Genomic DNA, 57671 nt, shown 5'->3' with positions numbered 1-57671 from the left:
TATATTTCACCCATTGAGGCAGGCCCTCAAGACGAGACAACGCCTGCTCAAGCTCCAACTCAGAAACATGCGGAAGATACCACTGTTGAGTCTTCGAAAAAACTTCTTCACGTTTTGCGGGGTCTAATAAATCTTCTAACTGAATATGCCCACCAAAAACAGCGTCCTCAACGTCATGTACCGAATACGAGATATCATCGGCTAAATCCATCACTTGAGCTTCCATACACTTAGCAGGCAAAGAAGAACCGTCCTGCGCAATAGCACCCCGACGAATCCACTCAAAGACAGGTTGATCGTCCTGATACACACCAAATTTACGGTTAGGTCGCCCATCAGCACGCGCAGGAGCCTCGGCAAGAGTCCAAGGGTACTTACAACACGCGTCCAAAGAAGCACGAGTAAGATTTAACCCAGCAGAAGAACCATCATGACCAATAACCTTCGGCTCAAGACGGCTCAACAAACGCAAAGTCTGCGCGTTCCCTTCAAACCCGCCAGCATCTGCTGCTAACTCGTTTAAAGCAGTCTCCCCATTATGCCCAAAAGGAGGGTGCCCCAAATCATGAGCTAAACAAGCAGTATCAACAACATCAGGGTCACAGCCAAGCATCCGACCCACTTCACGACCAATCTGAGCAACCTCAAGAGAATGCGTCAAACGCGTACGAATAAAATCATCCGTATCAGGGTCCATCACCTGTGTTTTAGCGCCTAGACGACGTAACGCAGAAGAATGCAAGACGCGGGCACGGTCCCGTTCAAAAGCAGAACGATACACATTACGATGATGCTCAGGCACCCAACGCTCCACATCCTCAGCCACATAGCCGGGAGTCTCCGTCAACTCGTTGCCTTCAACTAAACCGTCAACAGGTACATTCTTCATCGTTACCAGCCCATCATTATTGCAATATTATCCACCCGAAATGTCGAGCTCTGCCCCGACCAAACCAAGACGTTCTGCATCACCAAGGATACGCGAATCTAACCATCCATGGGGAAGATGAGGTTTCTTCGGGTTACCAGCACGACCACGTGGCCCCTCCACAGCAGCACCAGGATAACCAATACTGTGGTCCAACTCAGCCAGATATTCACGAAAACTCGCTAAATCAGGAACAGTAGCCATCTTTTGACGTAGCTGACCGCCCACAGGATACCCATGAAAATACCAGCCCACATGTTTACGAATCTCGCGAAGCCCCTTGAGCTCATCACCAAAAGTCTCAACAAGAAGCTCAGCATGACGATAAATCATCTGCGCAACCTCAGAAACACCGGGTTTAATACGCTCAGCAGAACCTTCAAAAGCATTCTGTAAATCACCAAAAAGCCACGGCCTACCCTGACAGCCACGACCCACCACAATACCGTCAACACCGGTCTGCTCGACCATAGCAATAGCATCTTCCGCACTAAAAATATCGCCGTTACCAAGAATAGGGATATCGGGGATAGCCTCGCGTAGCTGAGCGATAGCGTCCCAATCGGCATGACCAGAATAATGTTGCTCCATGGTACGACCATGCAACGCAATAGCAGCAACACCACTATCACGAGCAATCTTCGCAGACTCCAAAAAGGTCAGATGCTCATCATCAATGCCTTTACGCATCTTAATAGTGACAGGAACATCTGCACGAGAAGCTTCATCAACCGCAGTTTTTACGATGGCAGTGAACAAATCAGTCTTCCACGGTAAAGCAGAACCTCCACCAAGCTTCGTCACTTTAGGAACAGGACAACCAAAGTTTAGATCAATATGGTCAGCACGATCTTCTTCCACCACAAGACGAACCGCTTTGCCCACATTCACGGCATCAACACCATAAATCTGAATAGAACGAATCTGCTCATCATCGTCATGTTCAATAATGCGTAAAGACTCAGGACGACGCTCCACCAAAGAACGAGCCGTCACCATCTCTGTCACATACAAACCGCCACCATATTCACGGCACAAACGACGAAAAGCCTTATTAGTTACCCCAGCCATAGGGGCAAGAACAACCGGCGTTTGTACCGTGAATTTACCTAATTGTAAGGGAGGAAGTTTTAGCTGTTGAGTCTTTGAAAAAGTCTGCGATATTTCAGTCACTTAGCAATTGTGACACAAATACGACAAACACTCAGCCAAGCACGCATCACAGCGGCCTAGCAGAAAAGTAGAAGACTGCTAGTGTGCAACCACCAACGTTGTATCAAGAACCTGAGCAGAACCCATCTTCACCAGCTGATTAATCATCACCTGCAAGTCTTCCATCGACTCATCTACCTCTAAGATGACTGGGTACTGATGAACTAGAACATACAGCAACTGCATAATAGCTTCACGTGCACTGACATCATCAAAGTCATAGCCTAAGAGAATCTCAGTCGCCTCATCATCAGCTAGTTGACGCCCCGGTAACTCTTGCTCTAACGGGCGGTAACTCACCACAAAAGCCTTGATGGGGGGCTTCCCCGAAAAATCATCAGACGAATCAAAGTCACGTAGCACAATTGCGCCAAGCGCTTCAGCCTCATCTGATAAGAACAAACGGTTAACCTGCCCCAAGGAAATTTCAGCAGGAGGATCCCAACGGTGAGAACGAGAATAGAACTCCCACATCTTTTGTGTTAGCTCGACAGAGCCCGTAGCAATATTTTCAATAACCTGCATAGGCTGCCCCGAAGAATCAACGCGCAAAGGAACCTCAGGCACAGAGCCCGAAGCAACTTTCACCATCTGACTACGCTGAATAGCCCCCAACCCCATAGCCTGAGCGAAGGAAGCACCGGCAGAGCCTTCTTGCACTTTAGAACGCAAAGCCTGAACACCCGAAGGCGAAGATGAAGCAAGCTCTTGCAAACGGCGAAATAGTTCAGCACCAAGCCCCTGCCGACGATGGTCAACGGCAACCTCAATATACGCCCATAACCGTTGAACATGTAAAGACGTCTCATAGACAGTGGCGGCAGCAACCGCAACACCCTGATGTTCCGCTACAAGAGTGCGAGACCACGGGCCAGAATCCTGATCAGGGCGAAACATCGCACGAAAAGAATCGTACCCTGAAGATTCAGCGTCGCCCCAAAGCTGAAGAAGTTCTAAATCATCGCCCTCTCGCCACGGACGAAAAGTATAATTATCCACCAAAAACCTACCTCAAAATCATCGAATTATTAATGTGTTCTGTACACCACCATAGCGCAGAAGCTCACCGGAACAACATCTAGAATCGTTCAGAAAAAATTCATCCAAGAGAATGAAAACCTACACCAACAGTTGAGGTAAAAATGCACTTATCTGACTTAAAATGAGAACATGCGCACACAAGTTAACACACCCACCAACATGTTCGCCACCAAACCCACCCTCACAGGAAAACTCGTCGAACTACGCCCCTTCAACGAGGAATCAACCCAAGCGATGATGAACATCCTCGCAGAACCAGAAGTTCTCATCAAAACAGGGGCAGTACACTCCACACAAGAAGCACTAAACCGCAATGAACGTACTGTCAAACACGCAAAAAGCTGGTACGACACACGAAACAACCAAAACAACAGACTCGACTTAGCAATATATTCACTCAAACACAACGAATACGTAGGCGAAGCCGTATTCAACGACTACTCACCTCAAAATAAGTCCGTCAACTACCGAATCATTATCGGACAAAAAGGACGAGGCCACGGGCTCGGCACCGAAACCACACAAATGATGGTCAACTACGCCTTCGCGGTGCTCAAGCTGAACCGCATCGAACTTGAAGTATTCGACTTCAACGCACGAGCACGATACGTGTACACCTCATGCGGCTTCGTCTGTGAGGGACGCCGCCGTGAAGCACTCTACTACGACGGCAAATATCACGACTCCATGATTAAAGCGATTCTCAGAAAAGACTGGGAACAAGCACATTCCCCTGCCTCACTCAGCACTGCGTCACTGCCCGTCGTAAAAATCTAAACATATACATTGATATACGCATTGTTTGAGAATGTTCCATAAATATCTATTCTTTGGAGATACATAAATGCAGCTAAATATCAAAAACTTTGATATTTTCGCTTTTTCTATGAAATAATTACTAGCCAGATAGTCTCTTCTCCGTACGCACGGAGGTATTTCCTACGCAATCCGCGAAGATAAAAGAAACCGATACTCTTCTCCGTACGCACGGAGGTATTTCCCAGTCAAACGGCCAGATTCTTCACCAGAGTCCCTCTTCTCCGTACGCACGGAGGTATTTCCCGGATTATGAGGGCTCTTGAATATCAAAAAAACTCTTCTCCGTACGCACGGAGGTATTTCTGGTGCGGGGGGAGAGATTAGAGGCTTTCTGGACTCTTCTCCGTACGCACGGAGGTATTTCTTTGTGGAAGAGCGCCGTAAATTCTCAAATCTCCTCTTCTCCGTACGCACGGAGGTATTTCCGTAACACAATTGAACCAGTGCAAAAAGTTATGCTCTTCTCCGTACGCACGGAGGTATTTCCTTTGACTTCTTCTCTCTCAGTTTTTATGGGGCCTCTTCTCCGTACGCACGGAGGTATTTCCATAAGCTAGACCACCGTCCACTATGGAACGCGCTCTTCTCCGTACGCACGGAGGTATTTCCCTAGCGGAATCCAGTTGAAATGGTTATTCTGCCTCTTCTCCGTACGCACGGAGGTATTTCCGAAAACATGAGCGCCTACCTCGGGGCACTTGACTCTTCTCCGTACGCACGGAGGTATTTCCATGATGTGTTTTCCTTTTTGTTTGCGTTTTGCCTCTTCTCCGTACGCACGGAGGTATTTCCCTCGAAAAAGGTGGAATCAGGCTCACCGGTAACTCTTCTCCGTACGCACGGAGGTATTTCCCGGTAACAGCAAAACCGATGTAAATGGGGAGCCTCTTCTCCGTACGCACGGAGGTATTTCCACATCCGGTCAGATTCCTGCTAAGCCTAACCCCTCTTCTCCGTACGCACGGAGGTATTTCCCAGGGATTACGCCCTCAGGATTTTCATTTTTTCTCTTCTCCGTACGCACGGAGGTATTTCCATTTAGGGCATGACAATCTATTGCCTTCAACCCTCTTCTCCGTACGCACGGAGGTATTTCCAAAACCCGCTCTATGGTTGTTAGTTACTAGGGCTCTTCTCCGTACGCACGGAGGTATTTCCTTTAGCCGTAGATTCAGAGAATGTGAGCTCAGCTCTTCTCCGTACGCACGGAGGTATTTCCAGGGCAAATGGCATCATTCGGCGGCGAAATGACTCTTCTCCGTACGCACGGAGGTATTTCCAACTCTCCTTGGGAGAAAAAGTTACCGGTGCTCTCTTCTCCGTACGCACGGAGGTATTTCCGAGTCACATACTCTCCAACAGCGCTTGGCACACTCTTCTCCGTACGCACGGAGGTATTTCTCTACATTTGCGTAAGTCATGGATGAGCCCTCGCTCTTCTCCGTACGCACGGAGGTATTTCCCACTGGGGTGCTGATGGTCAAAAATTTGATGACTCTTCTCCGTACGCACGGAGGTATTTCCATTACTATTCCAGCTAAAGAATACGAAGATGACTCTTCTCCGTACGCACGGAGGTATTTCCGATGTGGCGAACTACCTCTCTCGCCAAGGGGGCTCTTCTCCGTACGCACGGAGGTATTTCCTACAAGAACAGTTTGAACTCAACGGCGAATGGCTCTTCTCCGTACGCACGGAGGTATTTCCTCATTTTTAGAGAGCAAAGTTGAAGATTTTGGCTCTTCTCCGTACGCACGGAGGTATTTCCCCGAGGCATTAGCAAAAAATAAAGATGATGCGCTCTTCTCCGTACGCACGGAGGTATTTCCCCCGGCACAACAGGCGCACGCGCAGTCGCTGACTCTTCTCCGTACGCACGGAGGTATTTCCCGGTTAGCAACCGATAAGATAACCAGCCTACCCTCTTCTCCGTACGCACGGAGGTATTTCCTGAGCGAAGGTGATGTCTACAGCGTACCTTTCCTCTTCTCCGTACGCACGGAGGTATTTCACTGGTTTGGTTTCGCCTTCGTTGACGATGTCTGCTCTTCTCCGTACGCACGGAGGTATTTCCAAGCTCGCAGAAAAATATTCTGCGATTTACTCCTCTTCTCCGTACGCACGGAGGTATTTCCGTTTTGCATTATTCATGCCTCTTACTTTATCACTCTTCTCCGTACGCACGGAGGTATTTCCCTATGCAAATGTGGATCAAGAATGGCTGGGGTCTCTTCTCCGTACGCACGGAGGTATTTCCTAAAATGCGTTTACCAGGTCAGCTCTACGGCTCTCTTCTCCGTACGCACGGAGGTATTTCCAATTGCCACTAACCCCACAACGGCGGCGATGACTCTTCTCCGTACGCACGGAGGTATTTCCTGATGCCGCAGTGAAAACCGCCGTAGAAACTACTCTTCTCCGTACGCACGGAGGTATTTCCGCGATCTGTGATGGTGCGGGGGAGAGGTTAGCTCTTCTCCGTACGCACGGAGGTATTTCCCTCAACGCAAAAGGCAAATTGGGCGAATTTTTCTCTTCTCCGTACGCACGGAGGTATTTCCTATGTGTGATTAGCATTTCGCCGTTTGTGAGTCTCTTCTCCGTACGCACGGAGGTATTTCCGCTGAATGGCGCGATTATGCCCTAAAATGCCTCTCTTCTCCGTACGCACGGAGGTATTTCCAGAACACAAAAGAATACGACCTAGACCGTTTCCTCTTCTCCGTACGCACGGAGGTATTTCCGCTAGGTATAGTGCTGGGTCGTGGAGTTCTTCCTCTTCTCCGTACGCACGGAGGTATTTCCCAAATCAGAGCATTTAGCTCGCTCTGAACATCCTCTTCTCCGTACGCACGGAGGTATTTCCTATTATGGTTATCATGACTTCCCTAAATCTTTCTCTTCTCCGTACGCACGGAGGTATTTCCTGCTAAGGATGCGCTATTTTCTTTCGGTAATACTCTTCTCCGTACGCACGGAGGTATTTCCTGCTAAGGATGCGCTATTTTCTTTCGGTAATACTCTTCTCCGTACGCACGGAGGTATTTCCACGATACGAGTATTCTCCGTATGAGGGTAAAACTCTTCTCCGTACGCACGGAGGTATTTCCAATGGTTATGAAGTTGCAACCAAATACCGGCGCTCTTCTCCGTACGCACGGAGGTATTTCCGTTAAAAACAAAGTTGCAATGGTCTAAATCCGCTCTTCTCCGTACGCACGGAGGTATTTCCGATGAGGAAATCTGCATGCTGGATGGTGTTAGCTCTTCTCCGTACGCACGGAGGTATTTCCGTTGCGGTGATTTCGGGTATTTCTAGCTCTTTCTCTTCTCCGTACGCACGGAGGTATTTCCGTGTATTTTAGGGCGTATTCAGATACTGCTAGCTCTTCTCCGTACGCACGGAGGTATTTCCGGTTCCGTCGATGAGGGTTGTCATAGTTTTCTCTCTTCTCCGTACGCACGGAGGTATTTCCAACTATGCAGACGCAAAAGAAGCCTCTCCCAGCTCTTCTCCGTACGCACGGAGGTATTTCCTAGGCTTCAATGTTGCCAACCCAAACATCATCCTCTTCTCCGTACGCACGGAGGTATTTCCTGGGCATTGGCTCGGTAGCCCTCAACCGGAACTCTTCTCCGTACGCACGGAGGTATTTCCTTGTTAGACGGTTAGCTAAGGGCTCTGAGAAACTCTTCTCCGTACGCACGGAGGTAGTCCACGTTTGAGGCAAATATTGTATTCGTGTCCTAGGAGTGGTGGTTCACGTGTGCGCGGTTCCTATTCTTGCCATGATTCGCGGTTCTTTTGGGTTATTCTTAGGGTTATGGAAAGCGGAGAAAATTATTTAAATTTATCTGGCTTCGCTAAAGCCATAGGGAAAGCCTCAAGCAATCTATCCATTGCTAAAGATCTTCCCCCTGCTGATGCATGGGTCAAAGGCGCGGGGGAAAAGAAAAGCCCCCTGTGGCTAGAAAGCACCGCGCTTGCTTATGGGCAAGCCGTGGAAGCCCGAAGAATAAAATTTACGAAGAAAAATAAATAACCTAACACCCCTTATGCGCTTGCATAGGGGGCGTTTTCTTAGCTGTAACGCGACTTAAAAACTTTTTACAAACCCACCTGAACTTTGAGTGAAACTTCCCTAGACACCCCAAGCATGTTTTCTAGTCAGCCCCCCCCACATCAGAGAATCCAATAAGTTCCTTGAACACTCCACACAAGTAGTGTATAGTGACTTGCATCTCACTTGATGGTTTGCGAGAACCGATACGTATAGACATTCGTCAAGCCATCAAAAATGACTAAGGAGTGAATATTTTATGACTCACCTTATTGTTTCCATTCTCGCCCTAATCAGCATAATCGTATCTTTAGCAATAGTTGTATTGGTGATTCGCTTTCTCTACTACGGCTTCAAGAAACTTTATAGAGAAGACCAAGAATGGCAATCAAACAGGAAGATGAAACAAAACCCGAATCATCTCGACCCCAAGCAATAACGAGAAGATACACAAGGTTAGAGCAGTATCTCTTAGTAGCCCCATAGAACATCACCCATAGATGAGGCTTAGAGCGGGGGTTCTATTGAGCTAACTCAGAAAACTTAAGAGATAGATACAAATGACAGGTAATTGGTTTTACCTAAGCTATTTTCTGTATCAGAATCAAAAAATAAACTCAGCACTCCTGAAGCCACCAATATAAACGCAAACATAAATAAGGTTACGACAATTATTGATATAACGTATAAGTTTTTTGTCTCTTTTTTCATTCTTTATCCTTAGACACAAAAGAAAAGGTGTCTGACGCTACCATAAAGATAGCACCAGACACCATAAGAATTATGAACTTTTATAAGAATAAACCTAGGTTTTAGCCTAGAAGTTTTTCGGCAAGATAACTTTGTACCTTATCCAAAGAAACACGTTCTTGATTCATCGTGTCACGTTCACGAATCGTCACTGCCTGGTCTTCAAGAGTGTCAAAATCTACGGTAATGCAGAACGGTGTACCAATCTCATCTTGACGGCGGTAACGACGTCCAATAGCGCCAGAATCATCATAATCAACATTCCATTGACGACGAAGCTGCTGTGCAAGGTTCTTTGCCGTTGGCACCAAATCTTCTTTTTTAGATAGTGGCAACACCGCTGCTTTAACAGGTGCAAGACGAGGATCAAGTTTAAGCACAGTACGCTTGTCCACTCCGCCTTTAGTATTAGGCGCTTCATCTTCTAGATACGCATCTACAAGGAACGCCATCATAGAGCGGGTGAGTCCGAAGGACGGTTCAATAACATAAGGTACGTAGCGTTCGCCGGTTCCTTGGTCAAAGTATTCAAGCTTAGCGTTTGAGTGTTTGTTATGTACGCCGAGGTCGTAGTCTGTACGGTTTGCAACGCCCATGAGTTCGCCCCAAGGGTTGCCTTGGAAACCAAATTTGTATTCGATGTCGATGGTTCCGGCAGAGTAGTGTGCGCGGTCGTCTTCAGGGACATCAAATTTCCGCATGTTATCTGGGTTGATACCTAGGTCAACAAACCAGTTCCAGCAGTCTTCAACCCATTGTTCAAAGTGTTGTGGTGCTTCTTCAGGGTGGGTGAAGAATTCGATCTCCATCTGTTCAAACTCGCGGGTTCGGAAGATGAAGTTTCCTGGGGTAATTTCGTTGCGGAAGGCTTTACCAATTTGTCCGATGCCGAAGGGTGGGCGTTTGCGCGCAGCAGTCACCACGTTGTTGAAGTTTACGAAGATTCCCTGCGCTGTTTCGGGGCGGAGGAAGTGTAGGCCTTCTTCGTTATCGACTGGTCCGAGGTAGGTTTTCATCAGACCAGAGAAGTTTTGTGGTTCGGTCCATTGTCCGCGTGTACCGCATTTGGGGCAGGCGATGTCTGCCATGCCGTTTTCTGGTGCGCGACCTTTTTTCTCTTCGTAGGCTTCGATGAGGTGGTCTTGTCGTAGGCGGGTGTGGCATGATAGGCATTCGACTAATGGGTCGGTGAAGGTTTCTACGTGGCCGGATGCTTCCCAAATTTTGGTGGGGAGGATGACGGAAGAGTCGAGTCCAACCATGTCTTCGCGTCCGCGTACAAATGTTTGCCACCATTGTTGGCGGATGTTCTCTTTGAGTTCAGCACCTAGGGGGCCGTAGTCCCACGCTGATCGTGTTCCACCGTAGATTTCGCCGGCTTGGAAGACGAAGCCTCGGCGTTTTGCCAAGGTGATGACGTTATCGAGAACTGTTTTTTCTGCCATTATTACTCCTAGTGCCCCGCCGCTGGAGACGACGTGCAGGGGTTGTTTTATAGTGTCTGTGCGTATCTGTACGCGTTGTCTAAGAGTACCTTATTATTATGGTTCGTTCTGTTACTGAGCGGTGTGATACGTCTTGAGTTAGAGCGTAGGTCTTTTGCCTGCTGGTTCATCGGTTAGAGTATTAGTTATGAGTAATGTTGAACGTATTTTTATTCGTGATGAGAGTATCCGGCTAGGGCAGTTTCTTAAACTTGCTGCTTTAGTAGAGAACGGTGTTCATGCCCGTGAACTCATTCAAGATGGTCTTGTGAAGGTTAACGGTGATATTGAAGAATCCCGCGGAAAGCAGCTACGCCATGGCGACACGGTAACACTCAACGGTATTACTGTTGAGGTCGCTTCTGAAAGTAAATAGTAAATTACTGTATATACCGGTTGCAGCTAAGATTTGGTGTGCGTGTAGCGTAGCTGCTTCCCCTCACTATAGCTATGTTAACGGGAGTATATTTTTCTGGATAAATGACGCGACGTGCTGTATTTCTTGCGGGCAGACGCTGTGAGCCATTCCAGAGTATTCGTGTAATTCAAGGTTGGTGTTTTCTTCTAACCATGAGCGAGTATATTCTTCTTTTCCGGTAGGAATAATGGGGTCTTGGTCGCCGTAACCGTAGAAGACTGGTATTTGTCGTTGTTTGAGTTGTTGTGTGGTTTTAGCCCATTCTTCTGTTTCAATGATGTATCCGCTAAGGCCAATAATTGCTGATATTTTTTCGGGATAGCATCGCGCAATACTTGTTGCTAACGCCATACCTTGTGAGAAGCCGAGGAGCGTTATCCCATCGTAGTCTGCACATTTTTTGTCTAACCATTGGTTCACGTAGTCGCAGGATAGGTTAATGCTGTGTAAGGAACTATCTAAGAGCTGGTTGAGTGGAAACCACTGGTACCCGTAGCTGACGGCGGGAATATGTGCGGTGGTTGCGGTGTCGTCAATGGTTGCGCCGACGGGCTGAGGCGCTCTCATACTCGCCCATGTAATGTTTTCTGAGCCGATGAGTTTGGCTATTTGCAGGAGGTCTTGTTCATTAGAACCGTACCCATGCAACAGAAGGACGAGGTGTTTTTTAGCTTGTTCTGGTGCGGGGTGTAGGTATTCAACGGTATAGGTCATGTTTTTCCTTAGTAATGGGTATGGCAAAAGAACTCGTTGTGGTGTGCCTAAAGTAGGGTTCCACAACGAGTTCTTGCTGTTTTATATGAGCGTTTTACGTCGTTTGAGAAGTTCTGCTGTTTTTTCTAACCACATATTGCGGTCTTGTACGACAGGAACTCTAGTCTTTGACGGTGCTACGGGAGTATCGTCAACAAATTGATAGATTGTCACTGTTGCCGATTCTTCTGCGCCCGCCTCTTGCACAGTGGAGCGTTGCTCTCTTCGTTGTTTCCTCTTGACCGTAGGGATTTTATAGATCTCGTCCGAGTCCCCTACTCCTAAGTAAAAAGGAAACACTGCAGGAAACGCTTTACGTCCTAAATAGGTGCTGAATTGGGGGCTTCTTAGCGCCGCATCTATTTCTTCAGTTTTACCTTCTGCGGTGATACGTACAATAAATTCGCTATCTGCAAGATATGTACGGTTCACGATGGAAGTTCCAGATTGCGCGTCGGGAGTAAAGACTAAGCTTTTTGCGCTTGATGCTTTTTGCCCTTGTGCAAGGAGGATACGACGCCGGAAGGTTTCTTCTCCTGTACGCGGATTAATCGTCTGAAAATCATCAGTGTATTGTACGGGGCGTTCCATACGGATAGTAAACTCTACGTTTTCTAACCATTGTGGCCATTGCCCTCGTTGATACCCCAATGCACCTGCTAGGAGACCTCGTAGGGCACTTGGTGTAGGGATTTTACCTGTGTTGACGATATTACCGGTGACGGAGGCACCAGCCCAAGACTGTAAGGGTCCAGCTAGTCTCAAATACACCGATGATGTCATTGGCAAATCCATTCTACGATGTTTTCTACGAATTCTTTGCGGGAGACAGCTTTGAGGTCACCAAATTTTCCGTCAAGGTTGGTGTATGTTCCGGTGAGGGATTCGACGGGTCCGAAGTTGTCTGGGTCGAAGCGTCGTGCTGCAGCATATTGTTGAGCAAGCTCGTCGATTGTTGTGCCAAGATATCCGCCTTCAGCACCATTTTGTACGGGCGTTTCGAAGTCGTATGCGGTACGGTACTGTTGTTCTTCTGCTAGAACGAGAGCAGGCTGAATATAAGGGGCGGTACTGTTTTCTTTACCGCGGGGCATTCCGTAGAGAATTGCAGTGATGAGTTGGCGTAGGTTCTCTTTAGAGTCTTCTTGGCCAAATCCTGCCCAGCTTTTCTTGAGCTGTTCACGGTCGATGCTCACAGTGCGGTAGAAAACACCGTTCGTGTATTGTGCAACGCCAAGGAATGTTGCGCCAGATTCTCCATTACGTTCTTTAATATCGTCGACGGTGGAGAAGTAGTCTGTTTCGATGGTTGCGGGGTGTGTTGTCACTCCTGGTGAGACGCTGAGAGCTGCTTCGGTGTTTTTGGTGGGTGCGTTAGCGAACATACGGCCAAAAGCTGCGATAGCAAGAGAGCCAGTACGTCCATCTTCGATGAAGGTTTCGTCGGTACGCCCTAGTGCCGTGTATGCAGCGGTGGTGAGTTCCTCTTCACTGAGCCAAGAGGAACGGTCGGAGCCGCCTTCTGTTTCTTTTTCTGCGCCTTTGGTGAGGGCCCCAATAATTTTTTTAGCTTCCTTAGTCAAAGCTTTTTCGTCCGCCTCGGGTTGAAGCTCTAAGGCTTTTGCTACAACTTCATTTACGAGGGAGCCTGAACGTACAGAGTAATCCAAAGAGGCGTTCTCGTAAGCAACACGGATTCCTCGTTTGATGGATTGTGAGGAGTGCAGTGCACGTAAGCTTCCGCCGATAGTTGCGCGCTTTGGTGTTCCGCTGTCATCGCGGTTGAGGTTGGAGTAGGGTACGGTTGAGACGATGCTCAAGGTCAGATGGCGAGACATTTCATTGTCCTTTCAAAATAAGTAGTGTTAAGAAAATATTTGGTGTGTATAGAAGCTTTATGCTTCTGTTTCTTCGGTTTTTTCTTTTTTAGGGAAAACTGCCGAATAATAATCGCGCATCATGGTGAGACGGTGTTCGCGTGATTCCTCAGAAATACCGTTCCCCCAATAAATGAACATATTGATGAGTGCACCAAAATGCATTGCAGGAACGTTGTTAAGCTTCCCTGACATTTGCATGATGCGGTATAAAGTACGAACTGCCTCTTCTAAGTTTTGCGTGTGTAGATACGCTAAAAGCTGGCCTATCCTATCTGGGTTATCGGGGTTTAGCTCTATATCTCTATCGTTGGCAAGTGCACGACTTACTTCTGCCGCCCACGTTCCAATGCTCTTCCACTGGTATTTCCCGTCGTTATCAAAGTTTTGAGGGATATTGTTGAATTCAGAGATGAGCCCAATGGAACGGAGCACCGCTGTTCGATGATGGGAGTTGTCTATGTGCGGCAACACGTAAGGGTATGCATAATGTTCCATGGTAGGCACTAAGCCTTTTTGGAGAGCTGACCAGATTTTTTTTGAGCCAGTCAGCGGGTCACGCACTCTTAGCGTAAAGCTAAGGAGATCGTAATAAGGTTGCTGAGCCATAGGAGCTCCTTTCTACTAATAAAATTAACTTTGCGAGAACAATGCAAGATGTAAACGACGATTTAAGATTCCTCGTACATAAACCGCGCGTTCTGGATGCTGACTTATATGAGGCGCGATAGTTTTGTCGTACGCTCGCAGTGCAGCAGCTTGCGCTTTTTCAAGAACTTCCCGTGGAATCTTTTTTTCGCCTTCTTTTACACAAATAACGAATTCTTCATACACTGGCCCAATTTCACGCCAGAAGTACGCGGAGGCGTCTTTTCTGCGATGTTCCAAGTCGTCAAAAGCTACAACACCTTTTCCTGTATCTCGGCGTTTTTTGTCTCCTTCAGTCATACGTCTGAAGGGAGCACGCACGATGTTATGTAACTCTTGAATAGTCTTTGCATGGGTTTGGATAGCTTCTTGTAATTCTTCGTTGGCGTCAAATACCCATTGCGTAGAGTCTGGTTGATAAACAGAGGAAGCTCTAATGCTAGGGGATGAGGCAGTTCCTTCAATTTGATGACGGATAAAGCACAGCGTTTCATCCCCATCACCGTCATAGAAACGTTGTTCTAGCTGTTTAGAAGCCGCTTCAACTTTTGATTCTGCCGCCCATTCTACGGCTAGGTCAGTTGCGTCTCGCCCGAAGTCTAGACGCTGGGCTTTAAGTTCTCCACTTTGATTTGGCATGTAGAGGTAGAAGGGATCTAGTGTATTGCGGGTATCCCACCAGTTTTTTCTAGCTTGTTTATCGCTAGCAGGTCCCATTTCTGGTACATACCATTTTTCTGGTATACCGCCAACGCGTACGCCTGCAAGATTTTTATCTTCCCAATACGTAGCAACGGTGTTAGAGCTCCATGTTGCGTCCCATAGTGATGGTTCCGCAGAGGGGGTCTTCGCTTTTGTTTTTCCTTCTCTGTCTGCCCATGCAGGCAGCTCTTTACTAAAGACCCAGCTTTTAGGGATAGCCATCAGCAATGTAGCAAGGAGACTCTCTCCTTGCCAAAAGATTTCTGTAGCGGCATTTCCTTTTCCCAGATACCGAATCCCTGGTGCACCCATAGCGCATTTGTCACCATCGTAGGTATTATTTCCAGCCATTGAATAGTGGTGGTACACCAAAATATCTGTGACAGCTTGTTCTAGAGAAATAGACTGAGGTTGAGCAACACTGAGGTTCCAAAAATCTTCTCCTGCATCAGAGGGCATGGCTGGTGAAAGCTTTTTGACGGGCTGCTGCCCCGGCCCTAGAGCACGAGCACTATCTTTTGCAGAAGTTGGTGTGACGGGTGGTCGCTGCACAAAGGGCATGTTCCCATCAAAAAGGTCGCTACCTGTGGCTAATTCTTCTAATGCTTTATCTAACGCTTCTTCTGGAATGCCTAATTCTAGGAGCTTTTCACTAATCTGAGGAGTTTTTTTAGGGTTATCAACTCCGCAATGCCTCAATGTCACAGCAAGCACTGTCGTCAGCAGTCTCAGAAACGCTGCATATTGGTATCCTGGGATTTTTTTATCAAGCAACACTCCTTTTTTGTGCGCCTGGAGTAAAGCTTCTTTCACTGTCACGGACTCAGAGGTGAGCTTCACAAACGGAACATCTTTGAGTATGTCTACCATCACAAACTTCTCTTTCTTTAGGATGGTTATAAAATCTGCCGTATAACCCACATTGTGACAGAACGTATCTCAACCTGTCAACAGTATTGCCATAAAATTAACACATTAATATATTTGCAAATAACAAGTTGATTTTATGACAACCAGTGATACGATAAAGACCAAAGAGTAGAAAAATACCTCCGCGTATACGGAGAAAATGGCTATAGTAGCAAAAAACAAAGAAATACCCCCGAGAACTTCAGGGAAAGCCAATAGCATTTAGTTTAGCACTTCTTTATAGCTACAAACCAAGAAAGGAAGCTACATCCCATGAGCACAAGTGTTCATCTTACAAAGTTCCCCGTTCACATCGCTCTTTCTCGTGCGAGCAATCACTCCCCCTCATCTCAGGGATTCCTACTTGATTCCCCTAAGTTCAGACACCGTGCTGTTATGGGATTATTTGACGAAAATCTAGAATCTTCCAACCCTCGCTCAAAACACAACATCCTCTTCCGCTTAGATTCTGTACCGGGCCACGCTCCATATTTCCTAGTCCAGTCTTCTATTCCTGTACAGGCAGAAGACATTATTGAAGAGCTTGAAACAAAAGAAATTTCTCTCCAGTCACCGCAAGAAGGAACACCTGTTGCTTTTAGACTTGCAATCAACGGCATCATCCGCAAATCTCGCTCCCGAGAAATATCGCCTGTACCTTTTGACGGGGAAAGCCAAGAGAACCCGCTAAGCTTTACCAATTGGCTTGAACAACGTCTTTCTGGAGTACTCAAAGATATCTCCGTCATGAATCATCAGCGCCAGGTCTTAGGAACAGATCGCACAGGAAAAAAGCAAGGCGATTTGACGGTTCAGATAGATACCGTAGACGGATTCGCCTACGTTGATTCCCCATCAGCTCTTGAACAGATACTTCTCAACGGCGTAGGACGAGCCAAGTCCTATGGCTGTGGAATGCTTAGCATTAAAATCGCCCAATAAACGGTGAGGAATACTCATGCCTGTACCAACACATAGCTATCTCTGGTCAAAACAAGACAAGACTCACGGCACATACCCTCTTCTTGCCCATTTATTCGACACCGCAGCAGTCGCAGGTGTGCTCTACGACCGTTGGTTACGACCAGGACTTCAAGAACTTTTTAAGCAAGAGCTAGGTCAACAAGCACGGAGTATCGTGTGCTTTATTGCTGGTAGCCATGACGTTGGTAAAGCCTCGCCCTTATTTCAAGGGCAGTTTTCACAAAAGGAAGAAGTCTGGGATAGTATTCGTGAAAATATTTTGATTCACAATCCCTTAGCGTTTGAAGGGTTATCCGATCTGAGCGATGACCAGAGAAAAGAGCGTTCTTTACGTCGTCATGAACAAATTAGCGCTTCAGCCCTCGGATTCTATGCAGATAGTTCTTCCTGTACTCATGGCACATCTCAAGCTATCTGGCAATGTTTACCAGCTCTAGGGCATCATGGGTACTTTGATATTCCATTCGACCTTGACAATAAGCAGATTTTTAAACGGAAGCGTCGACTGCACAGTGCTTTTACCTGCCTCCTTGAAGAAAACGGTTGGACACAGGCTCAGGACGATTTATTGTCGCTATTGGAGCAGGCAGTAGGAATTTGCCGTAAAGAGTTCCCTGATGAGGTATCTAATACGGTGATTGTGTTGCTTTCGGGTCTAACTATTCTTGCAGATAGGATTGCTTCGCATTCTGATTGGGTCGCTCAGAATCAACAGCTCATGGCTGACGGCACATTGGTTTTAGAGAAACCTAACGAATGGGTAAAAGCTTTATCTAAACAGGCCCTTCACAAGGTTGAGGAAACTGTTGGTATTTACCACGGTTGGGAGGACGAGGCTACTGCTCGTCAAGCTATTCTTGGTGATTATGAGCCTCGACCTATGCAAGCTGAAGCCTTGCGTGCCGGTGGTGGATTATGGAATGTGATGGTGCAGACCGGTGGAGGCAAAACAGAGGCGGCTTTGTTGCGTCATTGTACAGAACAAGAACGTTTGTTGTTTTTGCTTCCAACTCAGGCAACTTCTAATGCTTTGATGCGTAGGGTGCAAAAATTTTATGAAGGTACACCGAATGTTGCGGCTTTGGCGCATGGTCTAGCGTCTATCGAGGACTTTTATCAGACCCCTATCACGAGCTTTGGCGGTTCTGAGATAGGTGATAGTTCTTGTATGGGGCAAGGTTCTGGCGGTTTATATCCTACAGAGTTTGTGCGTTCTGGTGCGGCTCGTTTGCTTGCCCCTGTTTTTGTTGGCACGGTAGATCAGGCGTTGATGGGTTCTTTGCCTCTTAAGTGGACTCATCTGCGGTTATTGGCTTTGGCAAACTCTCATATTGTGGTTGATGAGGTGCATACTCTCGATCATTATCAAACACAATTATTGGTCACCCTTCTTGAGTGGTTGGGAAAGACGAATACGCGTGTCACTTTGCTAACGGCAACTTTACCGCAGTGGCAGCGTCAACAATTTTTGGAAGCGTATACAGGTGAGTCTCTAGCCGAGCACAGCCTTGTTCCAGCTTTCCCTGCAACAGAATTATTAGAGCGTTCTTCTTCTGCACCGGAGACTTCTGCTCTACCGAGTGACACATATAGTATTGATTTTTCGTTAGATACAGTCGATTCTAATTCTCTAGAAGATTCCCATATTATGTGGGTTCGCTCCATGCGTGAACGATTCCCCAAAGCTCGTATCGGCGTTATTTGTAATACGGTTCAGCGAGCGCAAACGGTTGCTGCTGCTCTTGAGCAAGAGTATGGGGGTGTTGTTCTTCTTCATTCTCGGATGACGGCGGAGCATCGTCGTATTAACGCACAACAGCTTGAAGCGCTGATTGGTGCTGGTAAGACGGCTGAGTCTGTCATTGTTGTGGGTACTCAAGCTATTGAAGCTTCTTTGGATATTGATTTAGATTTTTTGAGTACGGACTTGTGCCCGTCAGCGTCGTTGATTCAGCGTGCTGGTAGGGTGTGGAGGCGTTCTGATGTTTTGCGTGCAGAGCGTATTCCAGGTGTTCCGCATATACCGATTCGGGTGGTTCGTGTTGCTGAGCTTGATAAGTATTCAAGTGCACCGTATTTTCAGGCCGAGTTGGAGCGTACATGGTCGTTTTTGATAGAGCATCAGCATTTTGTTGTTCCTGCAGATAATCAAAGGTTTATTGATAGTTCGTCTCTATCTCTTGATACATTTGCTCATCAGGATGATGACGCATTTTTAGAGGCTTTTGCCGATATTATCGGTCGTATTCGTGCGGGGCTAGGGGCTGCGGCACCTTTGGAAGAAGCGTTAGCTGATGAGGCGACCATTACGGAGTTCAAACAGCTCACTCAAAGAAGTGGAGACGAGGAGTCTGCTGAACGACGCACCCGCCTTATTGAGCGTGAAAGCACACCGGTTATTCTTTGCTGTTCTGATGGCAGTATTCCTGGTGCGTGGGATGGTGCACCCGAAGACTTAGCAAAGATTACTCCTCAAGAACAGCAGAAGATTCGGCAAGCATTAAAAGGTTCTTTGCCGTTAGTTGTTTCTTCTTCAAAATTATCAGAGCAGTTAGTTTCTTTGGCTGATGCGCCGTCTCTTCTGAAACGCTATTCGTATTTGCCTCAGGCTGAGCGTTTTTATGACTCTGCGTCGGGCTTTTCAGAGCGCCTCTTTACTGAGGAATAGGGGAATGTTCTTATGGCTTATTCGGATGAGGCTTTAGCTTTTTCGACGATACCGGCTTCTCATCAGGTTCGTTTAGAAGATCGAGTGTCTTTTCTTTACTTAGAGTATTGCGTTATTAAACAAGAGAAAACAGGTGTTGTTGCGTGGGGTTCGGAGCGGGGTTCTGAAAAACTTGCGGGGCAAAAAATACAATTGCCGGTGAGTAGTCTTGCTGTTTTGATGTTAGGTCCTGGGACGAGTATTTCTCAGCCAGCAATCACCTCGTGCACGAGGGCAGGTGTCACGGTACTGTTCTCTGGTGGTGGCGGTGTACCAGCATATTCTCATGCTACGCCGCTGACTTCTTCTGCTCGTTGGGCTATTGCTCAGGCATGTACTGTTGCCCAAGAGAAATTTCAAAAGCAAGCGGCTCTTATTCTGTATAAAAAGCAGCTAGGTATTGAGAAAATGCCGGGTGGTTCTATTGCGACGATGCGTGGTTTAGAGGGCCGGACGATACGCAATCTATATCGAGAGCAGGCTAAGAAACATGGTGTTCAGGGGTTTAAACGTGATGTTTCAGCAACGGATAATGTTAATGTTGCGTTGAATCTGGCTCATTCGATTTTGTATGGTTGTGCTGCTTCGGCTTGTGCAGCCTTGGGTTTGAACCCTGCTTTAGGGGTGATCCATCGTGGTGATATTCGTTCTTTATTGTATGACCTTGCGGATCTTTATAAGCCTTCTTTAAGTATTCCGTTAGCTTTTTCGTTCTCGAGTAGTGAGAATATTGCAGAAGATATTAGGCGTGCTGTTCGTCGGGAGTTGGTACGTCAGAATGTTTTGCAGGGTATGGTGAAAACGTTGATAGAGGTGTATAGCCCGCAATTACCGCATCGTGATGATGATCGTCTGATTAGTGATAGAGGCGAGGAAGTAACTGGTCACACTCAATATGGTCGAAGGGGACAATAATGTTTGTTGTTCTCACCACGGTTTCTTTACCTCAGCATGTACATGGGTATTTAACACGGTTTCTTTCTGAAGTATCGGTGGGTGTTTTTGTTGGTAATGTTTCGGCTCGTGTTCGAGATAATCTGTGGGAACGGTGTGTCTTAGCCGCTGGAGATGGACTGCTCACTCTTATTTATAGTGACAAGAGTATGGAGCAGGGATTTAACGTGCGTACTCATGGCTCCCAGCGCCGTACCATGGTCGATTGTGATGGGGTACTTTTAGCGTCGTCTTCTCCCCTATCTCACGAGGAATTTTCTTCTGAAGAATAGCAGTCAGTAGCTTATTGTTAGGCTAATAGGGCGATGCCGGGTTTGTTTCTTTTCGTGTTGTTAGTGGGGTTTTCTGCCTTGTTTTAGAACTGGTTCTAGGATTTTTTGTAGTTGTTTTGTCTCTAGGAGGAATCCGTCGTGTCCAGCTGGAGAGTAGATAGCTTGTGCTTGTACCGGTTGGGGTAAGGCCCTAGCTAATTCACGTGATTGTTCTGGGTAGAAGAGTCTGTCATTGTGCACATAGGCGATAGTCCATGTGCATTGGCTTCGTTGCAGTGTTTGGTGTAATGTTCCACGATTTCGGGTGATGTCGTGGCTCATGAGTATTTCGTTAATGCTGAGGTAGCTATTTGCGTCAAAACGTTGCACAAGTTTGTGTGCATGGTAGTCCATATATGATTCCACGCTGTATTGTGTACTGTTTTGTGTTTGTTGTGTGCGCCCAAATCGGGTGTGGAGTTCTTCTGAGGTTCGGTAGGTGATATGTGCGATGCGTCGAGCTATCCCTAGTCCTTGGCTGGGAGGTTGTTTATCGTAGTAGTCGCCTCCGTAGAAGTGTTGGTCACTGCGGATAGCAAGGTTTTGTGCTTGTGCCCAGGCTAGTTGTTCTGCGGTGGTGTATGCACCGGAGGCGATGACGGCGCAGTGACGTACGTTTTCGGGGTAGGTGATGGCCCATTCTAAGGCTCGTGCTCCTCCGAGGGATCCTCCTATAACATGTGCCCATTGTGTGATGCCGAGTGCTTCTGTTAGATGTTTTTCTGCGTGTACGGTGTCTCGTACGGTAAGTTTTGGGAAGGATGACCCCCATGGTTGTGGGGGTTGTTTGTGTGGGTGTGTGCTGTGTGCTCCGGTGCTTCCGTTACAGCCGCCGAGAATATTCGGTGCTACTACAAAGTAGGTGTTTGTGTCGATGGTTTTTCCTGCTCCAACGAGGTCTTCCCACCAGCCGGAAGTAGTGTTGTGCTCATTGTGGGCGACGTGGGTGTCTCCTGTTAAGGCGTGCAAGATGAGCACGGCGTTGTCTTTGTGTTTGTTGAGGTTTCCCCATGTTTCGTAGGCGATAGTTGCGTTAGGTAGTGTGTGCCCTGATTCTAGGGGTAGTGTCTCGATGGTTGTGTGGTGTTGGTAAGTGAGTGTTGTTGGGGTACTCATAGATGCTCCAATAACTATTGTTGTAGTAGATTGGGGCTGTATCTGCACTGTTGTTTCCTCTGGTGTGTTGCCTGTTTGGTGTGCAGGCTCTTATGTTGAGGAGGTAGTGCGTACTGCTCCCGCGCTTGCACCGTCTAAGAGTGTTTTTCTGGTGCCGGGTCTGTCTCAGTGGCACCCCGCCGCGAGTGGAGGGTTGCCGGCTAATAAGCTGAGTCTTGGTATTAGCGCTCTTGACCGTGTTGTTATCGTATCTGAGTGGTTTGTTGTGGGTCGAGCCGTTTCTTCTTCTTTACGTTCTAATGCGGTAGTTTGTCTTGTTTCGTCATATTTTGTCTTTAGAATAGTTCTCATGTCGCGTTGTTTTAAGGGCGCATTATCTATTTTTCTTTTCGGAGGTACATTTCATGTCTCAAGCACCTGTTACGAAGCGTGTGGAGTCTTCACGTGTTCATCATGGCGATACGTTTATTGACCATTATGAGTGGCTTCGTGCTAAGGACGATTCTGAGGTGGTGGAGTACCTCAATACAGAAAATGCTTATACAGAGCAGTCCACTCAGTCACAGCAAGCACTTCGTGAAAGTATTTTTCAGGAGATTAAGGAGCGCACCTTAGAGACGGATCTTTCTGTTCCTTCTCGCCATGGAGATTGGTGGTATTTTTCGCGGACGGTTGAGGGTGAACAGTACCCTGTATTTTGTCGTGTGCCTGCTTTGGTAGACGGTGGTGAGGTGGAGATGTTTTCTCCTCCGCAGGTTCAGGCGGGTGTTCCTCTTGATCAAGAGCAGGTCATTCTTGATTGTAATGAGTTTGCACGAGAGTTGCCGTTCTTTTCTCTTGGGTCTTTTTCGCCTTCGTTAGACGGTTCTTTGTTGAGCTTTGGTGTTGATGATTCTGGCGATGAACGCTATACCCAGTATTTCTTAGATTTAGAGACGTTGACTCTTTCAGAGGAGACTTTGCCCGGTATTTTTAGTGGCGCATATTTGACTCCTGATGCATCAACCCTTATTTATTCTCTTGTCGATGAGTCATGGCGCCCATATGAGATACGGGCTCACCGTATTGGTGCGGGGGAAGAAGATTGTGTTCTTTTCACCGAGCATGACAATGCGATGTGGCTTAGCAGCGCTCTTTCTGCTGACCGGACTCATATCGTTATTACGTCATTTTCTTCTGAGTTTTCGGAGGTTCGTTTAGTTCCGCTTCAAGATATGTCGGCTGAGCCTTTGTTGGTTATTGGTAAGAAGCATCGTGTGCAATACGGTGTTGAGCCTATTCGTATTGATGGTGTGCCTTATGTTCTCATCATGCATGATGCTGACGCTCTTAACTCAGAAATTGTGCTTGCCCCTTATCCAACGTCTCAGCCTTTTGAGCAGTACCGTCAGTTATGGCTTAAAGTTATGCCTCATCGTTCTGAGGTGCGTATTGAGGGGTTTGATTTTTCGTCAACTCATCTTGTGGTGACGGCTCGTGAGAATACGACGGTACGAGTTTTTCTTGCCGATTTAGACCGTTTGCGTGCCTTGTTGCGTTCGCAGTCGAATGCGGGGGTTGTTTTTAGTGAGCCGACCGGTTTTGTGGAGGAAATTTATACGACTGGTGTTTCTCATGTTTCTATTGATTCGCCGGTCATTCGTATTTCGTACACGTCGTGGGTGACTCCCCCTCGAATCTATGACTATTTTCCGCGTACTCAGGAGCTTATTCTTCGCCGTGAGACCCCCGTATTAGGCGATTATCATGCTGAGGATTATCAGGCGTATCGCATGTGGGCACCTGCCCGTGATGGTGCGATGATTCCTATTTCTGTTATTCATCGTGCTGATCTTGATTTGTCTCAGCAGCATCCTGTGTTCCAGTATGGTTATGGTTCCTATGAGGTGTCGATAGATCCTTATTTCTCTATAGCGAGGTTGTCGCTTCTAGATCGTGGCGTGATTTATGTGGTGGCACATATTCGTGGTGGTGGCGAAATGGGACGCCAGTGGTATCAAGATGGTAAGAAACTTCAGAAGAAGAATACTTTTACTGATTTTGTTGATGTTACGGAGTTCTTAGGGCAACGCCCGTGGGTTGATCAGAAGAAGATTGCTATTTCTGGTGCTTCTGCTGGCGGTTTGCTCATTGGTACGGTTCTGAATCTTGCTCCCGAGAAGTATTGTGCTGCTATCGCAGGTGTTCCGTTTGTGGATGCGTTGACAACTATTCTTGATCCAGATCTTCCGTTGTCTGCTTTGGAGTGGGAGGAATGGGGTAACCCTATTGAGGATGCCGAAGTATACGAGTATATGAAGTCTTATTCTCCATACGAGAATATCCGTCACGTCAAGTATCCACCGATTGTTGCAGTGACGAGTTTTAACGATACTCGTGTGTTATATGTTGAGCCAGCGAAGTGGGTAGCTCAACTACGTAAAATGATTTCTGCAGACTCAGTGACTCCTCTCTTGAAAATTGAGATGGATGGTGGGCACGGTGGCGGTTCAGGCCGTTACACTGCGTGGCGTGATATTGCGTGGGAGTACGCTTTTGCGCTGACTTACTTATTAGACCAATAATATTTCTGGTTTTTCGGTATATAACAAAAGCGGTGGTGTTGCCTCGTTGGAGGCAACACCACCGCTTTTGTGTTCAGCCAGGTGTAAGAGGCTTAGAGTTCTACGCCAAGTTTTTCGAGGATGAGTTCTCGTACACGTCCGGCGTCTGCTTGTCCGCGGGTCGCTTTCATCACTTGACCCACGATTGCACCGACAGCTTGAACTTTGCCACCACGAATCTTTTCTGCAACGTCAGGCATTGCAGCAAGGGCATCGTCGATAGCGCCGCTGAGTGCACCGTCGTCAGAAACAACTGCTAGAGAGCGTTTTTCAACGATTTCGCTGGGTGTTCCTTCACCGTCAAGGACGAATTCGAGAACTTGTCGAGCAATTTTATCGTTGATTTTTTTGCTCTCAATGAGGTGGTTAAGTTCCACAACGGTTTGTGCGCTCACACCAAGCTCGAGCAGTTCGGTTTCACGAACTTTTGCGAGGCGAGAGATTTCTCCCATCCACCATTTACGCGCTACCGTTGGGCTAGCGCCTGCAGCGACGGTCTCTTCAATTGCGTCCATTGCCCCAGCGTTGACAACGTCACGGAACTCTTCATCAGAGTATCCCCATTCTGCTTTGAGACGGCGACGGCGTTCTGCAGGGGGTTCTGGCAGTTCTGCGCGTAGACGTTCAATCCATTCGCTATCGGTAACCACGGGAACGAGGTCTGGCTCTGGGAAGTACCGGTAGTCGTCAGCGTCTGATTTGGGACGCCCCGGTGAGGTTTCACGGGTGTCTTCGTGCCAGTGACGGGTTTCTTGAACGACTTTTTGTCCAGATTCTAGAACAGCTGCATGTCGTTGAATCTCATATCGAACAGCACGTTCTACAGAGCGTAAGGAGTTGACGTTCTTTGTTTCAGAGCGAGTTCCAAAGGTGCTGCTTCCTTTAGGCATGAGGGAAACGTTTGCGTCACAGCGGACATTTCCACGTTCCATACGCGCATCGGAAATTCCTAAGTTTTTGACGATTTCGCGGATAGCTGCCACGTAGGCTCGTGCGAGTTCTGGTGCTCGTTCTCCTGCCCCAACGATAGGTCGGGTCACGATTTCGATGAGAGGAACGCCTGCTCGGTTGTAGTCTACGAGGGAGAAGTCTGCACCTTGAATACGGCCATCTGCGCCGCCTTTGTGGGTGAGTTTTCCGGCGTCTTCTTCCATGTGGGCACGTTCGATGTCGATGGTGAAGATTGTTCCGTCTTCAAGTTCAACATCGAGAGAGCCATTCGCGGCGATAGGCTCATCGTATTGTGAGGTTTGGAAGTTTTTAGGGGTATCTGGGTAAAAATAGTTTTTACGCGCAAAATGCGAAATTGGTGCAATCTCGCAGCCTAGTGCAAGACCCAATTTGATGGCAGATTCTACAGCTTTTCCGTTGACGACGGGAAGCACACCAGGTAGCCCGAGGGATACGGGGGTGACGTTGGTGTTTGGTGTATCGCCAAATTCGTTGGGCGCAGCATCAAACATTTTTGTTTTGGTGTTGAGTTCTACGTGAACTTCAAAGCCTAATACTGGGTCGTATTTTTCGATTGTTTCTTCGAAGCTTAGGGTTTCTTCAGACATTATTTCGCTCCCCCAAAGTTAAAATCGCGAATCAGTGATTCGGTGTCGGGCATCTGTGTCCATAGTGGGGCACCCCAGGTGTTGTTCAAGAGGGTTTCGAGCCCTGCACCAACACGGTAAAGACGTGCGTCTTCGTGTGCTGGGGCGGTGAATTGGATACCTACGGGCATGCCGTCTTCGTCAGCTAGTCCAGCTGGTAGAGATAGTGATGGAACGCCCGCAAGGTTGGTAGGTACAGTTGCGATATCGCCTAGGTACATTGCCATGGGGTCACCGTCAGTTTTTTCACCGAGTTTGTATGCGGTGGTAGGTGCTGTTGGTGAGACGAGGACATCGCATTGTTCAAAGGCTGCAGCGTAGTCGCGTTGGATGAGGGTGCGAACTTTTTGAGCTGAACCGTAGTAGGCGTCGTAGTAGCCTGCAGAGAGGGCGTATGTTCCGAGAATGATACGGCGTTTTGCTTCTGCGCCGAATCCTGCGGCACGGGTTGCTGCCATGACACGTTCGATGGTCAGTGGGCCGTCTTCTGGTAGTACACGAAGCCCGTAACGTACGCCGTCATATTTGGCGAGGTTTGAGGAAACCTCAGAAGACATGATGAGGTAGTACGCGCCAAGAGCCTCTTTGACCGATGGCAAAGAGACCTCAATAATATGGGCGCCAGCTTCTTTAAGTAATTCTAGTGACTCGTTAAAGCGTGCAGTAACACCGTTTTGGAAGCCTTCACCAGTGAGCTCTTTGATGACGCCAATACGGATTCCGGCTAGGCTTCCTTCTCGGGCACCTTCCCGTGCTTGTTCAGAGTAGGGGCCAACCGGCTCGTTCAAAGAAGTTGAGTCGTGGCGGTCGTATCCTGCGACGGCTTCGTGAAGTAATGCTGCGTCAAGAACGGTGCGGGAGCAAGGACCTACTTGGTCTAGGGAGGATGCCATAGCGATAACACCGTAGCGTGAGATAGAACCGTAGGTTGGTTTAACGCCAACGGTTCCGGTGACGGCTGCTGGCTGTCGGATGGAACCTCCAGTATCGGTTCCTAATGCCAGAGGTGTTTGGAAAGCACCCACTGCTGCTGCGGAGCCACCACCGGAGCCGCCTGGGATACGGTCTAATGCCCATGGGTTGCGGGTGACGCCGAAAGCGGAGTGTTCGGTGGATGATCCCATTGCAAATTCGTCAAGGTTGGTTTTGCCGAGGATGGGCATACGTGCTTGGCGAACTTTTTGGGTGACGGTACCGTCGTAGGGGCTCATCCAACCTTCGAGCATGCGAGATGCTGCGGTGGTGGGTTGTCCTTTGGTGACAATGAGGTCTTTGATAGCGATGGGAACGCCTGCTAGTTCGGGGAGTTCTTCGCCGGCTGCGCGGGCTTTGTCAACGCTTTGAGCGGTTGCTAGTGCTTCTTCTTCGTTGGTGTGGAGGAAGGCGTTGAGTCCGTCTTTTCCTGCGGAACGGTCGTTGCTGTCGAGAGCTTGCCCGTCGGTTGCTTTGATACGGTCTAGGTGTGCTTGGGTGATTTCTACTGAAGAGATTTCGCGAGTCTTAAGTTTTTCGACGAGTTCTGCAGCAGAGAGTTTAATGAGTTCGTTCATAGTTTTTCCTTAGTCCTCATCGAGAATTGCTGGGACTTTGAATTTTCCGTCTTCTGCATCAGGTGCCCCGGAGAGCGCTTCTTCTGCGCTGAGGGTTTCCTCTACGACGTCTTCTCGGAAGACGTTTTGTAGTGGGATGGGGTGTGATGTTGCTGGAATATCGTCGGATACTGCTTCAGAAACAGATTTGACGGATTCGACGATGACGCCGAGTTCCTGTGCCATTGCTTCTAGTTCGGTATCCGTCATTTCGATGTGTGCCAGTTCCGCTAGGTGCGCAACTGTCTCACGGGTGATGTCAGACATAGATTCTCCGTAGTGGACAAAAGTTTTCTTTTCTAGTTTATCTCTCTGGACTCACTTTAGGCAGTTCTCTTGAGGATATGTGGCAGGTTCTCTCAAAGAACTCAGTGAGGTTAAAGAAAAGACTTCGCTTTCTTCCTCAATGAGTTGAGGAAGAAAGCGAAGTCTTTATGCTACCTAATGGAGATTATCTCGATATTAGAGAGCTGGGATAACGAAAACCTGACCTGGGTAGATGAGGTCTACGTTAGCGATGATGTCTTTGTTTGCGTCAGCAATTACCTGGTAGGAAGGAAGACCTAGCTGGTATGCGATACCGGAGAGGGTATCACCAGGCTTAACGGTGTAGGTGCCAGCGGTTGCTACAGGTGCAGGAGCGGGAGTGGACTCTACAACGGGTGCAGGTGCTACTACGGGTGCAGGTGCTGGAGCAGGTGCTTCAACAACAGCTGGTGCTGGTGCAGGAGCTGGAGCGGTGTATTCAACAACTGCTTCAGACTGAGGAGCAACGGGTGCTGGTGCAGGTGCTGCTACGGGTGCTGCTACGGGTGCTGGTGCAGGTGCTGCTACGGGTGCTGGTGCTGGAGCAGGTGCTTCAACAACAGCTGGTGCTGGTGCAGGAGCTGGAGCTACGGCAGCAGGTGCGCCGGCAGTTCCGTATGCGTAAAGGTTGAGCTTAGCTGCACATGCAGGCCATGCGCCCCATCCTTGCATCTGAAGGAGGTTTTCAGCAACGCGAATCTGCTCTGCTTTAGAAGCGTACTGGGGAGACCCGCTACCGCCGGCAGCATTCCAGGAAGACTGGGTGAACTGTAGGCCACCGTAGAAGCCGTTGCCGGTGTTGATAGACCAGTTGCCACCGGACTCACACTGAGATAGCGCTTCCCATGCTTGGAGAGGAGCTGCTTGTGCAGGTGCTACTGCAAAAGATGCTGCGGCGACACCGCTTACTGCTAGTGCAGCTGCGGAACGGGTTACGTTTTGGCGAATGGAAGTCTTTTTCACAATGCTCCAAGTGTAGGCCACCTAACGCTCCACCAATCCCTTGGCTTCAATGCGTTGCCGTCTACCCGTAGATGCTTATTGGGTATCTATTGAGGTTTTGCCCTGTAGACGGACTCAGGTGTGCGGCAAAACCCGGCATATAGTTCAAGGCTTCTTCCAGCCCTGAAATGTATTTTTCCCGTAGGTACGGGATTGCGTTCATGGATAACGATAACGTAACGATTTGGGTTCGTACAACCTCATTGATGGGTCATCGTGTTCTCGCGCCATTTATCAGTCTACTTTTTATCACAATCAGGAAATTCTCTTATTTTTTGTTTAAATAAGAAAAATAACTCCTCAAAATCCGCGTATTTCAGGGAAGGATAACCGTGAAGGTCGTCTTTACCATTTCGTTATTTTCGTTATCAAATCGCAACATTTCCCGCGCAAAAACCACGAAAAAAATTTTTTAATTTTCTTTACGACACTCTACGAAAAACTAAGATATTTTGTTATCCCAACGGTAGAAGCTTCTATTCTAAAGCAGCAGGGCCCTCCGCAAGAAGCATTTTAAAGCCGTCTTCATCTACTACCGGAACACCCAAAGACTCCGCCTTATCCAACTTAGAACCGGCAGCATCACCCGCAACAACATAATGAGTCTTTTTCGATACAGAACTTGCAGCTTTACCACCACGAGCGATAATAGCTTCTTTAGCAGAATCACGTGAGAAATCTTTTAGAGTACCCGTCACAACAATAGATAAATCAGCTAATGTTTGAGGCAAAGTCTCGTCGTGTTCATCAGCCATACGCACTCCAGCCGCAGCCCACCGCTCAATAATTTCACGATGCCAATCCACCGCAAACCATTCTTTAATAGAGCGAGCCATTACTGCACCTACCCCATCAATAACCGCTAAACGCTCTTCAGAGGCATTTTCAATAGCTTCCATAGAACCAAACTCAGTTGCAAGAGCACGTGCGGCAGTAGGGCCTACATGTCGAATCGACAGCGCAACAAGAACTCTCCATAACGGCTGTTCTTTTGCTTTCTCTAACTCTTTAAAAAGCTTCTTTGTATTTGCGTTAACGGCAGAAGGTTTCTTCGCTGTACCACGCGTATAAAAATATGGGACAAGCTCATACTCTCCGCTAAGAACCCCACGCTTTTTCTTCTCACGTCGTATTTTCACATCGGCAAGATCTTCTGCGCGAAGATCAAATAAAAACGCTTCAGAAACAAGAGGAGCAACATCAGGCTCAGCAGGAGCAGTCAACGCTTTAGCCGCTTCAAAACCCAATGCCTCAATATCAAACGCACCACGACTTCCAGCATGATAAACGCGTTCTGTCAGCTGAGCAGGGCAAGAGCGAGCATTAACACAACGAATATCAACGTCACCCTCTTTAGCAGGCGCTAACGGCTCACCGCAAGAAGGGCATTTCCGAGGCATCTCAAAAGCCTTCTCGCTACCATCGCGCAAAGCAATCACAGGCCCCACAATTTCTGGAATAACGTCTCCAGCTTTACGCAGCACAACGGTATCACCAATTAGAACACCTTTAGCCTTAACAACGTCTTGGTTATGTAACGTTGCACGTTCAACCGTCGAACCAGCCACTTTTACTGGCTCCATGACACCATAAGGAGTCACACGTCCGGTACGCCCTACATCAACACGGATATCAAGAAGTTTTGTATGAACTTCTTCAGGCGGATATTTATAAGCAACGGCCCAACGAGGAACACGAGAAGTGTAGCCTAAGCGTTCTTGTGTCGAAAAATCATTAATTTTGACAACGATTCCATCAATCTCATGCGCAAGAGAATGACGTTGCTGACCATAGCGTTCAATGAATTCAAGAATTTGCTGAGTATCGGAGAACAGCTCAGTATAGGGACTCACCGGAAGCCCCCATTGCTCAAGAAGAGCATACGTCTCATATTGAGAATCTACTGAAAGCCCTTGATGCGTACCAATACCATGCACATACATTGATAGAGGACGGCGAGCAGTCACTTTCGCATCTTTTTGACGTAACGATCCAGCAGCCGCATTGCGGGGGTTTGCGAAAGGTGCTTTACCTTGAGCAATCATCTGTTCGTTAAGAGCCAGAAAATCTTGAGAAGAAATAAAAATCTCTCCGCGAATTTCAACTTCTTCGGGGTGGCCTTCACCGGAAAGTTTACGAGGGATAGTCCCAATAGTAAGAACGTTATGAGTAACGTCCTCCCCCGTTGTTCCATCACCACGGGTAGCTGCCCGTACAAGTTCCCCATGACGATACAACAGGTTAACTGCTAGACCATCAATTTTTAATTCTGTTAGCCAACGAACAGAGGATAGCCCACTAAGGTGCGCGTTCTGTTCAGTTTTGCTAAGCCACTGTTCTAGTTCAGGGATAGAAAAGACATCTTCAAGCGAATACATGCGACTGATATGAACAACTGGAGCGAAGATAGAAGATGGTTCTGCCCCAACCTGCTGGGTTGGTGAATCTTGAGAAATCAGCTGAGGATACAAGGCTTCAAGTTTTTCAAGCTCAACAAAAAGCTCATCATATTCTTTGTCAGAGAGAATTGGTTCGTCGTCTACAAAATACTTTTTTTGAGCCTGACGGATTCTCTCCATCAAAGCAATATAGTGCTCTTGTAGCTCAGCTGTTATTGGTTCACTAGATTGTTCAGTTGAGGTAGAGTCCATCTTCTTCTCCAAGGTTCACAGGCGCTGTGTTACGCCAGTATTCGCATTGACCAACGCATATGGTTTCGTCTGTTGAGGGGTGGCTTAAGAGTATTTCGTTCATAGAAAAGCCCCTAACTACATTTAATCAGTAGTTAGGGACTTTCCTCTGGGGGTTAACCCGAAATATCCTCAAGAATTACTTTAGCGTAATTCTCTCTCATCGTGATAGGACTCTTGTTCCGCCACTGTCGTAGATTGAGATTGATATTCTTCTGCAGAGCTCACAATATGGTGCTGTTCTGTTGAGGTAAGCGCCTTGAGATGCTCAGCTCTTTCCTGAGCTGTTTTTTCCGTCACGACATCAGCAACAACAACGGTAATATTGTCTCGACCGCCAGCCCGTAGCGCCGCCGTTTGAAGCACTTCTGCGGCATCTTGAGGATGTTCGACAGTTGCTAATACTCTCGCCATATAATCGTGAGACAACTCGCCAGATAAGCCGTCTGAACAGAGCATCAAACGGTCTCCTTCATGAGCAGGAATCACCCAAAAATCTGGTTCCCAGTAGTTTCCAGTTCCCAGCGCACGTGTAATAACGTTTCGACGAGGGTGTGTAAGCGCTTCCATCGCAGTAATTTGTCCGGTATCTACAAGGTATTGCACTTCAGAGTGGTCTACGGTGATTTGTTCTAGGGTGATCCCTTCAACGCTTCCTGCAGAGAAAGACATGTTATGTGCGTCTGTTTCGACGTCTTCTTCACGTACGAGACGATAGGTACGAGAATCACCTACGTTGAAGATGAACCACATGTACTGGTCGCCAATGTTCGTCAGCCAAGCACCGGTTACGGTTGTACCAGCACGCTGAGAGAACATCTCTTTGATACGTTCGTCTGACTCACCAATAATGGAACGGATATGTTCAAGAGTCCTCATGATTTGCCGGTTTAAGGCTGTGGTCTTTTTACGACGTCGCCCGAGAAGCCCCTGATTGCTATCGGTAGAGGCGTTGTCTTCTGCGGCAAGTTCTCGCGCGTAGTTCTCTTGCTCAGCATCTGTCATACCGCAGGGGCGAGAGAATAAGTGGTTATAGGCGATGGTCCGTGCGCAAAGTCGGCTTGCATGTTCACCGGCTTCGTGCCCGCCCATCCCGTCTGCAACGATGTGCAATGTGCCAACTACAGAGAATGAGTCTTCGTTATTGTCTCGGTAAGCACCAACGTCGGTGGCGCTTCCAGAGAAAGTTGTTAGTTTTTGTGCGGTCATTCTACGTCGATCTCCAATTCGTTGCCGGTAGCTGATTCAACAGCTATAGGCGTTATGTCTCCGAAGCCTCGAACGCTGCGTTTTGGCTGTGGTGTGAAGCGGAAACGTCCATCATCTTTTAATGTTTGGGCAGTATCGTCATTGGTAAGTACCATACCAGCATCTGCGACACCTACTAAGCGTGCAGCGAGATTTACAGTAGGCCCGTAGACGTCTCCTAGCTTGGGAAGGATACGTCCCCACACGAACGCAACGCGAGTGTGCGGGAGGTCTGGATGTTCTTCAATTGCTTTAGATAAGGCTAATGAAATACGTGCGGCAGCATCTGGTGTTTCGGTCAGGAAGAGAACTTCATCCCCAACAGTTTTGATGATTCGTCCACCACCAACCGCTATGATTTCTGCGCAACGTTGCTCAAAAGTTTTGACGAGTTTACCGAGTGTTTTCTCATTCATCTGACATGAGAGGGTCGTATAAGAGACTAAATCGATAAAACCAATACCGCGCAGTAGAGGCAAATCAACACGGTTCTCGGAGATTCCTTCTTCGTTACGCAGTGCTAGTCGTAGCACTCCAGCGTTGTATTGTCTGCGGTAAGTGTAGGAGAGTATCTCTTGTAACGTTGTGATGAGTTCTGGTAGTACTTTCAGAAGCTCTTGACGTGCTTTACCGTCGCTGAGACCTTGTTGTTTTGAAATGTCATCGACGATTTCTTCGATTTGCCACGCAACGATTCGATCTGTCAATTGCCCCATGGAGCGGGCGATTGACACTGTTGTTTCGAGGTCTAAACCGTGTTTGTCGGTTAGTTCAACAACTTTTTTGAGGCCTTCGGCGTCTGCTCCAGTGAAGTATACTTCGTTTTCGGAAATATCTGGTATTCCCAGTGCGTGCCAAATTTTGCTTGCTAATAGAGGTGTTGACCCAGCCTGTTCTATGACTTCTTTACTCGTGAGGTTTCGCTGTGTGCCGAGGAGAAATTTTTCGAGGGCTTTTACCGCTTCACGGTCTTCTTTAGTGCGATAGACGTTGCTTTGTACGCGGTTATTTGAATATTCGAATTCTTCTTCCAGAGGCCCTGGATGAAGATTATCGTCTGATCCAGGTGCCGGTTTTTCCACGGGACTATCCTTTCTCATGCTCTCGTTGAGACAATAAAAACTTACTCTGTGACTTACAATACTCTACTTGTGGAGAGTAATACGAAGAATGACGAAAAACTGTTCACCATCTTACGATGTGGAACTATATATATGGCGCTAAACCGTCATTGTTATAAGCGTTAAATTCTTGACACGCTTGATTCAGTTGCTCCGAAAATGCTTGAGGACGGGGAACACGCTGCAGCACAAGAGAACCTCTTGGGGTGTGAACCATCAGCTTTCCAATTTTTGTAGATCCAAGCCACGCTCCTTGAACAGCGCAGCTAATAATGTTTGTGAAGCCAATCGAAACAGAACGATTATTTCTCCACCCGCGCTGGATAATGAGCCGGTGGGTTGTGATGAAGTATTGGGTTGAAAAATACCGGTTGAGACGTTTAAACATCTGATACAAAAACACGGCTGTTAACAGATATCCGAGGAACGACCAGATGAAGCTAGCTGTACTTATAGCAGAGGCAAAGTTGACGCAGAATACGCTGAGCAGAAAATACAACATTGGAGGTAGCAGGCAATACCGATGCATTCTGGTTGCAACTCGCACCGATTCTCCCTCTAGAAGATTTCCTCGTAGTCTCATAGCTCACTTATCTTACGGCAATGAACGGTCTCTTGTCTCAGCAATACTAAAAAAGATAGTCTTTCTATGCTCGACGCAGATGAATCACGTCGCCGACTGCATAGCTTTGGGATGCTCCGGAGTCTGTTGTGATGATGATTTCCCCATCTTCGTTAATATCTTCTGCGACACCATGTATTTTCTGCCCGTCGGGTAGCTCTATGGCAACTCGTTGACCGAGTGTAGACATTTTGGTTCGGACGCTATCCATGAGGCTAATTCCGTGTCGTTGTAAGGCAGAGGGGACGCCGTTGACACGAGCAAAATCTTCATATCGTTGAGCAAAGTTTTCGCAGAGTTTCTCGAGTCCTTCGTCAAGACTTCGCGGTGTCTGGGTTACAGCAAGAACAGAAGTTGCTGTTGGAACAGGGAAATCTTCTGGTTCAAGGTTAATGTTCATTCCGATACCAACTATTGCTGAAAGATTTTCAGCAGATTCTACCGCGATTTGAGCTAGTATTCCGCAACATTTTTTGTCGCCAATGAGCACGTCGTTAGGCCATTTGAGGTGAGCTTCAATGCCCCAAAAGTTGAGTGTGTCAATTGCAGCCAGAGCGAGGAGTACGGTGAACCAGTGGTATTGTTCGGATGCGATACGGTGAGCGGGGTTAGCGTGTGGACGAATCATCAATGATGCGCAAAGAGAGCTACCTTCAGGGGCAACCCATTCTCTATTGAGTCGGCCTTTTCCGTGCGTTTGTTGTGTTGTTGCGATCACGGAAAGTTCGCCCCATCGCCGGTTTTGTAAGGAATCCGCCGATGTTAAGAGTTCATGAGCGTAGAGGTTGGTTGAGGGAACGGTATCGAGGAGGAGAACTTGTCGGTATTGGTGGTATGGAGCGTTAGATGGGGTACGGCTTACCTCGTATTTGAGGTAGTTATCGAGGGTTTGTATCGGTACACTCATGGGTAGTGTTCTCTCTTGAAGTTGTTGAGCCTCATACGAATGAGGTTTTGAAGCCATTATTCCATAGCGTATTTTCTGATGTCTTCTACTGGCGAATGATATAAAGTCTTTTATGGTGGAGAGTACAGAGGCAAATGAGAATTCTCGGCTCTATTGTGGACCACAGTTTTGCGCATATTGTGCAGTTCGTGCGAATAAGCGAAACCGGTAAGTAAAACCCTCCCGCTCCTGAATAAATCTACTAATCAGGGGCGGGAGGGCGTTACCCCCTGACTCTAGCAAAGGAAAAATATCATGACAAGCAAACAAGTTATTGCACTATTGGCAATAATTACCGCAGTAACAGGCATTATTCTCGGCTTTCTTGGAAAGCCTTGGTACTTCCCGTTTTCTGCAGTATTCCTCTGGGTTGCCTACATGAATCTCTCGTCCAGCCGGAAACAGAAAGAAAACCAATGAGTATCTTTATCTGCACTTATAACTACGCTCCAGCAGAAGAACAAGAAAAATACCGGCCAGAGCACCGTCTATATTTAGGTTCCCTTGTTGAACAAGGAATCATTATTGCTTCTGGCCCTTATGTAGGTGGTGAAACTCCAGGGGCTATGCTGCTCTTTAACACATCTTCTGCAGATGAGGTTCATCAATATATCAGCCAAGACCCGATGTATCGTGGTGGAGCAGTGCTCTCTTATTGTGTACGCGAGTGGAACCCCGTTTTAGGTTCTTTAGGCTGCTAGTCTGACCAGCTATTACAAATAGCACGATGCCCTCAACATATTTTGTTATTTTTGTGACGAGATAAGTACTTATCGGGTATTTTCGTCTCAAGAAACATCCTATAGTTGAGGGCATCATATTATTCACCAAACTAGCTGTGCCTTAGTACGGTGACGTTAGTGAATGCCCACAGTCAAGGATGTCCCGTGTCTATGAATCACCACAGCACAGCAGAAGAATCTTCTACACACGATTTGAGTACAACTGCAGGTAAGCTCGCAGACTTCTATGATCGTCGAGAAAAAAGCTATATGCCTTCTGGACAAGAAGCAGTAGATCGTCAACATAGTCGGGGCAAAAACACCGCACGAGAACGTATTGACATACTCCTTGATGAAGGCTCTTTCGTAGAATTTGATGCTTTTGCCCGACACCGCAGCACAGCTTTCGGTATGGAGAAAAAACGCCCATTAGGTGATGGCCTCGTCTGTGGTTATGGAACAGTAGACGGTCGTCTTGTAGCAGTATATTCGCAAGACTTCACCGTATATGGAGGTTCTCTTTCACAGGTTAACGGCGAAAAAATTGTTAAAGTACAAAAATTTGCCCTCGATAACGGATGCCCAGTAGTTGGTATTAACGATGGTGGCGGAGCACGTATCCAAGAAGGTGTCGCTTCATTAGCGATGTTTGCCGACATTTTCCGTATGAATGTTCGCGCTTCAGGAGTAGTTCCCCAGATTTCTGTTATTTTAGGTCCTTGCGCCGGCGGTGCAGCCTACTCCCCTGCCTTGACAGATTACATCATCATGGTTGATAAGACCTCACACATGTTCATCACCGGACCTGACGTTATTAAAACAGTGACCGGCGAAGACGTTGATATGGAGACCCTTGGTGGGGCGCATCAGCATAACGCTGTTACAGGAACCTCAGCGTATCTTGCTGAAGATGAAGAAGACGCTTTTGACTTCGTACGAGAACTCCTCGAATTTTTACCCACAAATAATCTTTCGGAACCTCTAATAGTGGAGCACACTCAGGAAGAAGACCTCGTAGACGAAGATTATTCTTTAGACACTCTTATCCCTGACTCAGCTAACCAGCCCTATGATATGCGTACCGTTATTGAAACGGTTGTAGATGATGGCCATTTCTTGCCTCTGCAGGCGCTCTACGCACCTAATGTGATGGTTGGTTATGCCCGTATTGAGGGACGCACCGTAGGTATTGTCGCTAACCAGCCGGTACAGTTTGCTGGAACGTTGGATATTAACGCTTCGGAGAAAGCTGCACGTTTTGTTCGAACCTGCGATGCTTTTAATATTCCTGTGGTGACTTTTGTTGATGTGCCGGGGTTCTTACCGGGCAAAGATCAAGAATTCAACGGCATTATTCGCCGTGGCGCAAAACTGCTCTATGCCTACGCTGAAGCAACGGTTCCTCTGGTAACAGTCATTACGCGTAAAGCCTATGGCGGTGCCTATATTGTGATGGGTTCACGGAAGCTTGGCTCCGATATTAACCTTGCGTGGCCAACCGCGCAGATTGGCGTGATGGGTGCACAGGGTGCTGTCAATATTTTGTATCGTCGTGAGTTGGCGTCAGTCGCACAGGCTCAAGGAGATGTTGAGGCACGACGAGAAGAATTGGTATCACAATATGAACAAGAGCTGCTCAACCCTTATCAGGCGGCAGAGCTGGGCTATGTTGATGAGGTTATTGCTCCCTGCGAGACACGCATACGTCTGATTCGTGCGTTACATGCTCTTCGCGATAAACGTGAGACACAACCGGCGAAAAAGCACGGAAATATCCCCTTGTAATCGAAGTTGTACCCTGTTGGTTTTTCTGTTCTGTATATTTTTGGAGTTTATGATGGCTAGTTCTTCGCTACGTTTTGCGTTTTCTCTTGGCTCTCGTCGCTCCTCAGAGCAGCAAGAATCCCATGCAGAAGTAGAGCAAGAACCACTTTTTTCGGTCATTTCAGGTAACCCAACAGAAGAAGAACTCGCAGCCCTATCTACTGTTTTAATTGCTGTGGCTCAGTCTCATCAACAACAGCAGAAACCGTCGATGGGGCAATGGCAGCGGCGTTTATTACGTGGTCAGAGTCTAGGAGTTCGGTTACGCCCTGGCCCTGGTTCTTGGCGTCGTGCTCGCCCCATGTAGGCCCTAGAGGATTGTTCTGAGGCTCTTCCTTTTCTGAGCTTAAGATTTTGGACTGTGCTTGCCTTCACAAAAGGGTTAACGAGTAGAATGGAGGCATGTCGAAATTTGATACCATTCCTGCGGTTTACCGCCAAGAACGCCAGAGCACACCTGTAGACGCTATCGCTAATGAATATTATGAGGCAACTCTTCAGCTAGATCCATCATCTGCAACTTTAGCCGGACGTACCGGCCGTGAGACAGAATACGGTGATGTGTTCTCTCCTGAAGGTCGTGAGAAATCTATCGAGCTGATTCGTCAGACACTCACTCGTCTTGAACAAGCAACACCCGCTGATGATGTTGATAAGGTCACCATTGATGCGATGCAAGAGCGTCTCGGTCTTGAACTTGAATTGCATGAAGCAGGGTTAGGCACGTGGGAAGTCAATAACATTGCCTCTGCTTCGCAAAACATCCGCTCAATTTTTGATTTGATGAATCGTGAGACTCCTGAACATTGGGCACATATTGCAGGACGCATGAAGAATGTTCCTGCTGCAATTGACGACTATATTCGTACATTGGAAGATGCACGCGAACGTGGAAATGTTGCGGCACGTCGACAGGTCGAAATCGTCATTGAGCAAACCGATGCGTATATTGCTGAAGATGGTTTTTTCCAAAAGCTTCAAGAAGAAGTTGCACATCATGCCCCTGATTTGGCGTTGCAGGCGCAAGAAGGAGCAGACGCTGCTATTGAGGGATACCGTACCCTTAACTCTTATCTTCGTAAGACTCTTCTGCCAGTAGCCCCTATAGAAGATGCAGTAGGTATTGATCGTTACCGTTTGTATTCTCGCCAATTCCTTGGTTCAAAGATTAATATTGAGGACACCTACGCGTGGGGCGTTCAAGAGCTAGAACGTATTATTGACGAGCAGAAAGAAGTTGCTGAGCAGATTAAACCAGGTGCTTCCATCGAGGAGGCAAAGGCTGTTCTTGATGCTGACCCTAAACGCACTTTGCACGGTACTGAAGAGCTAAAAGCGTGGATGCAGAACCTCTCAGATCGTGCGGTGGAGACTCTTGCCGGCGATTATTTTGATATTGGTGGCGCCATGTGCGAGCTAGAGTGCATGATTGCTCCCACTCAAGAAGGCGGTATCTACTACACTGGTCCTTCCCCCGATTTTGAGCGCCCCGGTCGTATGTGGTGGTCTGTTCCTGAAGGAGAAGAAACTTTCGGTACATGGCGTGAGGTTTCGACGGTCTACCATGAGGGTGTGCCGGGGCATCATCTGCAGCTTTCTGTAGCAACTGCCATGTCTCAGACTCTTAACCAGTGGCGTGCTAATGGTGTTTGGGTTTCTGGTCATGGTGAAGGTTGGGCTCTTTATGCTGAGCGTTTGATGCAAGAGCTTGGCTTCTTAGAAGATCCGGGCGATCGTATGGGCATGCTTGATAATCAGCGTATGCGTGCAGCTCGCGTAGTCTTCGATATTGGTGTGCACTGTGGTCTTGAGATTCCAGACCGCTGGGTAAAGGAGCTCGGTGTTCCTGCTGGTGTCTGGGATGCAGAGAGCGGATACCAATTCCTCAAGGCAAATCTAGACCTTTCTGAGGGACAGCTGAACTTCGAATATGCTCGTTACTTAGGTTGGCCAGGTCAGGCTCCTAGCTATAAGATTGGCGAGCGCATTTGGGGTCAGTTGCGAGATAAGGCTCGGGCACGTCAAGAAGATGACCGTGATTTCCATACTCGTGTGTTGAAGCTTGGTTCGATGGGTCTTGATAGCTTGGAGAGGGCGTTGGATCTTTAAGAACGCATATGTTCTTGCGCTCTTAGATAGGTCAAGATAGTTTTTGAAGGTGCCGGTATATATCTTTTCTAAGATATTTACCGGCATCTTTTGATGTTCAGGTAGGTGTTCTTTCTGGTGTTACTTCTACACTGGTAGTTATGACTTCTTTTTCTTCGGTATCTGTTCCTGAGCCAATTTTAGTTTTAGCGTCTTCTTCTCCTGCTCGTCAGAAACTTCTTCGTGATGCGGGTCTTGATTTTCAGGTTTGTGTCTCATCAGTGGATGAGGATGCTGTTGTGGCTCGTGCTCAAAAGGATGCTGATGTTAAAGGTTTGGGTGAGCTGACTCCGGCTCAGGTTGCGTTGCTTTTAGCACGGGCTAAGGCGGAGGATGTTGCTCGTTCTTTGGATGTTCCGGGGGCTCTTGTTTTAGGGTGTGATTCTGTTTTTGAGTTAGATGGGGTTGCTTATGGTAAGCCTCATAGTGCGGATATTGCTGTTGAGCGTCTGCGGTTGTTCAGTGGTGCTTCGGGGTTGTTGCACACGGGGCATTGGTTGGTTGATACTCGTGTGGTGCAGGGGTGTTCTTCGTCTGAGTTACGTACTGCTACGGTGCATTGTGATGTTCTTTCAGATGAGCAGATTCATGAGTATGTGGCGACGGGTGAGCCGCTTGCTGTGGCTGGTTCGTTTACGATTGATGGCTTTGGGTCTGCTTTTATCCGTGGTATTGAGGGTGAGTATCACACAGTGGTGGGTTTGTCGGTGAATGCTCTTAAGGATATGTTGGCTGATTTAGGTCTTTCTATCACCGATTTTTGGACGAAAACGGCATAATTTTTCAAAAATCTTCTGTTTTTTCGGTACTATCGGCTAAGAGAAGAGCTCTGCTGACGTCATAAGAATGTAGACTTTTCTCAACCATAATCTTTATTTGTGCTTGTCGCAGAAGAATGTAGCTAACCTCTTTGGGGTGGCAAGGAGCTTTTTCATTGAGCAAAAACACCGAACGTCTACGTGGGCAGTTTGTGAGCGTACCAGGTCGTCACACAGGTTCTGTTTCTAAGGTTTTAGTGGCGAATCGTGGTGAGATTGCGGTTCGTGTTATTCGTGCTGCTGAAGATGAGGGTATCAGCACCGTTGCGGTCTATGCTGATTCTGATCGTGATGCGTTGCATGTTAAGTTAGCGACGGAGTCTTATTCTTTAGGTGGTAGCACTGCCTCAGATTCTTATCTGGTCATGGATAAGATTCTCAGTGTTGCGGAGCGTTCTGGTGCTGACGCGGTTCACCCCGGTTATGGTTTTTTGTCGGAGAATGCTGAGTTTGCTCAGCGTGTCATTGATGCGGGTTTGACATGGATTGGGCCTTCACCTGAGTCAATTACCTTGTTAGGTGATAAGGTTGCGGCCCGTCATATTGCCGATAAGGTTGGTGCCCCTCAGGTTCCTGGCACTAAAGATCCTGTATCTTCTGTGGCTGAGGTAGAGAATTTTGCTGATGAGTTCGGTCTTCCTCTAGCGATTAAAGCTGCTTTTGGCGGTGGTGGGCGCGGTATTAAAGTGGTTCGTCAGCGTGAAAAGATTGCTGAACTTTATGAGTCTGCTGTACGTGAGGCAACGGCTGCTTTTGGTCGTGGGGAGTGTTTCATTGAGCGTTTTTTGGATTCGCCACGTCACGTTGAGACGCAGTGTTTAGCTGATGCCCATGGCAATGTTGTGGTGGTGTCTACACGAGATTGTTCTTTGCAGCGTCGTAACCAAAAATTGGTGGAGGAAGCTCCAGCTCCGTTTCTTTCGGCACAGCAGCAGCAGCGTCTTTATGATTCTTCTCGCGCAATTTTGCAGGAGGCTGGTTATCAGGGTGCGGGTACGTGTGAGTTCTTGATTGGTGTGGATGGGACGATTTCCTTTTTGGAGGTTAATACTCGTTTGCAGGTGGAGCATCCTGTCTCTGAGGAGGTCTCTGGTATTGACCTTGTTCGAGAGCAGTTCCGTATTGCTCGCGGTGAGGAGCTTGGATATTCTGACCCTGTTTTGCATGGGCATTCGTTTGAGTTCCGTATTAATGGTGAAGATGCGGGTCGTTCTTTTATGCCCTCTCCCGGTACTGTTGAGAAGCTTGTGATTCCTACTGGTCCTGGTGTTCGTTGGGATTCTGGCGTTGTTGAGGGCGATGTAATTGGCGGTTCTTTTGATTCGATGCTTGCCAAGCTCATTGTTACGGGGGCGACGCGTCAGCAGGCGTTAGAGCGTTCTCGTCGTGCGTTATCTCAACTGGTAGTTGAGGGTATGCCGACTGTAACGAATTTTCATCGTGTGGTGGTTTCCGACCCAGCATTTGCACCTGAGGGTGATTCTCCTTTTAGTGTGCATACACGCTGGATTGAGACGGAGTTTAATAACACGATTGCTCCTTATGATGGGGCGGCTGGTTCTGTAGATGAGCAGAGCGAACAGCGTCATCATGTGGTGGTTGAGGTCAATGGTAAGCGTCTTGAGGTTGTTCTTCCTCAGTCTTTGGGTTCGGTTGCTAAGCCTGCGCCAACGGCCAAGAAGCGTAAAGAACGTGGGGGCTCTCGTACTGCTGCAGTTAATTCTCATGAGTTAACTTCGCCGATGCAAGGCACTATTGTCAAGGTTGCTCTTAAGGACGGGGATAAGGTTTCTGAGGGGGATCTTGTTGTTGTTTTGGAAGCGATGAAGATGGAACAGCCGATTACGGCTCATCGTTCGGGGAAGATTAGTGGTTTGAAGCTTAAGGCCGGTGATACGGTTTCAGCTGGTGCGACGATAGCTACGATTAAGTAGTTGTGTGGTGGTGTTTGGCTGATGATGTTTCACACCAGACACAATATTTCATATAATGAGATGAACGGGGTTTTATATCCTCTCACGTCCTAAAGTATTAGACCAATGATGTCTGATTCTTTCCAAGAGAGGTACCCGTGGCTACACGAACCACACCCGATACACCCAGTGCACCAACGCACCACAAAACGCCGGTTCCACGAAGTCGAGTTATTCTTGCTTCATTGATTGGAACTACCATCGAGTTCTACGACTTCTACATCTACGCAACCGCTGCTGTAGCAGTCTTCCCCGCTTTATTCTTTATCGGTGTCGATGACACTGCAAAGCTCTTAGCGTCCATGGCAACATTTGGTGCAGCATTCGTAGCACGCCCCATTGGCTCTATTATTTTCGGACATTTTGGTGACCGTATCGGACGCAAGGCCACCCTCGTTGGGGCATTATTGACCATGGGTATCGCAACGTTCCTTATCGGGTTGCTCCCCACCTACCACCAAATTGGTTTGTGGGCACCAGCAATGCTCACCATTTTGAGATTCACTCAAGGTCTTGGCCTAGGCGGTGAATGGTCTGGTGCTGCTTTGCTTGCTACCGAATATGCAGAAGAAGGCAAACGTGCACGCGCTGCCATGTGGCCACAGTTGGGAGCACCATTCGGGTTTATCTTGGCTAACGGTTTTGTCCTCTTCCTCACCACTCTCATGTCTTTTGATTCCACCGCTGATTCTTCCAATATGTCTCATACTTTCATGATGTGGGGTTGGCGTATTCCTTTTCTAGCCTCTCTCGTAATGGTTTTCATCGGACTCTATGTTCGTTTCAAGCTCGAAGAGACCCCTGTTTTTGCTCAGGCGTTGAAAAAAGATGAACGTGTTAAAGCACCTCTGGTTGAAGCTCTCAAAACTGCATGGTTACCAATGATTCAAGGAACGTTCATCATGATTGCCTGCTACGTTTTGTTCTACCTTATGACGGCGTGGATTCTCTCTTACGGAATCGGCAAGGTTGAAAAGGGCGGGTTAGGCATCTCCTATCATAATTTCCTCATGGTCCAGCTCGTATCCATCATTTTCTTCATTATCTTTATTCCAGTATCAGGATGGTGGGCAGATATTGCTGGGCGTAAACAGCAACAGCTCATCACCACTTTGCTCATGTCTCTTTACGGTTTGACGTTCTCTTTCTTCATTTCCCCCACAACTATCGGAACTGGTGAAAACGCAAACATCGTTTTGTTGACGGCCTACATGTCAGTGGGTATGGCACTGATGGGTCTATCTTTTGGTTCCATGTCTGCCTACCTTCCGGAGTTGTTCGCAACCCACGTACGTTATACCGGTTCTGGTATTGCGTACAACGCAGCATCTATTCTTGGTGCAGCGCTGACTCCTTTTGTGGCAGTCTATTTGAACTCTATTGGCGGTGTTGGGTACGTGGGTATGTATCTTAGTGGAGCGGCTTTACTTTCTGTGCTCTTCATTGCCCTTACAGGTGAAACAAAGAACCGTGATTTGCATACTATTGGGCGGTAGTATCGTAAACTGCCAGTTATAAAGGTGTGGGGTGTTACCAACTAATTGGTAACACCCCACACCTTATGTGTTCTCAATCCGTTGAAGATTAGAGGGCTTTATGAAGTTTTCGAGCAGCTTCTGAGATAGATCCTGTTAGCGAGGGGTATACGGTGAAGGTCTCTGCAAGATCATCAACGTGCAATTTTTTATCGACAGCCAACGCTAGAGGAAAAATTAGTTCAGAGGCACGAGGTCCGACCACGACACCGCCGAGAACTGTTCCAGAATGTTGGCGTGAGAAAATTTTAATGAAGCCGTCTTTGACCGCCATCATCTTTGCTCGCGGGTTTGTCGAAAGAGACAGCATAATCGTATCTGCACGATATGTTCCTTGAGCAATTTCTTTTTCGGTGATACCAACCGTGGCAATCTCTGGTGAGGTAAAAATATTTGCTGCAACTTGGTGAGTACGCAACGGTTTGACGACGTCACCCATCATATGTGCCATAGCGATTCGCCCTTGCATCGCAGCAACAGAAGCTAACGGGTAAACTCCTGTACAATCGCCTGCCGCGTAGATACTAGAGATGTTAGTACGTGATACTTTGTCGACGATGATATGTCCACTTTGACGGGTTTTAACCCCTGCTTTCTCTAACCCCAAATCTTCGGTATTAGGGATAGACCCAACGGCGATGAGGCAATGTGTTCCTTGAACTTTTCGTCCGTCTGCTAGAGAGACGATTACTTTTGTTCCGTCCTCTGAATAATTGACGGCTTGCGCTCGTGAACGTGGGATAACTTTGACCCCTCTGCGGTCAAAAACGTTTTCGAGGACTTCTGCTGCGTCTTCGTCCTCTCCAGGTAGTACGCGGTCTCGAGAAGAGATGAGGGTGACATGTGAGCCGAGACGGTTGTAGGCAGAAGCAAATTCCGCGCCGGTGACTCCTGAGCCGACGACAATTAGCTCTTCGGGGAGTTCTTTGAGCGAGTATAGTTGCGTCCAGTTGAGGATGCGTTCTCCGTCTGGTTTTGCTGTTGGCAGTTCTCGCGGGTGGGTTCCAACAGCAAGGAGGATAAACTCTGCTCGTAATTCGTAGCTTAGCCCGTTACTTTCACGGACTTCTACAGTGTATTGGTCTTTAAGTTTTCCTGTGCCTTCAATGATAGTGACGCCAGCACGTTCTAATGAGCGTTTAATATCTGCTGATTGTTGTTGTGCTAGATGTAGGAGTCGTTCGTTGACAGTTTTGAGGTCGACGTAGGGTTTTCCTGTTGTTTTCCCTTCAGAAAAGCAGATTCCGAGGTCTGCTGTTTCGTCAAGGGATGCCATAATATCGGCTGAGGCAATCAGGGTTTTTGAGGGAACGACATCGGTGAGTACGGCGGAGCCGCCAAATCCTTGTCGTTCGATGAGTGTTACCTGCGCGCCGAGGGAGGACGCTACAAGTGCGGCTTCGTACCCGCCGGGGCCTCCGCCGAGAATGATAATAGTGCGTGATGCGTAATCTGTTGTATGAGTCACCCTTCTATTGTGATGGAGAAGATAATTTCGTTCAAACTCTTACGCCTTTTTCGCACACTTTTCCCACCTTTGAATGCAATTTTGATAGGTTAGCATTGTGATACATGAGAAAAGTACTTTAACGTCGACTCTGCCTACTTCTTCGCCAGAGCACCCCGCACATATCCTTGCACAACAAAGCGCTACTCGCATCAGTGAGCTGACCGGAGTTGCTCAACATGATATTGCGCTTACCCTTGGTTCTGGTTGGGGTGCAGCTGCTGACCTCATTGGAGAAACAACGCACACTATCTCAGCAGCAGAGCTTCCCGGTTTTCACGCTTCTGGTGTTGCAGGGCATGCTGGAACAATTTCTTCTATTTTGACCCCTTCTGGCCAGCGTGCTCTTGTTATCGGCGCTAGAACGCACTATTACGAAGGTCGTGGTGTAGACGCTGTTGTTCATGGCGTACGGTGTGCAGCAGCTGCCGGTGTCAAGACAATGATTCTGACCAACGGTTGTGGCGGTCTCAACCCATCATATTCAGCGGGTATGCCAGTTCTTATCAGCGACCACATTAACGCTACGGCAACCTCTCCCCTATCGGGCGCTCACTTTGTTGATTTAACCGACCTGTATTCTCCTCGTATTCGTGCTATCGCACAAGATATTGATCCGTCCTTACAAGAAGGTGTTTATTATCAAGCGCCCGGACCTCATTATGAGACCCCTGCAGAGATTCGTATGATGCGCACCATGGGAGCTGACTTGGTAGGTATGTCGACAGCCTTAGAAGCTATTGCTGCTCGCGCTGAAGGCCTAGAAGTCTGCGGTATTTCATTGGTGACGAATATGGCTGCTGGTATCCAAGAAACTGCGTTGAACCATGAAGAAGTGATTCAAGCTGGTATTGATGCCGGACCTCGTATTTCGCGTTTGCTTGCCGATATCATTGCAAAAATTTAATTCTTATCCACCTGATTCCGTACTCATTTTTCTAAGGATTTTTTAGATGGCTCAGTCCTCTGACGTATTAGTTCAAGCTGAACATTGGCTTAGCATTGACCCCGATGCTGCAACACGTAAAGAGCTTGAAACACTACTATCACAGGCCCGTGATGGTGATACTCAAGCTACCGCAGATCTTGCCGAGCGGTTTAGTGGCACTTTGCAGTTTGGTACTGCCGGGTTAAGAGCTGCTTTAGGTGCTGGCCCAATGCGCATGAATCGTGTTGTGGTACGCCGCGCTGCAGCTGGTCTTGCCGCATACGTCACTAGACGTTCAGCTCAAGAGCAATGGTCTGGCATCACCGCTGTTGTTGGCTATGACGCACGTTATAATTCGGATATTTTTGCTGAAGAGACCGCCGCAATTTTTACGGCAGCCGGTATCCGCACGCTCTTGATGCCGTCAGCTCTACCAACACCTGTATTAGCGTGGGCTTGCCGTAAATTTAATGCTGAGGTTGGTGTCATGGTCACCGCTTCTCATAACCCACCTGAAGATAACGGTTATAAGGTATATCTTGGCGGTCAAGCTGTTGCTGAGCACGGCCGTGGCGCACAGATTGTTCCTCCCTATGATGCAGATATTGCTGAAGCAATTGCTCACATCGTTGATGAAGAAATTGTTTTAGCAGAACAAGGTTGGGAAGTTCTCGATCAGAACATCGCCTCAGAGTACGTTGAAACGATCGCTGGCATAGAACCTTCAGAGCCTAGCGATTTACGTATCGTGTATACGGCGATGCATGGTGTCGGCGGGCAGACCGTTCTTTCCGTCCTCAACGACGCAGGTTTTAGTGAAGTATTTCCTGTGCAAGAACAATTTGTTCCTGATCCTGATTTCCCAACGGTGTCTTTCCCCAACCCCGAAGAACCAGGCGCTTTAGATTTGGCTTTTGCTTTAGCTCAGCAGAAAGACGCTGATCTTATTATTGCCAATGACCCAGACGCAGACCGTGCATCTTTCGCGGTGTACGACCCCCACCAAAATGCTTGGCGTCAGCTTCGCGGAGATGAGGTTGGCTCACTTTTGGGTGTGGCGATGGTTGAGAAACTCGCCAAAACACCAGAAGGCACTACGAACGCTACGTTTGCGAACTCGATTGTGTCTTCTCGTCAGCTAAGCGCAATTGCTCAATCTTACGGAGTCCGTCATTATCAGACCCTCACCGGTTTCAAGTGGATTGCTCGCATTGAGGGCCTTAGCTATGGTTATGAGGAAGCTATCGGCTATAGCGTTGCCCCAGAATTAGTTAAAGATAAAGACGGTATCTCAGCAGCACTTGTTGTGGCTCGCTATGCACACCGTCTCAAAGAACAAGGTTCTTCCTTGATTGAGGTTCTTGACCGCATCGCCCAAGAACACGGCGTATACGCTACCGATCAGATTTCAATTCGTGTTGAAGACCTTAGCCGTATCGGCCAGATGATGAGTGCTTTACGCACCACGGCTCCTAGCGCTTTGGGAGATTCTCCCGTGAACGCTCATGCTGACTTAGCAGAAGGGTACGAAGGTCTTCCTCCTACCGACGGTTTATTGTTCTTGAGTGAAGACAATTCACGAGTTATTGTTCGCCCATCGGGTACAGAGCCTAAGCTCAAATGCTATGTTGAGGTTATTGTTCCTGTCTCTGAAGAAGATGGTGCGCTCGTGGTAGCGCGTCAACAGGCGCAAGAACGTCTAGAACGTATTGCGCATACGATGAAGATTGCTTTAGGCGTCTAGAATTATTTATTTTTGGGTTTCGTATTGTCCTCTTGCAGTGGCGTGCCCCATATTTTACGGTCATGGAGAATATTTAGATGAATACACCTACCGCTGGTAGCTCAGCAGCTCAGTTAAGTCCTGATGAGCTAGCACAGATGATTGATCACACGATTCTTGCTTCTTCTGCAACAGAAGAACAGGTTCGTTCACTCTGCGCACAAGCTCGTGAATACGGTTTCGCATCAGTATGCGCAAACCCTGTATGGGCTAGCGTCCTCTCCGAGGAGTTAGCCGGTTCCTCGGCGGTTCCTTGCGTTGTGGTTGGATTCCCTCTAGGCGCATCTGCCCCAGAGGTAAAGGCTTTTGAAACGCAGACAGCTGTAGCAGCCGGTGCACGTGAAGTTGATATGGTCATTAATATTGCTCATGCTCTGAGCGGGAATCGTCAGGCTTTAGTCGAGGATATTCATGCTGTGGTTCAGGCAGCTCATGCCGGTGATGCAATTGTTAAGGTCATTATTGAGACGTCTGAGCTCAATGATGAGCAGAAAATCCTTGCTTGTGAAGCTGCCATCGAAGCTGGCGCTGATTTTGTGAAGACTTCCACTGGTTTCTCTTCAGCAGGTGCAACGGTTGAGGACATCGCATTGATGCGACAAACAGTTGGTGCCGAGATGGGAGTTAAAGCCTCTGGTGGTATTCGTACACGTGAGCAGGCTCTTGCCATGATTGATGCCGGTGCTACTCGTATTGGGGCATCTCAAGGTATTGCTATTATTGGTGCGGCAGATGTAGTTGAGAGCTCTTATTAATCTTTAAGAGGTGTAGAAAACTTAGGCACACAATGTGCATAAGTTTTCTACACCATCTATACTGAGGTTTAACTCCTTATACATATCGTTCGCTTCTGCATTGAGAAAGACGTTTTTCTATGTCACACTACCAGCACGACTACCATAAAGAATCTAGTGGACAATCTGGCCCACAGTTCTCTGGTCAAGGGCATCACCTTGAAAATATCAGTATCTTCTTGGTCTTCTTTGTCATCTTTTTGTCCGGCCTATGGTGCTTAAATACGTTCCCTGATGGTGGCTCATTCTGGTTTGCATTAGGAACCCTGATTCTTGGTAGTATCTGGGGTGTTGTTTTCCATGTTTTACCGTCGAAAACGAACACCGCGCAGCGTACTAGTAGCACTGATTTAACCCAGCTCTAATTTTTGTGGAGGAGTCTACAATTGCTCCTCAACAAAGCGGTGGGGTCATAAGAATTTTTCTTATGCCCCCACCGCTTTTTGTTTGAAGTGTTATACCCTGCAGGATATGCCTTATTGTGGATCGATAATGACTTTCAAGAAGTTCTGCACCCACTCAATCAATGGACGGTCACTGAGGTCTTGACCACCAATACGTGCAGTCTTAGGCCGTGGAAGAAGAATCTGGGAATGTGCACTCTCTGGAATCTTCCGGTAGGTCGCTTCAGGGTACATACGTCCTAAGCGCATATGACGAGATTCTGGAAGATCATCGACCGGATAGAAACGAACTTTTGTTCCCATCACCATAATTTCTTGAACGCCCAAAGAACGAGCATAAATACGCAATGACGCCACCAAAAGAAGATTTTCTACTGGCTCAGGAAGATCACCATAACGGTCTTTAAGTTCTTCTCGGATGTCGTTGAGCTCATCTTCGCTTTCAGCTTGCGCAATTTGCCGATATCCGGCAAGGCGCAAACGCTCAGAAGAAATATATTCGTGAGGGAAATGTGCGTTGACTGGAATATCAACTTTGACTTCAAGGCTCTTTTCTTCTTCACATTGAGAACGGAATTGAGAAATAGCTTCGCCAACCAAACGAAGATATAAATCGAACCCGACTCCTGCGATATGTCCAGATTGTTCTCCGCCCAGAAGGTTTCCTGCACCTCGAAGTTCGAGATCTTTCATCGCTAGTTGCATACCAGAACCAAGCTCGTTATGTGTAGCCACGGCTTTAAGACGTTCTAGCGCTACCGTTCCAAGGAGCTTTTCTGGAGGATACAAGAAGTAAGCGTATGCTCGTTCGCGTCCTCTACCGACTCGTCCACGTAGCTGGTGTAGCTGAGAGAGCCCATAGTTTTGCGCTTGATCAACGATCAGGGTATTCGCATTGGAGATATCTAGACCGGTTTCGACGATAGTAGTACAAACGAGTACGTCAAATTTTCGTTCCCAGAAATCAACAATAATTTGTTCTAGTCTGCTTTCACTCATACGACCGTGAGCTATAGCGATACGTGCGTCGGGAACAAGTTCTTGTAGTTCTCGTGCCACGGATTCGATAGTAGAAACCCTATTGTGTACGAAGAAAACTTGTCCTTCTCGCATAATTTCACGACGAATAGCTGCCGTGATTTGTTGGTTGGTGCGAGCGCCCACATAGGTAAGAACGGGGTGTCGTTCTTCTGGTGCTGTGGCTAGGGTGGAAGTCTCTCGAATACCGGTAAGTGACATTTCTAGGGTTCGAGGAATCGGCGTTGCTGACATGGCTAAGACGTCAACGTCTGTTCTAAGTTGTTTGAGTTTTTCTTTGTGTTCTACACCGAAACGTTGTTCTTCGTCGATGATGATGAGTCCAAGGTCTTTGAACTCAACGTTTTGTGAAAATAGTCGGTGTGTTCCGATGATGATATCAGCGGTACCTTGCGAAATTTCTTCTAAGGCTTCTTTAGTTTCTTTTGTTTTTTGGAATCGGGAGAGGACACGGATACGTACGGGGAATCCAGAGAATCGTTGTGAGAATGTTTCGTAGTGTTGTTGTGCTAGGAGTGTGGTGGGGACGAGTACTGCCACTTGTTTTCCGTCTTGTACTGCTTTGAATGCTGCACGAACGGCGATTTCTGTTTTTCCGTATCCGACGTCTCCGCAGATGAGACGATCCATAGGGATGTCGCGTTCCATATCTGCTTTGACGTCGTTGATGGCAGAGAGTTGGTCTGGTGTCTCATTGTAGGGGAAGGCTTCTTCGAGTTCACGTTGCCATGGGGTATCGGGGCTGAAGGCATATCCTTTTGAGGCTTGTCGTGCAGAATATAGTTTGATGAGGTCTGCGGCAATCTCTTTAACAGCTTTTCGTGCGCGACTTTTGGTTTTTGCCCAGTCAGAGCCTCCCATTTTAGATAATGTTGGTGCTTCTGAACCGACGTAGTGAGAGACTTGGTCGAGTTGATCAGCGGGAACGAAGAGTCTGTCTTTGGGGCCTCCCCTCTTGGATGGGGCGTATTCGAGGACAAGGTATTCTTTGGAGGCTTTGTGTTGTGCGTTGTGGGGTGTTCCGGTGATGGGGCGCTGTATCATTTCGATAAATTGCCCAATACCGTGTTGTTCGTGAACGACGTAGTCTCCGGTTTTGAGGGCAAGCGGGTCTACAGCATTTTTTCGGCGTCTGGTGGGTAGTTTAGTGTTTCCGCTACGGGAGATGATGTAGTTGCTTGTTCGTCCGAGAATATCAGCTTCCGTGAGGAAACCAATTTTGGCGTCGTCGAGCATGAATCCTTTCCCTGTTTGGGCGGTGGTTAGCTCAACGATTCCGGGTTCGGGGATGTTTTCTAAGCTGTCGATGCGTGCAGCGGGAATATCAGCTTGGTGGAGTACTTCTATTAGACGGTTCAGAGGCCCGTTACCGGCGGTGACGGCGACGAGACGCCATCCTTCTCGTACTTTTTGTTGAAGTTCTTTGAGGAGTTCTTCAACTTTGCCGGCGTAGGAGTGTGGTTCTCTGGCGTTGAAGGTGACGGAGTCGACGTCGTTTTCGATGGCGTCGTCGATACCTAGTGCGGTCATGGACCACCAGGAGCAGTGGTTTTCGTGTGCGTGTTGGCGCACTTGTTGCAGGCTTTGGAATGATCCTTCGTTAAAATCTTCTCGATATTGTCCAACGTCTAGGGGTGCTTTGTCGGTGTGGTTGTCGTTGGATTCTGCGGCGCTGTCCCATGCTGCGTGGAGAAATTCGTCGTTGGTAGCGACTAGGTCTCTGGCTCGTGTGCGTATTTTTTCTGGTTCGAGGAGGATTGCAATGGAGTGTGCTGGTAGGACTTCTATGAAGGTGGTCATTTTTTCGACGAGCAGTGGGGTGAGCGATTCCATGCCTTCAACGTAGATTCCTCCCGCAATTTTTTCGAGCATGGTTCGTGCACCGGGGAAGTCTTTTTGTAGCTTTGCGGCTTTGCTCATCACCTCGGGGGTGATGAGTAGTTCTCGGCATGGTGGTGCGTAGAGTGTTTGGGGGTGTTCTTTTGAGGTGATGGTTCTTTGGTCTGCGACGGAGAACCATCGGATGTTTTCGATTTCGTCGCCGAAGAATTCTATACGGGCGGGGTGTTCTGCGGTGGGTGAGAAGAGGTCTATCATTCCACCGCGTACGGCGTATTCTCCTCGTTTGGAAACGAGGTCTACGCGTGAGTAGGCAGCATTTTGTAGGGCTTTGATGACGTCGTCGAAGTTTTGTTCTTCTCCGCAGCGGAGGGTAACTGGCTCCATTTTTTCGAGCCCATCGACGATGGGTTGGATGATGGATCGGATGGGGGCAACGATGACTTGAGGTGTTGTTGTCTTAAGTTTTCGTAGGAGGCTGAGTCTCTCTCCGACGGTGTCACTTCGAGGTGAGAGTCTTTCGTGAGGGAGCGTTTCCCATGCAGGGAAAAGAGCAATCTTTTCTGGCGCGAGGAAGGATTCTAGGGCTAGGCGTGTGTCTTCGGCTTCTCGTTCTGTTGCGGTGATAACGAGGGTGGTTGCTTGAGGAGTTGTTTTTTGGAGGTTGGTTGCGATGTGTGCGATGAGTGGGGGGCGTGCGCCGTCAACGGTACCGATGGCCAGTTCTGAGGTTCGTTTTTCGGGGTTTTGTGCCGCGTATTCTCCGATACGCGCGAAAGTTGGTTCTGTTTCAAGAAGTAGGGTGAGTCCCGTGAGGCTCATTGGAGCTTCTTTCTGCTGTTTAGTGTGGATTTAAGCTGTTTATTATTATCGCATAGGAGGACCGCTGTTGCAGGGGTGATTTTAGGTGTTATTTTTCTCGTAACTGAGCGGTGACGTGCTCAGATATATTTTGTATATGGGGCATGGATAATATTTTTTCTTTGGGTTGTATTACTAATTATTTTTATTGTTATTTTTTATTGTGTATTTATTTTCTTGGTATGACGTGCTTTTTTATTGAAAAGTCTTGTGTTGTGTCTTCCATGGGATATTTTATTCCTACGGGGAGACGCTATGCGCCGTGGTGTTTAGGCAGAATGAGATTTTCTAGGTTACTCATTGGTAATGCTTCCTGTTGTTGAGGTTTTGAGAGCTCAGAGCAGGACGCATGGGCTCCCCTGTTGTTAGAGGGGATTCTTGATGCGTTGCATCGATAAAGGCGTGGTTTCTAAGGCGTTTTAGCTGTTCTTGAGCTGTTGAAACAGGCTGCCGGCTCTTCTTCTTACTATTGAGGTGAGGTCTCCGAGGGGTTTTATGGGAATCTTTATCGAGGGACTTACGTAAGACACGATTCGTATTTTTTGTTTGGTAAAAACCTACCTTTTAGCTATTATCTTCCTCACGAAAAAATATCCAACACCTATACCCTTGAGCGTCTTTTTATTTCATATTAGCCACATAGTGTCTACTATATATTGTTCATTTTTGAACACCGGTGATATTTTTGAACGACGTAAAGGATTTTTCAACCTTTACACATTGCACAGGTACATTTATGGGTACAAAATAATTCCAATTTTTCCCGAGTTCACTCTATAGAATAAAAAAAGTTTGCAGACCCCTCAGCAAACACTCGCATCACTCGCAAAAAACCACGCCACTTAGTGCACGCACTAAGAAAACCTATGCTGTCTACCCTTTTAGAGGCTTTAATGCATCGAGCACATAAAACACCTCTGCCTAGACTAATATCTAAGCAGCTTATGGGAGCGTCACTCGTTCCCCTCCTTCTACTCACCGGATGCTCTAGTGAACAGCCAGACTCAAAAAGCGAGTCATCATCACAAAAGCAACACGAGACGTCAACAGACAGCTCTGCTGCTGCATCCACATCTCAGAATCCCACAACTCTAGCTCACCAAGACGCCTCAGCACGTTCAACACAACAGCCGGCGAGTACAGAGCAAAAACATAAGGAGCCTGAGCAAAAGCTAGAAGAAAACTATGCTGGAGCAGAGTCACTTCAGAACTCTAAAGAAGTGCAACCTTCAGAAGAACACGTTGCCGAGACAGAAAAGCTCTACACCTCCTACCAAAACGTGCTCTCAAACATTGGGACAGTCGCACCAACTGAACCAGCAGAAGAAGATTCTGCACGAAGCGGAGAAGACAGCGCACCAGCAACAACAGTAACTCTCGACCAAGCCACTGAAGAGAAAATTACCTCTGTTGCAACAGGAAGCGCCGCTGAAAGCTTTATTGCCGCAGCCGAAGAGTTCGCAAATAATCAATGGACTCAAGAAGGCACAGCAAAGGTCGTCGGCACTCCCAAAATAGCTGACGGTACATACAACGACCAGCCAGCAAAAATACTTCAGGTCTGCCTTGACTCCTCACAAGTTAAGGTCAAAAACGCTGCAGGTGACGTCATTAACAACACCTCAGCACCTGAACGATCACTCAACATTTTCACTTTGATACAAGATAACGGTCAGTGGAAAATCGCATCTCACGATTTCCCTAACAACCCAGATTGCTAAAGGCTATGAAGAAGAAAACACTATCCCAAGCACTTTTAGCTTCTGTCGCAACCGTAGCTCTTGGGCTATCGTTCTTACCTACCACCTCGGCACAGGCGGAGAACACTAAAGATGGCTCATCCAGCGACAAGGCAGCAGCATCGTGCTACGAAATCAAACAAAATAACTCCCGTTCACGTTCCGGAACATACTGGCTTTATACCCCAGAGATGGATGCTCCAGAGCAGTTCTACTGCGACCAAGAAACCAATGGTGGCGGATGGGTCCTCATCGGACGAGGACGTGAAGGCTGGACAGAGCAATACGCTGGACAAGGAGACCCCCAACAGCTAGCGACAAACCCTGACGGCACTGACGCCTTCTCCCCCGTTCAGCTTCCCTCACTCACCATTGACGCACTCCTTAACGGACAGGCCCCTAGTGACCTCTCAGATGGCGTACGATTCCGTCGTAGCACCAACACTGAAGGAACCAAATGGCAGGAGCTTACTGCTCAACGAGCTCAAGCTAAAAACTGGACTTGGGCACTCCAAGCAACCGCAAACTGGGAAAATATCAAGTTTGATAACCCATCTTGGACCGATTGGAACCGGTTCTACTATCACTCTCTAGGACGTATCGGAACTTTTAACACCCGATACAATGTCCTTCGTTTCAGCACCTCTAAAGACTTCAACTGGAAACTCGGATTCCAGTTTGGTCCTCGCGTGTATGGAAACACCAGCCCTAACTCCTACCTATGGTCACCCAATGGGTCCTACGCAGTACCATTCACTCAGGTTTATCTCCGCCCGAAGCTCACCCAAGCTGATTTGAACCTTCCCTCTATTCCTGATACTGGTGCAGTAGCTTCTGAGAAGAGAGAGCTACCTAATAGCTACTCCTCTGCCATGAAGTGGCGCACTTCAGAAGCAACTGGTACCGGTAATGACTCCGAGATGAACACTTATGTTCAGGCCATCACACAGGTCGGTGACACTGTATTCACTGGTGGCGACTTCAAAAATGTTGTCAGTGCGCGTGGCGAGACAGTCAACCAGCCCTTCATCGCCGGTTACAACGTTAAAACTGCTGAACTAGTACGTTCCTTCGTACCTAAGCTCAACGGTCAGGTTAAAGCTCTTGAGGCTTTACCTAACGGCACCTTAGCTGTTGGCGGAGAGTTCACTGAAGTAAACGGAGAAAAAGTTGACGGTTTTGTCATTCTCAACCCCGTTACTGGCAAAATTGATCGCACCTACGACTGGCATATTCAAAACCGCCTGTCCTCCGGCGTAACCACCGTCAAAACTATTCAAGCAAAGAATGGTTACCTCTACATCGGCGGTATCTTTACCCATGTTAAGGGCTCTGGTTCTTCTGCTTATGCTTATTCTCGTAGTGCTGCACGTTTCAATCTCGAGACCGGTGCAGTTGATTGGAAGTGGCGCCCAAACTTTAACGGCACTGTTAACGGTATTAGCGCTGCTGACGATAACTCTGCAGTCTACGCAGCAGGTTACTTCTCAACCCTCGGTTCAGAACGTACCTGGAAACTTGCAGCTATTGATTACGTCAACGGTACCCGTAAACAAGATTGGAACTGGCGTCTGTCCTACACTAAAGGAAGCCGTAAAAATGCAGGTTTCCAATTCGATGTGCAGGACGCCAATGACTCAGTATGGGCCGGTGGCGCAGAACATCTTGTTTCACAATACAACAAGAGCGATTTATCGCGTCGCACTGCTGCTATCACTAAATCTGGTGGTGATTTCCAAGACCTTTACAAGAGTGGCAACGTCATCTATGCATCATGCCACTGTGGAGACTGGATTTATGAAGGCGCACAGACTCATGACAGCCCATGGGATGAGTCAAAGAACATCCACATGCAGCGTCTTGTTAACGCTTTTGACGCAAACACAGGAGCTGTCCTTCCTGAATTCAACCCCATCATTAGCGGTGCTAGCGGATACGGCATCTGGGAATCTTTCGTAGACTCCACAGGCGTTCTGTGGGTCGGAGGTGACATCAACCGAAGCGCAGGTGCTTCCGGCGTTCAGCAAACTGTTGGTTTCGCTCGCTACGCACCCCGTGACGTAACTCCTCCAGCAACCCCAGCAAACCTCTCTGTTACCACCCGCAACGGTCAGGATATCCTCACCTGGGATAGCAAGACTAACGGAAAAACCACGTACCAGATTCTTCGCGATGACCGAGTGATCGCAACTGTTGGTCTCGGCGTTACTACCTACGAAGTAGAACATGCTGATAACGCTCGCTACTTCGTGCGTTCTGTTGACGCAGCTGGAAACTATTCAGCCTCAACTCCAGTTGCACTTGCAGGACTCGGCAATGGCGCGGTTGACCCTGAGAAGCCAGAGCCTGTTGACCCTGA

At 47.8% G+C, this 57671-nt stretch carries 44 protein-coding genes, 1 CRISPR repeat array and 1 riboswitch (1 of these 46 running past the window's edge); of the genes, 22 read left to right on the top strand and 22 right to left on the bottom strand.

All coding sequences use genetic code 11. The annotated features are described in order from the left end of the window. The 3 genes from ACN084_RS05490 to ACN084_RS05480 all read right to left on the bottom strand — a co-directional run. Positions 1 to 889 carry the 5' portion of a deoxyguanosinetriphosphate triphosphohydrolase gene (locus ACN084_RS05490; RefSeq protein WP_419103297.1) on the bottom strand. The gene continues 464 nt to the left of window position 1, outside the view, so only the first 889 of its 1353 coding nucleotides appear in the window; its start codon is at positions 887 to 889; the stop codon falls past the left edge of the window. Positions 890 to 916: 27 nt separating this feature from the next. Further along, on the bottom strand, positions 917 to 2092 hold the full coding sequence (dusB, locus tag ACN084_RS05485; protein WP_419102228.1) for a tRNA dihydrouridine synthase DusB: 1176 nt from the start codon (positions 2090 to 2092) through the stop codon (positions 917 to 919). Positions 2093 to 2179: 87 nt separating this feature from the next. Continuing rightward, positions 2180 to 3139 (bottom strand): GNAT family N-acetyltransferase, encoded by a 960-nt coding sequence (locus tag ACN084_RS05480; RefSeq protein WP_419102138.1) that lies wholly within the window; start codon positions 3137 to 3139, stop codon positions 2180 to 2182. Between the two features lie 171 nt (positions 3140 to 3310). Between ACN084_RS05480 and ACN084_RS05475 the strand changes: the two genes are divergently transcribed. Then, the gene (locus tag ACN084_RS05475) at positions 3311 to 3958 is read left to right on the top strand and encodes a GNAT family N-acetyltransferase (protein WP_419103299.1); all 648 of its coding nucleotides are present in this window, start codon (positions 3311 to 3313) and stop codon (positions 3956 to 3958) included. Positions 3959 to 4092: 134 nt separating this feature from the next. Further along, a CRISPR array of direct repeats spans positions 4093 to 7719; the repeat unit is 29 nt; unit sequence CTCTTCTCCGTACGCACGGAGGTATTTCC. Between the two features lie 105 nt (positions 7720 to 7824). After that, a complete protein-coding gene (locus ACN084_RS05470; RefSeq protein WP_419106162.1) occupies positions 7825 to 8043 on the top strand; it encodes a hypothetical protein in 219 nt (72 codons plus the stop codon). 830 nt (positions 8044 to 8873) lie between these two features. On the opposite strand, the gene ACN084_RS05465 is transcribed toward ACN084_RS05470, so the two are convergent. Beyond that, on the bottom strand, positions 8874 to 10256 hold the full coding sequence (locus ACN084_RS05465) for a glycine--tRNA ligase (protein WP_419103302.1): 1383 nt from the start codon (positions 10254 to 10256) through the stop codon (positions 8874 to 8876). A 187-nt stretch (positions 10257 to 10443) separates the two neighbouring features. On the opposite strand from ACN084_RS05465, the gene ACN084_RS05460 reads away from it, so the two are divergent. Further along, positions 10444 to 10671 (top strand): RNA-binding S4 domain-containing protein, encoded by a 228-nt coding sequence (locus ACN084_RS05460; protein WP_419106161.1) that lies wholly within the window; start codon positions 10444 to 10446, stop codon positions 10669 to 10671. Positions 10672 to 10743: 72 nt separating this feature from the next. Here ACN084_RS05460 and ACN084_RS05455 read toward each other — a convergent pair whose 3' ends face one another. From ACN084_RS05455 to ACN084_RS05435, 5 genes are all read right to left on the bottom strand, one after another. Further along, positions 10744 to 11427, bottom strand: a complete 684-nt coding sequence (locus tag ACN084_RS05455) for an alpha/beta hydrolase (protein ID WP_419106160.1) — start codon at positions 11425 to 11427, stop codon at positions 10744 to 10746. An 81-nt stretch (positions 11428 to 11508) separates the two neighbouring features. Continuing rightward, a complete protein-coding gene (gene cas5e, locus ACN084_RS05450; RefSeq protein WP_419106159.1) occupies positions 11509 to 12249 on the bottom strand; it encodes a type I-E CRISPR-associated protein Cas5/CasD in 741 nt (246 codons plus the stop codon). Beyond that, on the bottom strand, positions 12246 to 13304 hold the full coding sequence (gene cas7e, locus ACN084_RS05445) for a type I-E CRISPR-associated protein Cas7/Cse4/CasC (RefSeq protein WP_419106158.1): 1059 nt from the start codon (positions 13302 to 13304) through the stop codon (positions 12246 to 12248). The genes cas5e and cas7e overlap by 4 nt, the downstream gene beginning before the upstream one ends. 57 nt (positions 13305 to 13361) lie before the next feature. After that, positions 13362 to 13952, bottom strand: a complete 591-nt coding sequence (locus ACN084_RS05440; RefSeq protein WP_419106157.1) for a hypothetical protein — start codon at positions 13950 to 13952, stop codon at positions 13362 to 13364. A 24-nt stretch (positions 13953 to 13976) separates the two neighbouring features. Beyond that, positions 13977 to 15563, bottom strand: coding sequence for a type I-E CRISPR-associated protein Cse1/CasA (locus tag ACN084_RS05435; RefSeq protein WP_419106156.1), 1587 nt, complete (start codon positions 15561 to 15563; stop codon positions 13977 to 13979). 312 nt (positions 15564 to 15875) lie between these two features. Here ACN084_RS05435 and cas6e point away from each other — a divergent pair, with 312 nt between their 5' ends. The 4 genes from cas6e to cas2e are packed head-to-tail and all read left to right on the top strand — an operon-like array spanning position 15876 to position 20519. Beyond that, entirely contained in the window at positions 15876 to 16544 is a 669-nt protein-coding gene (gene cas6e, locus ACN084_RS05430) for a type I-E CRISPR-associated protein Cas6/Cse3/CasE (RefSeq protein ID WP_419106155.1), read from the top strand. Positions 16545 to 16560: 16 nt separating this feature from the next. Then, positions 16561 to 19254 carry a CRISPR-associated helicase Cas3' gene (gene cas3, locus ACN084_RS05425; RefSeq protein ID WP_419106154.1) on the top strand — a complete coding sequence of 898 codons (2694 nt, stop codon included), beginning with the start codon at positions 16561 to 16563 and terminating at the stop codon, positions 19252 to 19254. Positions 19255 to 19266: 12 nt separating this feature from the next. Then, the gene (gene cas1e, locus ACN084_RS05420) at positions 19267 to 20208 is read left to right on the top strand and encodes a type I-E CRISPR-associated endonuclease Cas1e (protein ID WP_419106153.1); all 942 of its coding nucleotides are present in this window, start codon (positions 19267 to 19269) and stop codon (positions 20206 to 20208) included. Continuing rightward, positions 20208 to 20519, top strand: coding sequence for a type I-E CRISPR-associated endoribonuclease Cas2e (cas2e, locus tag ACN084_RS05415; protein ID WP_419106152.1), 312 nt, complete (start codon positions 20208 to 20210; stop codon positions 20517 to 20519). Before cas1e ends, cas2e begins: the two co-directional genes overlap by 1 nt. A 60-nt stretch (positions 20520 to 20579) precedes the next feature. On the opposite strand, the gene metX is transcribed toward cas2e, so the two are convergent. Continuing rightward, positions 20580 to 21722 carry a homoserine O-acetyltransferase MetX gene (gene metX / locus ACN084_RS05410; protein ID WP_419106151.1) on the bottom strand — a complete coding sequence of 381 codons (1143 nt, stop codon included), beginning with the start codon at positions 21720 to 21722 and terminating at the stop codon, positions 20580 to 20582. Between the two features lie 68 nt (positions 21723 to 21790). Further along, a riboswitch (SAM riboswitch) is annotated at positions 21791 to 21910 on the bottom strand. A gap of 168 nt (positions 21911 to 22078) precedes the next feature. On the opposite strand from metX, the gene ACN084_RS05405 reads away from it, so the two are divergent. Next, entirely contained in the window at positions 22079 to 24238 is a 2160-nt protein-coding gene (locus ACN084_RS05405) for a S9 family peptidase (RefSeq protein WP_419106150.1), read from the top strand. Between the two features lie 92 nt (positions 24239 to 24330). Here the strand turns inward: ACN084_RS05405 and gatB are convergent, their stop codons facing one another. The 10 genes from gatB to ACN084_RS05355 form a co-directional block, all read right to left on the bottom strand. After that, positions 24331 to 25836: an Asp-tRNA(Asn)/Glu-tRNA(Gln) amidotransferase subunit GatB gene (gene gatB, locus ACN084_RS05400; RefSeq protein WP_419106149.1), complete on the bottom strand. Its 1506-nt coding sequence runs from the start codon at positions 25834 to 25836 to the stop codon at positions 24331 to 24333. Beyond that, positions 25836 to 27425 (bottom strand): Asp-tRNA(Asn)/Glu-tRNA(Gln) amidotransferase subunit GatA, encoded by a 1590-nt coding sequence (gene gatA / locus ACN084_RS05395; RefSeq protein ID WP_419106148.1) that lies wholly within the window; start codon positions 27423 to 27425, stop codon positions 25836 to 25838. The genes gatB and gatA overlap by 1 nt, the downstream gene beginning before the upstream one ends. 9 nt (positions 27426 to 27434) lie before the next feature. Then, complete coding sequence (gene gatC / locus ACN084_RS05390) at positions 27435 to 27731, bottom strand: Asp-tRNA(Asn)/Glu-tRNA(Gln) amidotransferase subunit GatC (RefSeq protein ID WP_419102121.1); 297 nt, start codon at positions 27729 to 27731, stop codon at positions 27435 to 27437. A gap of 195 nt (positions 27732 to 27926) precedes the next feature. Then, positions 27927 to 28733, bottom strand: a complete 807-nt coding sequence (locus ACN084_RS05385) for a transglycosylase family protein (protein ID WP_419106147.1) — start codon at positions 28731 to 28733, stop codon at positions 27927 to 27929. A 515-nt stretch (positions 28734 to 29248) separates the two neighbouring features. Then, complete coding sequence (ligA, locus tag ACN084_RS05380) at positions 29249 to 31423, bottom strand: NAD-dependent DNA ligase LigA (protein WP_419106146.1); 2175 nt, start codon at positions 31421 to 31423, stop codon at positions 29249 to 29251. Next, the gene (locus tag ACN084_RS05375) at positions 31404 to 31526 is read right to left on the bottom strand and encodes a hypothetical protein (protein ID WP_419106145.1); all 123 of its coding nucleotides are present in this window, start codon (positions 31524 to 31526) and stop codon (positions 31404 to 31406) included. Before ACN084_RS05375 ends, ligA begins: the two co-directional genes overlap by 20 nt. Before the next feature lie 80 nt (positions 31527 to 31606). Then, a complete protein-coding gene (locus ACN084_RS05370; protein WP_419106144.1) occupies positions 31607 to 32671 on the bottom strand; it encodes a PP2C family protein-serine/threonine phosphatase in 1065 nt (354 codons plus the stop codon). Then, on the bottom strand, positions 32668 to 33792 hold the full coding sequence (locus ACN084_RS05365) for an adenylate/guanylate cyclase domain-containing protein (protein ID WP_419106143.1): 1125 nt from the start codon (positions 33790 to 33792) through the stop codon (positions 32668 to 32670). Before ACN084_RS05365 ends, ACN084_RS05370 begins: the two co-directional genes overlap by 4 nt. Positions 33793 to 33916: 124 nt before the next feature. Continuing rightward, positions 33917 to 34414 carry a PH domain-containing protein gene (locus ACN084_RS05360; RefSeq protein ID WP_419106142.1) on the bottom strand — a complete coding sequence of 166 codons (498 nt, stop codon included), beginning with the start codon at positions 34412 to 34414 and terminating at the stop codon, positions 33917 to 33919. A 64-nt stretch (positions 34415 to 34478) separates the two neighbouring features. After that, positions 34479 to 35417 carry a biotin--[acetyl-CoA-carboxylase] ligase gene (locus ACN084_RS05355; protein WP_419106141.1) on the bottom strand — a complete coding sequence of 313 codons (939 nt, stop codon included), beginning with the start codon at positions 35415 to 35417 and terminating at the stop codon, positions 34479 to 34481. A 237-nt stretch (positions 35418 to 35654) separates the two neighbouring features. On the opposite strand from ACN084_RS05355, the gene ACN084_RS05350 reads away from it, so the two are divergent. The 8 genes from ACN084_RS05350 (at position 35655) to ACN084_RS05315 (ending at position 44380) form a co-directional block, all read left to right on the top strand. After that, complete coding sequence (locus tag ACN084_RS05350) at positions 35655 to 35819, top strand: hypothetical protein (protein ID WP_419102112.1); 165 nt, start codon at positions 35655 to 35657, stop codon at positions 35817 to 35819. Then, complete coding sequence (locus ACN084_RS05345) at positions 35816 to 36100, top strand: YciI family protein (RefSeq protein ID WP_419102111.1); 285 nt, start codon at positions 35816 to 35818, stop codon at positions 36098 to 36100. The genes ACN084_RS05350 and ACN084_RS05345 overlap by 4 nt, the downstream gene beginning before the upstream one ends. Before the next feature lie 192 nt (positions 36101 to 36292). Further along, on the top strand, positions 36293 to 37906 hold the full coding sequence (locus tag ACN084_RS05340) for an acyl-CoA carboxylase subunit beta (protein WP_419106140.1): 1614 nt from the start codon (positions 36293 to 36295) through the stop codon (positions 37904 to 37906). A gap of 52 nt (positions 37907 to 37958) precedes the next feature. Next, positions 37959 to 38252 (top strand): acyl-CoA carboxylase subunit epsilon, encoded by a 294-nt coding sequence (locus ACN084_RS05335; RefSeq protein WP_419106139.1) that lies wholly within the window; start codon positions 37959 to 37961, stop codon positions 38250 to 38252. A gap of 95 nt (positions 38253 to 38347) precedes the next feature. After that, positions 38348 to 40054: a DUF885 domain-containing protein gene (locus tag ACN084_RS05330; RefSeq protein ID WP_419106138.1), complete on the top strand. Its 1707-nt coding sequence runs from the start codon at positions 38348 to 38350 to the stop codon at positions 40052 to 40054. A 140-nt stretch (positions 40055 to 40194) separates the two neighbouring features. Next, positions 40195 to 40872, top strand: a complete 678-nt coding sequence (locus tag ACN084_RS05325) for a Maf family protein (RefSeq protein ID WP_419106137.1) — start codon at positions 40195 to 40197, stop codon at positions 40870 to 40872. Positions 40873 to 41027: 155 nt separating this feature from the next. After that, the gene (locus ACN084_RS05320; protein ID WP_419106136.1) at positions 41028 to 42845 is read left to right on the top strand and encodes an acetyl/propionyl/methylcrotonyl-CoA carboxylase subunit alpha; all 1818 of its coding nucleotides are present in this window, start codon (positions 41028 to 41030) and stop codon (positions 42843 to 42845) included. A 137-nt stretch (positions 42846 to 42982) separates the two neighbouring features. Beyond that, on the top strand, positions 42983 to 44380 hold the full coding sequence (locus ACN084_RS05315) for an MFS transporter (protein ID WP_419106135.1): 1398 nt from the start codon (positions 42983 to 42985) through the stop codon (positions 44378 to 44380). Positions 44381 to 44468: 88 nt separating this feature from the next. On the opposite strand, the gene ACN084_RS05310 is transcribed toward ACN084_RS05315, so the two are convergent. Further along, positions 44469 to 45887, bottom strand: a complete 1419-nt coding sequence (locus tag ACN084_RS05310; protein WP_419106134.1) for an NAD(P)H-quinone dehydrogenase — start codon at positions 45885 to 45887, stop codon at positions 44469 to 44471. 130 nt (positions 45888 to 46017) lie between these two features. Here ACN084_RS05310 and ACN084_RS05305 point away from each other — a divergent pair, with 130 nt between their 5' ends. The 4 genes from ACN084_RS05305 (at position 46018) to ACN084_RS05290 (ending at position 49796) form a co-directional block, all read left to right on the top strand. Continuing rightward, on the top strand, positions 46018 to 46833 hold the full coding sequence (locus tag ACN084_RS05305) for a purine-nucleoside phosphorylase (protein ID WP_419106213.1): 816 nt from the start codon (positions 46018 to 46020) through the stop codon (positions 46831 to 46833). 46 nt (positions 46834 to 46879) lie between these two features. Further along, entirely contained in the window at positions 46880 to 48598 is a 1719-nt protein-coding gene (locus ACN084_RS05300) for a phospho-sugar mutase (RefSeq protein WP_419106133.1), read from the top strand. Positions 48599 to 48675: 77 nt separating this feature from the next. Next, positions 48676 to 49392: a deoxyribose-phosphate aldolase gene (deoC, locus tag ACN084_RS05295; RefSeq protein WP_419106132.1), complete on the top strand. Its 717-nt coding sequence runs from the start codon at positions 48676 to 48678 to the stop codon at positions 49390 to 49392. 119 nt (positions 49393 to 49511) lie between these two features. Next, positions 49512 to 49796, top strand: a complete 285-nt coding sequence (locus ACN084_RS05290; RefSeq protein ID WP_419102102.1) for a hypothetical protein — start codon at positions 49512 to 49514, stop codon at positions 49794 to 49796. A gap of 111 nt (positions 49797 to 49907) precedes the next feature. On the opposite strand, the gene mfd is transcribed toward ACN084_RS05290, so the two are convergent. After that, the gene (gene mfd, locus ACN084_RS05285) at positions 49908 to 53534 is read right to left on the bottom strand and encodes a transcription-repair coupling factor (protein ID WP_419106131.1); all 3627 of its coding nucleotides are present in this window, start codon (positions 53532 to 53534) and stop codon (positions 49908 to 49910) included. 983 nt (positions 53535 to 54517) lie between these two features. Between mfd and ACN084_RS05280 the strand changes: the two genes are divergently transcribed. Beyond that, positions 54518 to 55294: a hypothetical protein gene (locus ACN084_RS05280; protein WP_419102100.1), complete on the top strand. Its 777-nt coding sequence runs from the start codon at positions 54518 to 54520 to the stop codon at positions 55292 to 55294. Between the two features lie 5 nt (positions 55295 to 55299). Further along, the coding region (locus ACN084_RS05275) for a fibrinogen-like YCDxxxxGGGW domain-containing protein (RefSeq protein WP_419106130.1) at positions 55300 to 57671 on the top strand (2372 nt) is incomplete at its 3' end.

It is taken from the genome of Rothia sp. P7208, assembly GCF_048512915.1.
Taxonomy (GTDB): domain Bacteria; phylum Actinomycetota; class Actinomycetes; order Actinomycetales; family Micrococcaceae; genus Rothia.
The sequence above is the reverse complement of the archived record's forward strand: the minus strand, read 5'-3'. Positions and strand labels throughout refer to the sequence as shown.

Coding starts and splice junctions, on each gene's coding strand:
- ACN084_RS05300 (WP_419106133.1), top strand. CDS start 46,880: ATGGCTCAGTCCTCTGACGTATTAGTTCAAGCTGAACATTGGCTTAGC.
- ligA (WP_419106146.1), bottom strand. CDS start 31,423: ATGGACTCTACCTCAACTGAACAATCTAGTGAACCAATAACAGCTGAG.
- gatA (WP_419106148.1), bottom strand. CDS start 27,425: ATGAACGAACTCATTAAACTCTCTGCTGCAGAACTCGTCGAAAAACTT.
- ACN084_RS05370 (WP_419106144.1), bottom strand. CDS start 32,671: ATGACCGCACAAAAACTAACAACTTTCTCTGGAAGCGCCACCGACGTT.
- ACN084_RS05335 (WP_419106139.1), top strand. CDS start 37,959: ATGGCTAGTTCTTCGCTACGTTTTGCGTTTTCTCTTGGCTCTCGTCGC.
- ACN084_RS05355 (WP_419106141.1), bottom strand. CDS start 35,417: ATGGCTTCAAAACCTCATTCGTATGAGGCTCAACAACTTCAAGAGAGA.
- ACN084_RS05405 (WP_419106150.1), top strand. CDS start 22,079: ATGTCTCAAGCACCTGTTACGAAGCGTGTGGAGTCTTCACGTGTTCAT.
- ACN084_RS05475 (WP_419103299.1), top strand. CDS start 3,311: ATGCGCACACAAGTTAACACACCCACCAACATGTTCGCCACCAAACCC.
- ACN084_RS05435 (WP_419106156.1), bottom strand. CDS start 15,563: ATGGTAGACATACTCAAAGATGTTCCGTTTGTGAAGCTCACCTCTGAG.
- ACN084_RS05460 (WP_419106161.1), top strand. CDS start 10,444: ATGAGTAATGTTGAACGTATTTTTATTCGTGATGAGAGTATCCGGCTA.
- ACN084_RS05345 (WP_419102111.1), top strand. CDS start 35,816: ATGAGTATCTTTATCTGCACTTATAACTACGCTCCAGCAGAAGAACAA.
- cas7e (WP_419106158.1), bottom strand. CDS start 13,304: ATGTCTCGCCATCTGACCTTGAGCATCGTCTCAACCGTACCCTACTCC.
- ACN084_RS05465 (WP_419103302.1), bottom strand. CDS start 10,256: ATGGCAGAAAAAACAGTTCTCGATAACGTCATCACCTTGGCAAAACGC.
- ACN084_RS05280 (WP_419102100.1), top strand. CDS start 54,518: ATGGGAGCGTCACTCGTTCCCCTCCTTCTACTCACCGGATGCTCTAGT.
- ACN084_RS05350 (WP_419102112.1), top strand. CDS start 35,655: ATGACAAGCAAACAAGTTATTGCACTATTGGCAATAATTACCGCAGTA.
- ACN084_RS05440 (WP_419106157.1), bottom strand. CDS start 13,952: ATGGCTCAGCAACCTTATTACGATCTCCTTAGCTTTACGCTAAGAGTG.
- ACN084_RS05290 (WP_419102102.1), top strand. CDS start 49,512: ATGTCACACTACCAGCACGACTACCATAAAGAATCTAGTGGACAATCT.
- ACN084_RS05470 (WP_419106162.1), top strand. CDS start 7,825: ATGGAAAGCGGAGAAAATTATTTAAATTTATCTGGCTTCGCTAAAGCC.
- cas1e (WP_419106153.1), top strand. CDS start 19,267: ATGGCTTATTCGGATGAGGCTTTAGCTTTTTCGACGATACCGGCTTCT.
- ACN084_RS05455 (WP_419106160.1), bottom strand. CDS start 11,427: ATGACCTATACCGTTGAATACCTACACCCCGCACCAGAACAAGCTAAA.
- ACN084_RS05375 (WP_419106145.1), bottom strand. CDS start 31,526: ATGAACGAAATACTCTTAAGCCACCCCTCAACAGACGAAACCATATGC.
- ACN084_RS05360 (WP_419106142.1), bottom strand. CDS start 34,414: ATGAGACTACGAGGAAATCTTCTAGAGGGAGAATCGGTGCGAGTTGCA.
- cas3 (WP_419106154.1), top strand. CDS start 16,561: ATGCCTGTACCAACACATAGCTATCTCTGGTCAAAACAAGACAAGACT.
- mfd (WP_419106131.1), bottom strand. CDS start 53,534: ATGAGCCTCACGGGACTCACCCTACTTCTTGAAACAGAACCAACTTTC.
- cas6e (WP_419106155.1), top strand. CDS start 15,876: ATGAGCACAAGTGTTCATCTTACAAAGTTCCCCGTTCACATCGCTCTT.
- cas5e (WP_419106159.1), bottom strand. CDS start 12,249: ATGACATCATCGGTGTATTTGAGACTAGCTGGACCCTTACAGTCTTGG.
- gatB (WP_419106149.1), bottom strand. CDS start 25,836: ATGTCTGAAGAAACCCTAAGCTTCGAAGAAACAATCGAAAAATACGAC.
- gatC (WP_419102121.1), bottom strand. CDS start 27,731: ATGTCTGACATCACCCGTGAGACAGTTGCGCACCTAGCGGAACTGGCA.
- cas2e (WP_419106152.1), top strand. CDS start 20,208: ATGTTTGTTGTTCTCACCACGGTTTCTTTACCTCAGCATGTACATGGG.
- ACN084_RS05325 (WP_419106137.1), top strand. CDS start 40,195: ATGACTTCTTTTTCTTCGGTATCTGTTCCTGAGCCAATTTTAGTTTTA.
- ACN084_RS05330 (WP_419106138.1), top strand. CDS start 38,348: ATGTCGAAATTTGATACCATTCCTGCGGTTTACCGCCAAGAACGCCAG.
- ACN084_RS05340 (WP_419106140.1), top strand. CDS start 36,293: ATGAATCACCACAGCACAGCAGAAGAATCTTCTACACACGATTTGAGT.
- deoC (WP_419106132.1), top strand. CDS start 48,676: ATGAATACACCTACCGCTGGTAGCTCAGCAGCTCAGTTAAGTCCTGAT.